The following is a 57,671-nucleotide window of genomic DNA, read 5'->3' on the forward strand; positions in this document are numbered from 1 at the left end:
ATTTATCATTTTGAACTTCTAGTAAAGTATCGTCTTCACTAATCGTATCGCCGGCTTTGACGAACCATTTAACGATCTCACCTTCAGCGATTCCTTCACCAATGTCCGGTAATTTAAATTGGTAAGCCATGTTATTTTCGCTCCTATCTCATATTTCGGTATCTTTTTTTTCGAAAGCCGAAAAAAAGTTGATTTTCGTCACGTATATCATTCGGCTAGTTCTAATTAACAGTTAATGGACTAGCTCGTAACTATCGTATGAATTTTTTGGCATACAAACGCCATATCTCGTATGCATACTAGCTACTAAACATGCTAAAGCACGAAGTAGAACTAGTAATTAAAATTCAGCGATTTCTTTTACTTTGGCTTCAATATCTGCCGCGTTTGGCAACCAGATGCCTTCTGCTTGTCCAAATGGGAAAACAGTATCTGGAGCTGAAACTCGACCAACCGGCGCCTCTAATGAAAGAACTGCACGTTCAGAAATTTCTGAAACAACTTGTGCCCCAACGCCTGCTTGTTTTTGAGCTTCTTGAACAACTACAACACGACCTGTTTTTTCAACCGATTTGATAATCGTCTCTACATCTAATGGAGCCACCGTGCGTAGATCGATAATTTCTACGTTAATATTTTCTTTTGCTAAATTGTCCGCAGCTTTCACTGCTTCACGAACCATCGCACCATAAGTAATGATGGAAACATCCGTACCTTCTCTAGTAACAGCCGCCTTATCCAACGGCACTTCGTAGATTCCTTCTGGCACTTCTTCCCGGAATGAACGATAAAGCTTCATGTGTTCTAAGAAAACAACAGGGTCGTTGTTGCGAATTGATGCAATCAATAGTCCTTTTGCATCATAAGGATTTGAAGGAATCACTACTCGCAAACCTGGTGATTGAGCCATTAAACCTTCTAAATTATCTGAGTGAAGTTCTGGTGTATGAACACCGCCACCAAATGGTGCACGAATCGTGACTGGCAAATTACGCGTGCCACCCATACGGTAACGAGTACGAGCCATTTGTCCAACGATTTCATCCATCGCTTCGAAAACGAAACCAAAGAACTGGATTTCTGGTACAGGACGGAAGCCTTGTAAAGCTAAACCAAATCCAAGACCAGCAATTCCTGATTCTGCCAATGGAGTATCGAACACTTGATCTTCGCCAAATTTTTCTTGAAGACCTTCAGTCGCACGGAAAACCCCACCGTTTTTACCGACATCTTCACCGAAAACTAAAACTTCTTTGTCTTTTTCAAGCATCAGAGCTAAGGCATCTGTAATTGCTTGGATCATTGTTTTTTGTGCCATGATTATTTCGACTCCTTCGCTTCATAGAATTCAATTTGTTCTTTGATGTTTTGTGGTTGTACTTCATACATATTTTTCAAGAAATCAGAAACCTTTTGTTTTGGTACACGGTCAGCATCTGTGATCGCTTGTTTGATTTCTTCTTTCGTAGCTTCAATCACTTGTTCTTCTTTTTCTTCAGACCATAAGCCTTTTTCCGTTAAATATTTACGGAAGCGAACCAATGGGTCTTTCTTCGTCCATTCGTCATCCATCTCTTTAGTACGGTAACGAGTTGGATCATCACCAGATAAAGTATGTGGTCCATAACGGTAAGTCAACGTTTCAATCAACACAGGACCGTTTCCGCTAGCTGCCCATTCACGAGCCTTTTTCGAAACATAATAAACCGCTAATGGGTCCATTCCGTCAACTTGAATTCCGGGAATTCCAGCTGCTACTGCTTTTTGTGCTAAAGTTTTAGCCGCTGATTGTTTTTCCCGTGGTGTCGAAATGGCAAAGCCATTGTTTTGAATATAAAATACAGCGTTTGCATGATAAGCGCCGGCAAAGTTGATTGCTTCATAGAAGTCCCCTTGTGATGAACCACCGTCACCAGTATAGGTGAAGACCACATTTTTACTGTCGCGTTTTTTAAGTCCTAAAGCAACACCTGCAGCTTGGACATATTGCGCACCGATAATAATTTGGGGTGGTAACGCTTTTAAGTCCGCTGGATAATTATTCCCGGCAACATGGCCCCGCGACCATAAGAAAGCCTCTGCTAATGGTAAACCGTGTTTGATTAATTGTGGAACATCCCGATAGCCAGGTAACAAGACATCTTCCTTTTCAAAAGCAAAATGACTAGCCAATTGGCTGGCTTCTTGTCCAGCAGTTGGTGCGAAGAATCCTAAACGCCCTTGACGGTTCAATGCAGTTGAACGTTGGTCCAAGACCCGAGACCAAACCATTGAAGTCATTAATTCAACAAGTTCATCATCAGACAAATCAGGAACGAGGTTTTCGTTTACAACCTTCCCCTCTTCATCTAGTGTTTGGTACACGGGAAAATCCGCGTTTACATCTTTAAGTAAGGCTTCAAAATCAATCGTTAACTCTTTTTCTGCCATGGTGTCACACTTTCCTCTCTTCATAAATTAAAGCTATTTCGTTGTGCAACAGCAAGTCAATCTGTATTATTGCTATTGCCCTTCCTTCTTTAAAGTAGCATTTTTGTATTCAATTGACAACAAACTTGCTCTGAGAATCTGAACTTTTTGAAGCGTTTCACTTTTTATCCTTGTGAAACAGCCTGCAGTTGCTTTTATCACGGGTTTTCTTAGGCTTTTGTAGCGATAATGAATATCTAAAAGAATTCCTCCGTAGCTATGATGTATCAGGGGAAAATAGGCTCTTTATTTTTTTAAAACTTTGTGAATAAAAAAACGCTTTAAAAAAATTATTACTCTTTTTCACAAAAAAAGAAACAGAATGACGATGTTCGCCATTCTGTTACATTTCAGATCCACTCTTTTGCAATCTTAATATATAAAACTTTACCTAATTGGGTTGCTAGCATATAAGCAATCACGATCCCGATATACCAGAACCAATAGGTTGTAGGTAAGTGAACAAAGTCAAATTGTCCAGCTAAAGGAGTCACTACCACTAAGATTCCTACAACAACCGCCATTAAAAGGCTAATAAAAACCTGTGGGGCTGGACGACTTTGCAAGAAAGGAATTTTTCTTGTGCGTACCATCAAAACAACTAATGCTTGCGTAGTCAAACCAACCATGAACCAGCCAGTTTGGAAAAGATTTTGCTGAGCAACCGTTGTCGCACCAAAAATAAACCACATTACGAAAAAGGTTAAAATATCAAAAACGGAACTGATGGGTCCAATACATAAGGTGAATTTTAGCAGTCCTTTGGTTTCCCATTTAGTTGGTGCGTGAAGTTCTTCTTCATCTACGTTATCCCAAGGAATCGTTAATTGTGCGATATCGTAGATCAAGTTTTGCAATAGCAATTGCAATGATAGCATTGGTAAAAACGGTAAGAAGGCACTGGCTACTAAAATGGAGAAAACATTCCCAAAGTTTGAGCTGATAGTGATCTTGATGTATTTCATCATGTTACTGAACACACGACGACCTTCGATTACGCCGTATTCCAAGACACTCAAGCTTTTTTCTAACAAGATAATCGAGCTGGCATCTTTGGTAATATCAGCGGCTGTATCAACTGAAATTCCTACATCGGCTTTGCGAAGCGCTGGGGCATCATTAATCCCATCACCCATAAAACCAACCGTATGACCTTTACCTTGTAACGCTTCGATGATTCGTGACTTTTGCATTGGATTTAATTTAGCAAATAAATTCGTTGTTTCAGCTGCTTGATATAATTCTTCATCTGACATTTCGTCTACTTGATTGCCTAATACATAGTTTTCAGCAGAGATTCCCACATCTTGACAAACTTTTTGTGCCACGATGGCATTATCACCAGTCAAAACTTTTACAGCCACACCATGTTGTTGCAAAGATTTGATCGCTGGCTTAGCAGAAGCTTTAGCAGGATCTAGGAAACCCATAAAACCGATTAATGTCATATCTTTTTCATCATCGGTAGAATAGATGGCTTCTTCATGGGCATCTCGACGAACGGCTACCGTAATGACCCGCATTCCTTGGCGGTTCATTTTTTCATTGACCTCTTGTAATTGCTGACGAATCTCTGGTGTTAATGTTAAAATCTCACCATTGATTTCGACATATTTACAAATAGCCACCATTTCTTCAACGGCTCCTTTAGTAATCATCAATTGATGTTGATCGGTTTTCATTACTACGGTCAACCGACGGCGAGAAAAATCAAAAGGAATTTCATCGATTTTTTGAATACTTTGGAAAGGCAGTTGCCGATCTTGCTCTTCAAAATAATTGATCACTGCAATATCCATTAAATTTTTCCAGCCTGTTTGATACGTCGAATTCATAAAGGCATAATCTAATACTTGTTCATTCTCATTACCTAGCGGATCTAGGTGCTGTACTAAGACAACTCGATCTTCGGTGATTGTCCCAGTTTTATCGGTACATAAGACATCCATGCTGCCTAAGTTTTGGATCGAAGCCAGTTCTTTTACGATTACTTTATGTTTAGACAAGGTCAATGCCCCTTTGGCTAAGTTGGAGCTGACGATCATTGGCAGCATTTCTGGTGTCAAACCAACAGCAACCGCAATAGCAAAGAAGAAGGCACTGCTCCAGTCTCCCTTAGTTAAACCATTAATCAAGAAAACTAATGGAAAGAGCACCATAACCATCCGTAGCAATAATTTACTCACACGGTTCAAACCGATATCAAAGGAAGTCTTGCCCCGCTTAGAAGTCGCATTTTTGGCAATATCGCCAAAGAACGTTTGTTGTCCCGTTTTTAAAATAATTGCTTTTCCCTGACCACTTAACACATCGGTCCCCATAAAAACAAGATTCGTCAAATCTAACGCGGTCATTTCTTCAGTGATCGCCGCTTCTTTGGGAACAAATTTTTCCACTGGCATAGATTCGCCGGTTAATGAAGACTGATTCACGAATAAGTCCTTAGTCCAAATTAAGACCGCGTCCGCCGGGATCATATCCCCAGTTGCTAATGTCAAAATATCTCCCGGTACAACTTCATCCATTGGAATTTCTTTCGTTTCACCATTCCGGGTGATTGCTGCTGTATTTTCAATCATTTCTTTCAATTCGATGCTGGCTTTTTGTGAACGATATTCTTGAATAAATGTAATCAGTACACTGGCAAGAATCATGATCGTCATAACTATCGCTGCTTCAAAATCACTAGTCAGCAATGAAACGATCGCTAATAAGGCCAAAACATACACAAAAGGATCATTAAAGGCTTGTAAAAATAATAAAATAGCTGGAGTCGGTTTTTGAGCCGAGACCTCATTAGGGCCATATTCTTCTAACCGGCTTTGAGCATCCTCTTCAGATAATCCTTGCAATGAAGTACGCAAGTTTAAGAAAAGATCACGATCAGAAAGAATCGCCAATTTTTTTAATTCTTGGTCTTTGTTGTTCTTGCGAGCAAGAAGGTTTTTTTTGTTCATCATAATGGTTCCTCCTAAATTTCAGGACGAACACTGTCGTCCTACGGTAATTATATTTCGGTCGACTATCCTCATGATCATATTCCATCTTCCTCACATCCTTTCATTTATTTCGGTGAAATTTTTTCCGCCTTATAAAATTTTTGCTCCAAGTTCGCAGATTCTTAACACGTAGAAAATCCTGCCTAAAGCGCGAAGTGGAACTCGCAAAAAAAGCGCGCACTCGAAAATGAGCACGCGCGAAAAGTTCATTCATGTTCATCGTCGAGCTTTAGCACTATAGGGCGTAGACAGAATCTGTCAGCTACGTTATGAATCACCTTCACGATGATTCCTGTTCTACCCATTGGCGTCTCTCGACATTTTTGGGCAGTAGCCTGTGTCCGTATAGGAGCCTCACCTAACAATTATTTTAATTTCATTTCCACTATAAATCAGTTATTTCTTTGTGTCAAACTTAATCTTGAAAAAATTTGTTTATTTTCAGAAACTCATCAATTTTCTGATTGGGAGTTCGACCAAAATAATCAGCAAATTTCTTGCTCCAAAGCTTAGTTTCTCGTGCTTCAGCAAAAGTTTCCATCGTTTCGTCATAATCTTCAATCAATTGATAGTCATAATCTTGATAGGTATCATAATGAATGACCACTTCTTTTGGCAATCGAGGCTTGACCCGCATCTCGACGATGGGTTTTCCGATACTTAAACCTGCAACGGGAAAAACATAATCCGGCAAATTCAATAATTTACTTACCTCAGCGATATCCTTACGAATTGATCCGACAATGACACTGCCTAATCCCAGAGCTTCGGTTGCAACTACCGCATTTTCCAACGCTAGAGCCGTATCAGTAATGGCAGTAATCAATGGATCAATGCCTTGATTAATCGGATAATCCACTTGATAATGCTCCGCGACTTTTTGCGTCCGTTTCAAATCAGCAACAAAAACTAAAAACACTGAGCTTTTCAACATATGGGGATTACCTGGATTCAGTTCAACCAATTGCTTCCGGATCTTTTTATCCTTCACCACAATGATGCTGTACATTTGACCATTCATCCAGCTTGGGGCTTGGCAGCTAGCCTGTAAAATCTGCTGCAATTCTTCGTCTGACAATTGATACTCTTCATCAAAATTACGATACGTCCGATGATTGTTTAACACGTCTAATGCCTTCATTTAGTTCCTCCTTAATTGCTTTGAAATCACTTGCAGTCTTTTAAAAAATTGTTGCCGATCCTGCTTCGTCAAGCGTGTGTAATTAACCCGCATAGCCATTGTATCATTACTAAACAGGAATGAGGGTGCGACTAAAAGTTTTTCTCGTAAAAAGATGCTCCAGTCTTTGCGGCTGAGCTTTTGGTGCCGCCATGTTAAATAAACATACAAGCCTCCATCAATAGTCGAGATTGACCAATCTTCCGTAATCTGCTGGGCATCTGCGGTAAAGGCTGCCCCTCGTTCCTTTAATTCTGCTACTAATATTTCTTGATTCGCTTGAAACTTAGAATCATTCAGCGCAGTATGAGCGATGACTTGAGGAAAGACACTGATTGAAAAATCCATCATCTGCTTCGCCTCAGATAAACGCTGAATCAAGTCCTTATCTGCCACGATCCAGCCGATTTTAATGGAGGAACCAAAAATTTTCGACAACGAACCGAGATGAATCACTTGATGAGGAGCCATTTCCTTCAAGGACGGAGGAATTGGTCCGAAGTTCAATTCACTGAAGACCTCATCTTCAATGATTGGTAGCTGGTATTTTTGGCTTAAAATAATCAATTCTTGTCTTCTTTTGGCGGACATGGTTGACCCGGTGGGATTTTGGAAAGTCGGATTGACGATGATCATTTTGATTTTTTTAGTCAAGATCAACTGCTCCAATTTGTCGATTCGCATCCCTTCCTGATCCATTTCAACCCCATAAAGACGCACACCAGCGCTGGCAAAAATCGGTAATGAATATAGGAAGGAAGGATCTTCAATCGCAACACTATCTCCATTTTGCAACATCACTTGCAACAAAAGAAACATCGCTTGTTGCGCACCTGAAGTAATCAACACTTGATCGGCAGAAACATCAATCTTCTGTTCCATTTTTATCCGCTGACAAATAACTTGCTGTAACGGCCCATAGCCTAACGGGCTTTGCTTTCGTTCTTCTAATAATAAATCTTCCCAGGTATAAGAAGGAAAACGAAAATCAGGTATCAAATTCAATGGCAATTCGCCTGAATAAAGATCCAAGGCCACTGAATCCTTTAATAATCGATGAACTTCTTCTACATAAGGCTCGGTAGGATACGCTTCTTGCGTAAATAAACGTCGCCAATCCACCCGGGGTGTTGTACTACGCCCCCAATTTCCTTCATTCACCAAAGTACCGCTACCTTGCCGTCGAATCACCCACCCTAAACTAACCAATTCATCCAACGCGTGCACCACTGTAGAACGGTTGATTTGATAAAGTTCCGCCAGTTTTCTTTCAGGCGGCAATTTATCCCCCGGTAACAGTGTCCCGGTTTGGATATAATCAATGATTTGCTCCATGATCTGCTGGTAAAGCGGTAATTTATTTTTTTTCGTTAATTGCCACATCTTCAAGCCCTCATTTACTATTGGATGATTTAACGCTAACCCAATCATTCACAACTGTCAATCTACTCATTAGATTTATTTCAAAAAGGGTCGCTGGCAAAAAAAGAACCTAAAACCTTAAAGGTCTTAGATTCTTAAACAGGTCATATTTAGATGGTATCACCATTAAAAATTGAATTTTTCACAACGACGTAATCAACTTTTTGAATGGCTTCAAGGTCTTTTCCGCCAGCGTAAGAAATGGCTGATTGTAAATCTTGCTGCATTTCTACTAAAGTGTCTTCTAAAGAACCTTTATAAGGAATCCAAATTTTCTTTCCTTCAACATTTTTCTTTTCGCCTTTTTGGAATTCTGAAGCACTTCCGAAATATTCCTTGTAAACCACTCCATCTTCCACTTTGGTCTCACCGGGTGATTCTTCATGTCCAGCAAATAATGAACCGATCATCACCATCGTAGCGCCGAAACGAACAGATTTCGCGATATCACCATGAGTGCGAATTCCACCGTCCGCAATAATCGGTTTACGAGCCGCTTTTGCACACCAGCTTAAAGCTGCTAGTTGCCAACCGCCAGTTCCAAAACCGGTTTTGATTTTCGTGATGCACACTTTCCCTGGTCCAATCCCAACTTTCGTTGCATCGGCACCAGCGTTTTCTAATTCCCGAACTGCTTCAGGAGTACCAACATTACCAGCGATCACAAATGTTTCTGGTAAATATTTCTTTATGTGCTTGATCATATTGATGACCGGATCTGAATGTCCGTGAGCAATATCGATCGTAATAAAATCAGGGTTCAATTTTTCTTCTGCTAACTGTTTAACAAAATCATATTCATAACCCTTCACACCTACACTGATTGATGTGAATAAGCCGCTAGTTTGCATTTTTTTGATGAAAGGAATGCGCTCTTCCTCGTAAAAACGATGCATAATATAGAAGTAACCATTTTCAGCTAAAAACTCCGCGATGTTTTCATCAACGATTGTTTGCATATTGGCTGGTACAATGGGCATCTTAAAACTAAATTTTCCTAATTGGACCGTTGTATCACATTCTGAGCGGCTGTTTACCACACATTTATTCGGGATTAACTGAATATCTTCATAATCAAATACTTTCATACTGGCCTCCAGTGTTTGAGATAAAAAAACATAGGGCTCTATCGCCCTATGTAATTTACAACATTTTCAACTAAAAAGCAAGATTATTTTTAAAATAATTCGAAAAAACACGAACATTAACTTTTTAACTTTCGGATTTCCTTAATTTTTTCGCTTGAAGACTAATTAAAAAGATAACATCTTCCATCTCTTCTTCATTGGTCACTTTCATTTCGATCTGTTTGGTCTTTTTCGAAACCTCTTCAAACTTCTCTCTGAATTCCGAGGACATCACTTTCACCATAGGCGTCAAATAATTGATCCCAAAATCTGGAAATGGAGTAATAACAGAAAAATATTCTTTATGAATGATAATTCGGCAAAGCAGACCGTCATATTGTTCGATCATCAGCTGCCAACCAGATTTTTTTTGAAAAATATAAGTGATCTTAGGATCATAATGCCGCATGATTTGCGCTAGTAAAATTTTCAAATACTGAGAATTTGGGAGTCCAGATAGAATCGTTTGTAATTCTTTTTTCTCGCGCTCTGAATCAGACTGTTTACTTTCCATGGTTCTCGCCTCTTTCGATACTAAAAAATAGCCTTAATCCTAACAGCCCAACTGTTGGATTGTTTTTACTTTTCTTCAAAATTACACACCTTTTTAATCTTTTTTTCATGTTAAGTCTACCACTTTTAATATGAACTGTCATTTTTTTAATCTTGTTTTTAATTAACTCACTACATTCCTTCTTTACTTGACTACGCTTTGATTAACTCGTTAAAAAATGAAAAGAAATCAAAAAAAAGACGGTCAATCGACCGTCTGAGAAATTATTTTTTCGCTTTGGAACCAATATCATTTCGGTAAAAATAGCCGGCTGTTTCAGCTTTTGATAATGCTTGATACACTTGCGCTTGGGCTGCTTGAATCGTATCGGCCTCAGCTTCCACGACTAGAACGCGCCCGCCAGAAGCTTCCATTTGTTTCGTTCCTTGCGTTACACCAGCGTAATAAACAGTAACTTGATCGTTAAAGTCTGGCAGCGGCATCCCTTTTTGATAGTCGTTTGGATAGCCTTCTGCTGCTAAAACAACACCGACTGAGGCTTGATCGCTCCATGTTAATTCCGGTTCTTGATCTTTTAAAAAATCACTGATGATTTGAGCTAAATCGCTCGTCAAACGAGGTAAAACGACTTGTGTTTCAGGATCACCAAAGCGTGCATTAAATTCGATGACTTTGGGACCTGCTTCAGTCGCAATCAGACCAGCATATAGAATCCCAGTAAAAGGCGTGCCATTTTTCACCATACCGTCAGCTGCCGGTTGCAGAATTTCTGCTATCGCTTTTTCAACCATTGCTTCCGATATTTGTGGTACAGGTGAATAAGCCCCCATGCCACCAGTGTTCGGACCTTCGTCATTGTCGTAAGCACGCTTATGGTCTTGAGCAATCACCATTGGATAGACTTTTCTATTTTTAACAAAGGCTAGTAACGAAAATTCTTCACCGGCTAAAAATTCTTCTACCACAACTTTGTCGCCGCTCTCGCCGAAACGATGATCGGTCATCATTTCCTTCAACGCTTGCAGTGCTTCTTCCAGCGTCATCGCCACCGTCACACCTTTACCCGCAGCTAAACCATCCGCTTTGATAACGATCGGTGCGCCTTTTTCTGTGACATAATCACAAGCCGCTTGATAATCTGTGAACGCGGCGTAATCAGCGGTAGGAATCTGATTATCTACCATCAGCTTTTTAGCAAACTCCTTCGAACCTTCAATCATCGCCGCTGCTTGATTCGGGCCGAAAATCGCTAGTCCAGCTTGTTGAAAATCATCGACGATTCCATTTAGCAATGGAATTTCCGGACCGACAAACGTCCAGTCAATTGCGTTTTCTTTTGCAAAGGCAATTAACATTTTATGGTCATCTTCTGCGATATCAACGACTTGAATCCCATCTTGGACCATTCCCGGATTTCCCTTAGCGCAAAAAACCGCTGTTACTTGTGGACTGTCCAATATTTTTCTGGCGATTGCGTGTTCTCTACCACCGCTGCCGATTATTAATATCTTCATAAAATCCTCCTAATGTCTGAAATGACGCACGCCAGTGAAGACCATCGCAACACCATATTTGTTCGCCATTTCGATGGAGTCTTTATCACGAATGCTGCCACCTGGCTGAACAATGGCCTTGATCCCATGCTGCGCCGCGTATTCAACACTGTCATTCATCGGGAAATAGGCATCACTTGCTAACACAGCACCCTCCATTCGACCTTTCGCTTCTTCCAAGGCTATTTTGACTGAGCCGACGCGATTCATTTGACCCGCACCGACACCAACAGTTTGATGTGCATTGGCTACCACAATGGCGTTGGATTTCACGTGTTTCACCGCTTTCCAAGCAAAAGCTAACGCTGCTAATTCTTCGGCCGTCGGTTTACGATCAGTCACGACTTCCCAGCTTTCCGGCTCTTCTTCAATTACATCTTGATCTTGAACCAGTAATCCACCTAAAACAGAAACAATCTCCTGCTGAGTCGTTGCTTGATCAGAAAAATCGAGGGTCATCAAACGTAGATTTTTTTTGCCAGACAGAACATCGAAGGCTGCTTGGCTGAAGCTTGGAGCAATAATGATTTCTAAGAACAATTTATGCATTTCTTCCGCTGTCGCCAAATCAACTTCACGATTTGCCACTAAAATCCCGCCAAAGATTGAAGTTGGGTCTGCTTCATAAGCAAATTGATATGCTTCAAGAATTGTTTTTCCACTGCCGATGCCACAAGGATTCATATGCTTCAAGGCGACTACCGTTGGCTCGCTGAATTCACGAGCGATGCGGATCGCCGCATCCGCATCCTTGATATTATTATAAGAAAGTTCTTTGCCGTGAAGCTGCTGCGCGTTGGCAATAGAATAAGGAACAGGTAAGGCGTTTTGATAAAAGGCCGCTTGCTGGTGACTATTTTCGCCGTAACGCAATGTTTGTTTCAATTCATAAGTCAGCGTTAATTTTTCTGGTTCTGTTTCTGCCACTTGCTGGCTTAAATATTCTGCAATGAGCGCGTCATAGGCTGCAGTGTGGCGGAAAACTTTCGCGGCTAGGCTCTTCCGTGTCGCTAAACTTGTTTCCCCTTGTTCTTTTAACTCGTCTAATACGCGAGGATAATCTTTTGGATCAACAACCACTGTCACAGCGTTGAAGTTTTTCGCCGCTGAACGCAGCATACTTGGTCCACCGATATCAATATTTTCAATCGCGTCGGCTTCTGTGACTTCAGGCTTTAAGATCGTTTCCTTGAAAGGATACAAGTTCACACAGACAAAATCGATCGGTTGGATATCATGAGCCTTCATAGCATCCAGATGGCTAGCTACGTCGCGTCGGCCTAATAATCCGCCATGGATTTTTGGATGCAGCGTCTTTACACGACCATCCATCATTTCAGGAAATCCTGTCACTTCGTCGATACTCAAGGTTGGAATCCCCGCCTCGTCTAAAGCTTTTTTCGTTCCGCCGGTGGAAACGATCTCGATTCCAGCTTGAACCAATCCTTTAGTAAACTCAACAACCCCTGTTTTATCTGAAACACTAATTAATGCTCTTTTCATCATGATTCTCCTTTACAATTTCCGCTAAGACTTGCGGATAAAGATGATGTTCCGCTTGATGAATTTTTTCTTCCAAGCTATCCAAAGTATCAGTTGCAGCCACGGCTACCCTACTTTGTGCGATGATTGGTCCAGTATCGACACCATCATCGACGTAATGAATCGTTACTCCTGTTTCAGACACACCCGCTTCATAAGCGTCTTTGATCCCATGCAGTCCAGGAAAATTAGGCAGTAGAGCCGGATGAATATTAATAATTGCTTGCGGAAAGGCAGCGAGTAATTCTTTTCCTACGATCCGCATATACCCCGCCAAAACTACCAATTCAACGTCGTAATCCTGCAGTAATTTCAACAGCGCTGCCTCGTAGCTCCGCTTGTCAGTGAATTCTTTAAGCTCGAAACTCTCACAAGGAATATTAAACTTTTTCCCCCGCTCCAAAACATACGCATCGCGATGATCTGAAAACAATAAAACCAGTTCACCATCGATTTTTTGATCTTTGAATGCTTGAGCAATCACTTCAAAATTCGAGCCATTTCCTGATGCTAAGACAGCGACTTTCATGCCTTTACTCCTTTAAAAATGATTGGGTCTGCTCCATTTTCAATGACTTTACCAATCACAAAGGCATCTTCATCACGAGCAGTCAAATCAGCTTGTAATTCCTCTAATTTTTCTGGGGCAACCGCTAAAACCATACCGATCCCCATATTGAAAATTTCGTACATTTCTTTTTCTGGTATTTCCCCGTATTTTGCTAACGCGTCAAAAATCGGCAAGACCGGCCATGTTCCTAATTCGATTTCACAAGCTAGATTATCCGGCAACATCCGTGGCAGATTTTCTACAAATCCGCCGCCAGTCACATGAGCGATTCCTGTAACTAACTCCTTTTTAACTAAAGGTAAGACCGCATCGACATAGATTCGTGTCGGCGTCAATAATTCCTCGCCTAGTTCTTGAGTCAATTCCGGTAATTTTTCATTGATTGAAAAGCTATTTGTTTCAAAGAAAATTTTACGGACGAGCGAATAGCCGTTGGAGTGAATGCCTGATGAAGGCAAACCTACCAAGAGATCGCCGGTGTTGATTTTTTCACCAGTGATCATTTGACTTTTTTCTGCGATCCCAACGGTGAAGCCGGCTAAATCATAATCGTCTTCCCCGTACATCCCCGGCATCTCAGCCGTCTCGCCACCAATCAAGGCCGCCCCCGCTTGGACGCAACCTTCTGCCACACCAGCCACCACTTGCTCCAAGCGAGCCGGAATATTTTTTCCTGTAGCAATGTAATCTAAAAAGTAAAGTGGCTCCGCGCCTTGGGCCACAATGTCATTGACACACATCGCCACACAGTCGATCCCGATCGTGTCATGTTTGTCTGCTTGGATTGCCACCATTAATTTTGTGCCTACACCATCTGTTCCAGAAACTAACACCGGCTCTTTTAATTGAAACGAACTTAAATCAAAGCAGCCGCCAAACCCACCGATTGCCCCCATTACACCTAAGCGTTCCGTTCTTTTTACATGCTTTTTGATCCGTTCAACCACTTCATAACCAGCCTCAACATCTACGCCAGCCTTAGAATATGCATTTCCCACACGATCCGCTCCTTATTCATATTAAAGTATTCATTTTTCTCGAAAGCCAAAAATGAGTTTGATCTTCATGCCGTATACCATTCCACTAGCTTTGCTAAATCAATAAGTGGAACTGGCATCCTTATTCATATTAAAGTATTCATTTTTCTCGAAAGCCAAAAATGAGTTTGATCTTCATGCCGTATACCATTCGACTATTTTTTATTCATAGGGCTTATTCCTAATCTTAGAAATCATTTTTCAAAAAACGAAAAATGACTCTTATTGTCATAGCGTATACCATTATTTTAATAAAACGAGGTTTTTTCTTTCAAAGTTGCTTGATAATGTGCTTCATAATCGTATAACGGTGTTGGATAATCACCATTAAAGTACGCCATACATAGCCCTGAATAAGGTGCGTCAAATTTTAAACCGATTGCATTGATCAAGCCGTCTTCACTTAAAAAGGACAAGGAGTCAGCTCCAATCATTTCTCGCATTTCTTCAATGGAATGATTCGCGGCAATCAATTCTTTCCGCGTTTGAATATCGATTCCATAGAAACAAGGATAACGTAACGGCGGTGAAGCGATTCGAACATGAACTTCCTTTGCACCTGCTTCTTTCAAAAGATTGACGATTCGACGGCTAGTGGTTCCCCGAACGATAGAATCGTCTACCATGATCACTCGTTTGCCTTCAACTACGCCACGAACGGCAGACAGTTTCATTCGTACCCCTTGTTCGCGTAATTCTTGCGTTGGTTGGATAAAGGTTCGAGCGACATATTGGTTTTTTACCAAGCCCATCTCATAAGGAATTCCTGATTCTTCGGCGTAACCGCTGGCTGCCGATAATGAAGAATTCGGCACGCCGACTACCATGTCAGCTTCGATCGCTGATTCTTTCGCTAAGATACGTCCCATATTTTTACGAGCGCTATGAACATTGACGCCGGCAATATTAGAATCCGGACGAGCAAAGTAAATATATTCCATTGAGCAAATCGCGTGCTGCGTTTCCTGCGTAAATTGTTCCACTCTTAGTCCGTCGTCGTCGATTGTAATGATTTCTCCGGGATTAACATCTTGGATAAAGCTTGCACCAACGACTTCCAGCGCACAAGTTTCCGAAGCGACTACATACGCCCCATTGACCATTTGTCCGATTGACAATGGGCGAAAACCGTTAGGGTCAAGGGCCGCAACCATTGAATCTTCCGTTAACATCAAATAGGCGAAACCACCTTTGACGGTATTCAAAGCTTCCTTCATTCGCTCACAAAGCGTCGCTTTATGACTACGGCGAATTAAGTGCATCAAGATCTCCGTATCTGAATTGGAATGGAAGATCGCGCCATTTTGTTCTAATTCTTTTCGTAAACTTTTGGCGTTCGTCAAATTGCCATTATGGGCCAAGGCAAAAGCACCATCGTAAAAATTAAATAAGAAAGGCTGAATATTGTCCACGCTGCTATTGCCAGCTGTCGCATAACGAACGTGACCAATCGCAGCTTGACCAGTCAAATGGTTCAACTGCCGCTCATCCTTAAAGACTTCCGACAATAGACCTAGCCCGCGATGTCCGGTTAATTTTCCCGCATCATTACAGACGATTCCAGCACCTTCTTGTCCGCGATGCTGTAAACTATGCAAGCCAAAATAAGTGACGCGAGAGGCATCTGGATGACCCCAGATACCAAAAACGCCACATTCTTCATTTAAACTTCTTACTTCATTAGACATGGAATGGCTTCCTCCCATAATTCTTGTGCCTGTTTTGTTGCTACGTTGATCGAAGCACCTTCTGCTGTCAAATGAATCTCGTCAGAATCAGTAACCGTTCCGATCATGACTGCTTTATTTCCAGCTAGCGCTTCAAATTCTGCTTGATTTTCTGGTTTAACGGTTAAAACAAAGCGTGATTGTGTCTCAGCAAAAAGATTTTCAACGGGCATCGCAACGGTTGCTTCCACTCCTAATTGATTAGTAAAAGCCGATTCAGCGATGGCTACCGCTAGTCCACCTTCCGCACAGTCATGGGCGCTGGCAATCAAACCGGCTTTGATTGCAGAAAGAACAAAGTCTTGATTGGCTTTTTCCACCGTTAAGTCAAAGTCCATTAATTGACCTTCAATCAATCCTTTTTGCATTTTTTGCAATTCACTGCCGTTGAAATCATTGCTAGTTTCACCAACAACATAAATCAAATCACCAGCTTGTTTAAATTCTTGCGTCGTAATATGACTCAAGTCTTCAATCAAACCAACCATTCCAATCATTGGTGTTGGATAGATTGCTTTGCCATTGGTTTCGTTATACATCGAGACATTGCCTGAGATAACCGGTGTATTCAATGTTCGACAAGCTTCAGAGATTCCGTCAGCTGATGTCCATAATTCCCAAAAGCCTTCTGGTTTTTCTGGTGAACCATAGTTCAAGCAATCGGTGATCGCCAAGGGTTGACCACCAGAAGCGACGATATTTCGGGCGGCTTCCGCTACCGCGATTTGTCCGCCGATTTCTGGATTCAAATACAAGTAACGCGCATTACAGTCAGTGGTCATCGCCAGCGCTTTTTGGGTTCCACGAACTCGTAAAACAGCCGCGTCACTGCCGGGACGAACCACCGTATTGGTGCGTACTTGTGAGTCATAGGTTTCATAGATCATTCGCTTTGAAGCGATGGTTGGCTGTTGCAACAATTGTAGCAATACTTCCGAAGCATCTTTCACCTCTGGTTGATACTCGTCCATTGCAGCGAATTCTTTGATCCGGGCTGGTTCGCGTTTTTCATTTTGGTAAACCGGCGCGTCTTCAGCCAAAGCATCGACTGGTAAATTGGCGACTTCAACGTCGTGATGGTACAAACGATACAGCCCGTCATCCGTTACTTCACCAATCGTCACCGCATCTAGCTCATAACGTTTGAATAATTCCACGACTTCCGCTTCATGCCCTTGCTCAACACAAATCAGCATCCGCTCTTGTGACTCCGATAACATCATTTCGTAAGGGGTCATATGGGTTTCCCGTTGCGGTACATCATCTAAATAAAGCTTCAAGCCCGAACCGGCTTTTGAAGCCATTTCCGAACTAGATGAAACCAGACCAGCTGCTCCCATATCTTGGATACCGACTAAAATTTCTGCATGATCCAAAATTAATTCCAAACAAGCTTCCAATAATAACTTTTCCATAAATGGATCGCCGACTTGAACCGCCGAACGTTGTTGTTCTTCTCCTTCAACAAATTCTTCAGAAGCGAAGGTCGCTCCGTGAATGCCATCACGCCCTGTTTTAGCCCCTACATACATGATAGAATTGCCGACACCTTTAGCTTGACCCTTTTGAATGTCCTTGTGTTCCATCAAGCCGACACACATCGCATTCACTAAAGGATTACCTTCGTAGCAATGATCAAAGGCTACTTCGCCGCCGACTGTTGGGATACCGATACAATTTCCATAGCCGCTGATCCCAGCGACAATTTCTTCTACTAAATATTTCGTCCGAGGTGTGTTTAATTCACCAAAGCGTAACGAATCTAAAATTGCGATGGGGCGAGCGCCCATGCTGAAAATATCACGGATGATCCCACCGACACCGGTTGCCGCGCCTTCATAAGGCTCTACCGCCGAAGGATGATTATGACTTTCAGCTTTAAAGACAACTGCTTGTCCATCACCAATATCCACGATCCCGGCACCTTCACCGGGTCCTTGAAGAACCTGCGGCCCCTCCGTCGGAAATTTGCGTAGAACGGGCTTTGAATTTTTATACGAACAATGTTCGCTCCACATTACCGAAAATAGTCCTGTTTCAGTATAATTCGGCATGCGACCCAAGATATCTTCAGAAATCAAGCGATATTCTTCATCGGTCAAGCCCCATTCGGCATAGATTCGTTGTTCTTTGATTTCTTGCGCTGTCGGTTCTAATTTCATCATTAGTTTGCAGTCACCTTTCCGAAATTTTTTAAAATGGAGGCGAAGAATTTTTTGCCATCCTCAGAGCCTAAAAGGGTTTCCATCGCACGTTCCGGATGTGGCATCATGCCTAAAACATTTCCTGCTTGATTGGTGATTCCGGCAATATTTTCTACACTGCCGTTAATATTTTCTCCTTCATAGGTAAAGACGATTTGATTGTTCGCCTTTAGCTCAGTCAAGGTCGCTTCATCACAATAATAATTTCCTTCACCGTGAGCGACCGGAATTTGAATGATCTCATCCGCTTCATATTCAGAAGTGAATTTTGTTTGGTTATTCACAACACGTAATGGAGTGATTTTGCTGATAAATTTTAAGGACTCATTGCGGCGTAATGCTCCGGGTAACAGACCTGCTTCCGTTAAAATTTGAAATCCATTACATGTTCCAAAGACTGGTTTGCCTTCTTCAGCGAACCGAATAACTTCTGACATGATATTAGAGAAGCGAGAGATCGCGCCACAGCGTAAATAATCACCATAAGAAAAACCGCCAGGTAATAGTACACCATCAAAGCCAGCCAAGCTTGTTGCATCATGACGGACATATTCACAATCCGCTCCCATGATTTCCTTCATCGCCCAATACATATCCATGTCGCAATTTGAGCCAGGAAAAACAATGACTGCAAATTTCATCTTAGACTTCCTCCATTGCTTGGATTTCATAACGATAAGTTTCCATATTCACGTTGGCTAATAATTTGTCGCAAACTTCCTCAATCATGTCTTCTACTGGGCGATCGCTTTTAGCAACTTTGATCTCAAAATATTTACCGATCCGTACCTCTTCGATTTCGTCATACCCTAAACGATGAACTGCCCCTTTGACTGCTTCTCCTTGGGGATCTAACACAGAATCCTTATACGTTACGTATACTTTTACAAAATACATGCTTATTCTCCTCGCTTTTCTAATCGATTTAATACTTCTTGATACACAGGAATAATGTCGCCTAAGTCGCGACGATAAATATCTTTGTCTAAATGCTCTTGCGTTTTCTTGTCCCACAAACGACACGTATCAGGAGAAATCTCATCTGCTAAAAGAATCGTGTCATCTTTTTGCCGTCCAAATTCTAATTTAAAGTCGATGAGTTGAATCGCCATTGAATCAAACAATTCAATCAACGCTTGATCGACTTCTAAAGCCATTTGACGTAGTATTGCCAACTCTTCACCGGTCGCAATTTCCAAAAAGCGGATATGATCATCAATGATCATTGGATCGTCTAAGGCATCATTTTTGTAATAAAACTCGACAATTGGCTTTTTCAAAGCGGTTCCTTCTGGAATAGCCAAGCGTTTTGAAAAACTGCCCGCCGCCACGTTTCGAACAACCACTTCTAAAGGAATGATTTCCACTGATTGAATCAATTGTTCAGTAGCTGAAAGTCGTTTGATAAAGTGATTCTTGATTCCTTTGCTCGCTAAAAAATCAAAGATTAAGCTGGTGATTTGATTATTTAGTTCTCCTTTACCATTGATTTGATCTTTTTTTGCGCCATTCAAAGCAGTCGCTTGATTTAAATACTCGACCCAAATGACCTCTGGATCATCTGTTTGAAATAATTGTTTTGCTTTTCCTTCATACAATAAAGTTCCTTTTTTCACCTTGTTACGCTCCCTTTTTGTGAACATTCGCTACAATTCGCATAAAATCATTCGCTTTTTTATTTCATCCTTAGTGTAACAACTGAAAAAAAATAATTCAACATTTTATCGGATATTATAATTCAAAAACATCTTTATCGTTCGTGTTTTACCAAGAACGCTCATTCCTTTTTCACAAACATTTTTAAGATAACGTTTACATTTTTTTAAATGGGTGGTATATTAAATGCGAATGATATTAATGGAGGAATTGCTTATGTTAGAGACGCCCTCAGCAGCTCAAAAATTTCTAGATTCAATGACTGAAATCAACAAGCAACGACTACTGAACGCACTGTTAGGATTAGATAGTACCCATGCCTTGAATTGCAACACCAGCTTCTATTCTTACCGCAACTTAAAAAAAATCTTTAAACCAAATAAAGCTCAACCGATGCAAACACTACACTTTTCCAATACCACAAACGATCAATTAGTCATTCGACAATTGAAGCAGCATTCTTTCTTAAAGAATTCTTATCGAATCGAGATTCGGCTGAATTCCGTCTTATATGACTATCAATTGATTGATTGCTTGCTGCAGCAACTGAACGAAAGCTGCTGTACGGATTTGTTTTCTTACGCATAAAAGCAAAGACCTTCTTACCGAAAACGGCAAGAAGGTCTTTTTCTATTTAATGCCAACACGTTCGAAAACTTTGTCAACATTTTTTAAATGATAATTATAATCGAAAGCGTCGTCCAAATCAGCAGCAGATAAAATGCTGGTGATTTTTTCGTCGGCATCAAGCAATGGCCGGAACTGGGTTTGATTATCCCAAGCATACGCGGTCTTTGGTTGAACTAAGTCATACGCTTCTTCCCGGGTCATTCCCTTATCGATCAATTTCAACATAACCCGTTGGCTATAGATCAAGCCGAAGGTCGCCTCCATATTACGCTTCATGTTTTCTGGGAAGACCGTCAAATTCTTAACGATATTGCCAAAGCGGTGCAACATATAATCCACTAAAATCGTCGTATCCGGGGTAATAATTCGTTCAGCCGAAGAATGGGAGATATCACGTTCATGCCACAAAGCTACATCTTCAAAGGCAGTAATCAAATGACCGCGAACGACCCGTGCCAAGCCGGTCATGTTCTCTGAACCGATCGGATTCCGTTTATGAGGCATCGCCGATGAACCTTTTTGCCCTTTAGCGAAAAATTCTTCCACCTCGCGGGTTTCTGATTTTTGCAAGCCGCGGATTTCTGTCGCAAAACGTTCAATCGAGGTAGCGATCAATGCTAGGCTAGAAAAATACTCGGCATGTAAATCTCTGGGCAAGACTTGGGTAGAAATTTCTTGTGGGCGGATTCCTAATTTTTCACACACAAATTCTTCTACAAATGGCGGAATATTTGCGAAAGTACCCACCGCACCAGAAATTTTTCCTGCTTCAACCCCTTTAGCCGCGTGTTCGAAGCGTTCAATGTTACGTTTCATTTCAGAATACCAAGTCGCCAATTTCAAACCAAAGGTCGTCGGTTCCGCGTGAACCCCGTGGGTCCGCCCCATCATAACTGTATTTTTATGTTCCAAGGCTTTTTCTCCAATGATGGCTAAAAAGTCTTGCAGATCTTGACGTAAAATATCGTTGGCTTGTTTGTATAAGTATCCGTAGGCTGTATCTACCACATCGGTACTTGTTAAGCCATAGTGAACCCATTTCCGTTCTTCTCCTAGTGTTTCAGAAACCGCACGGGTGAAAGCAACGACATCGTGTTTGGTTGATTGTTCAATTTCTAAAATACGGTCAATATCAAAACCGGCATTTGCACGAATTTTCTCAACATCCGCCTTGGGAATCTCCCCTAGTTCCGCCCAAGCTTCATCAGCTAAAATCTCCACTTCCAGCCACGCATTATAACGATTCTCATCGCTCCAAATATTTGCCATTTCCGCTCTACTATATCGAGGTATCATGTTACGCTCCTTTTTTCTACTTAATGAAAGAATTTTTAATACTATCTGTTTTTAATCCCACGTCTCAGTCTTCTTGATATCATCCAAAGTTCGTTGGATACTATCCGTTAAAATAGTGATATGCCCCATCTTGCGACCTTTTTTCGGCATTGCTTTGCCGTAATAATGAAAGTGCCAGTCCGGCCACAAATCAATTAATTCATAGGTCTTTAAAAGATTCTCGCCTAAAACATTCACCATCACTGCATTCGATAATAATTTTGGCTCGCTTAAAGGCCAACCGCAAATCCCACGAATATGGGCCTCAAACTGACTCAATGAACAAGCTTCAATCGTATAATGGCCAGAATTATGTGGACGTGGTGCGATCTCGTTCACATATAAGGCACCAGCTTTGGTCAGGAAGAATTCTACACACAGGGTGCCGACTAATTCCACGCCTTCAGCGATAATTCGAGCGATTCGGCTTGCTTCTTTAGCTACGGCCGCATCAATTCCTGCCGGTGCGATCGTTTCATGTAAAATATTATTGCGATGGATATTTTCAACGACTGGAAACGTTACGTAGTCGCCGATGTTATTTCCCGCTACTTGGACAGATAATTCTTTTTCAAAAGGAATCCATGCTTCCAAGACACAAGTCCCTTGACGCAGTAAATTCATGGAAGGCGCTAGGTCAGCTGTACTTTTTAAAACATATTGTCCGTGGCCGTCATACCCGCCGCGAGTTGTTTTTAAGACACAAGGATAGCCAATGCCTTCGATCGCATCTTGAATATCCGTCGGACTGATGATCGTCGCGTAAGGCGCGATCACGATATTATTATTTTCCAAGAAAGATTTTTCCATCAAACGGTCTTGACTGATGGCTAGTAAGTCCGTCCCTTGAGGAACATTCGCAAAATGCTGGATTTGATTGATCGTATCAACATCCACATTTTCAAATTCATAAGTAATTGCTTGTGATCGTCTAGCCATTTCTTCTAAAGCCATTTGATCATCATAATCGGCCACAATATGCCAATCTGAAACTTGCGCAGCTGGACAATCCTCTGTCGGATCAATGATTCCCGTTCGAAAACCCATTTCCTTCGCGCTGATAGCCATCATTCGGCCTAATTGCCCTCCGCCTACGATTCCAATCGTAGAGCCTGGTTGTAAAGGTTTAACCAAGTTGTTCACTACTTTCCACTACAGTTTGTGTCATTTGCTGACGTTTCTTTGCCAAACGTTCAGCTACTTTTTTATCATACATTGAAAGCATCTGAGCCGCAAGTAGTCCCGCATTCGTTGCCCCAGCTTTTCCAATCGCCGTCGTCGCCACCGGAATCCCGCCCGGCATCTGAACGATCGATAATAAGGAGTCTAAGCCATTTAAAGCCTTTGATTGCACCGGTACACCAATCACAGGCAAGGTCGTCTTAGCCGCTACCATGCCTGGTAAATGAGCGGCTCCTCCGGCTCCTGCAATAATAACTTTAATGCCGCGTTCTCTGGCCTTTTCCGCAAACTCAAACATTAGATCAGGCGTACGATGTGCTGAAACAACTTTTTTTTCATAAGAAATCCCCAACTCCTCGAGACTTTCACAAGCGTGTTTCATTGTTTCCCAATCAGAGGTACTCCCCATGATAACTGCAACTTCTGGATTCATGATTTGCTCCTTTCATTATTCATGCTTATTTTAGCAAGCAACTAAAGGGAAGTCAAAAGAGAATTCGAATATTATTTGATATTTATAATCTAATGTTCGTGTTTATTTCATAAAAAAGAAAACGCGGCAAACGCCGCGTTCTTTTTTAACTATTTTTACGATTATAACCGTGGAACAATAGATTCAATACAATCGCTGACAAACTACTCATCACGATTCCATTGCCAGTAAACATTTGAACCGTTTCAGGCAGCTTCGCGAAAAGTGTCGGCATGGCGTTAAAACCTAAACCAAAACCAATTGAAATTGCGATAATCAATAAGTTTTTCTCATCGTTAAAATCAACTTTCGAGAGCATCTTCATCCCTTGGACCGCGACCATTCCAAACATCACGAGCATTCCCCCGCCTAAAACCGGCTCAGGAATAATTTGCGCCAAAGCCCCCACTTTAGGGAACAGGCCCAGAATAATCAAGAAAATAGCTGAAAAATAAATTGGACGACGGGTTTTGATGCCGGATAATTGAACCAACCCAACATTTTGCGAAAAACCAGTATAAGGGAACGTATTGAATAATCCGCCTAAAATAACTGCCAGGCCTTCTGCACGATACCCACGTTTCAAATCATCCTGAGATACTTTTTTGCCGGTAATATCGCCTAAAGCAAAGTAAACACCCGTTGACTCTACCATGCTGACGATGGAAATAATAATCATTAAGAGAATTGAAAATGGTTCAAACTTCGGTGTCCCAAAGTAAAAAGGCTGTGGGACATGGAACATCGGCGCATGACCAATCGCGGCCAGGTCGACTTGGCCTAATAATGCCGCTAAAATCGTGCCACCAACTAGTCCTACCAATACAGCGATCGAACGAATAAATCCGCGACCAAAAACTTGAACAGCTAAGATCAATGCAATCGTAATAAAGGCTAATAGTAAATTGGTTGGATCGCCAAAAGTTTTAGCCGATGCATCGCCGCCACCTAATTTCGTTGTAGCAACTGGGATTAGTGTCAAACCAATCGTTGTAATCACTGTTCCAGTAACGATCGGCGGAAACAGCTTTTCAATCTTTGAAAAGAAGCCAGCAATTAAAACTACAAATATTCCAGCCGCAATGATCGACCCGTAGACTGTTCCGACACCCTGTGTTTGCCCAATCAAGATCAGTGGTGCTACTGCTTGGATGGCACAGCCTAAAACAACTGGCAGCCCGATCCCGAAAAATCTGTTGACTGTTAATTGCAAAAGTGTAGCTACCCCACACATGAAAATATCAATGGAAATCAAATACGTCATTTGCGCTTCATTAAAACCTAGTCCCGTACCGATCAACAGCGGCACGGCCACAGCTCCTGCATACATGGCTAAAAGATGCTGCAACCCTAAAACTGCTGATTTTCCATTACTTGTTTCGTTTGTCACTCTATGCGTCCTCCTCGATAAATGTCACTTTACCGTCATGTAAGGAAGAGATTCTTGCTAAAGAGACGACTGGAATGTCCATATCTTCAATCAGTTGGCGTCCATCCTGGAACGATTTTTCAATTAAAATCCCGATCCCAGCCACGTTTGCTCCCGCTTGTTGACACAGTTCAATCAATCCTTTAGCCGCTTGGCCGTTCGCTAGAAAATCATCGACTAATAACACATTGTCCTCTGCAGAAAGGAATTTACGAGAAATTGAAATGGTGCTAGTTACTTGTTTTGTAAAAGAATAAACGGATGCAGTCAATAGCTCTTCGTCCATTGTTAGGCTTTTTGATTTACGGGCAAAGATCATCGGTACCTTTAAAGCTTGTGCGGCATAAACAGCCGGAGCAATCCCTGATGCTTCAATTGTCACTACTTTAGTGATCTTCTTTTCCGCGAATACTTCTGCCAGACGTTTCCCCATCGCATCCATCAATTCAGGATCTACTTGGTGCGTGATGAATTCATCGACTTTCAGAACACCTTCGCCTAAAACTCTGCCATTTTCTTTAATGCGATCTGTCAATTCTTTCATTATCCATTCTCCTTTTCCTATTTCAAATCGAGTACCATTCCATTTTATTTTCTTTACTATAGCAAGATATTTTGCCGGTCGCATGTCATCTGCTTAGTTAGCCATAAAAATAGAATTGTATTCGTTCTTGTCGTTTTTTGATTAATACAAAAAACGCACCCAATCTGCAAAGCAAAAAAGGTACGCAACCGTACGATTTTTACTTATAGTCTTGCGTTTACGGCACAAGGTAGAAACTGTCATCCATATTATGACGATATATAAGTTCACTGCCAGTGAAAATTTTCACTGAAGTTTATGAAATATGAAAATTATTATAGCAGAAAGATTCTCACTGTAAACTAGAATCATTTCAAATGAGAAGAATTATAGCTGAATTAAATGAATATCTCACTTTATAATAAGAAGAAAGACGAAATCAATTCAAAAAAATTGGCAATTCAACTAGGATTTGAGAAGATAATAAAAACAAGGAAAATTTTTCTGACTCCTTTACTACATAGCCAGGAGCCTTATTAAAGAATGGATTAGGAGGTTCTTCTAATGATCGATTATTTCACAATATCCGATACTGGCGTAAAAAAAAGCGCACACGCTAGTAATTGGCTCGCGGTTGATAATCCCACCGATGCCGAAAAGGAACAGTTACACGAGGCCTATGATCTACCGAAAAACTTTTTTACCTTAGGTCAAAAATATTCCAATGTCTCCTTTTTCAAAAAATATCAAACCGAGGAAAAGAATCCACTATGCTTGATGCTCTTTGTTGATATCCAATCCGTGGATGAACCTGAATCTTTATCTTCAACAGTTTCGGTATTCTTAACTCCTAAAGTACTGATAACCGTCAGTGATAATTCGCTAATTCAAGAAGTGCTGCAGAATTTCGAGACGGAAATCTTTACTAAAGCCGGCTTGATTCTCCATATGTTACAGACGATCAATGAACATTATCTGATTTTTTTACGAGAACAACGAAAGACTATCGAAGAAATCAGTCAAGGAACTGCTCACGGATCTAATAAAAATATTCTTGAACAAACGACCCATACGGAAAAAAATCTCGTATACATCGACAATCTTTTAAAGGAACAATTAAAAACAATTGATCGGTTATTGGATTCGAGTCTAGTGGCGTCCGATCGGGATTTGGCAATTGAAATCGAGTTACAGTCTAAACAGGCCACGACTTCTGTTCAAATTTATCGCGAGATGCTAGGCTCTATCAGCGGATTGATCAACAGTATGATGGATAATCGGCTGAACCAGCTGATGAAATTTCTAAACACGGCTTCATTGCTCTTAGCATTACCAACGTTAATTTTTAGTCTATGGGGGATTAATACCGGTGGATTGCTCTGGCGTGATTCTGAGATTGGCTCCATCATGGTGGTGCTCTTAGCATTGATTGTCTCCATCGTTAGCGGCGTCTATTTATTTAAAAAGGATTATGACGCTTAAGTTAAGAAAGGCTTTCGCGGACTCGCTCAGCTTTTTGCTAGTTTTTCATCTCGCTTTATTGAGATTAGAAAAAGGGTATGCGTGACGACAATCAGAATCATTTTTCGTGTCTTGGGAAAAATGATTCCCTAATTAGGAGTCAGCTGAGCAATAAGACCAAACTTTTGATAAATGACTGAGAAACACAAAGTTTTAACTTTGATGTTGAACAGTTTCTACTCGGTGCTTCTCAAATTTCGAAATCGTTTTGCTTATTGCCGATAAAGCTAGTTCGTGAAGCCGGACATGAATATGCCTGCTGTAAAGCGATTTATTCATTTGAAAATTTTATACTTTCTTCATAGTCAAAAAAACAGGCAGCGATCACATCCTCGCTGCCTGTTTTAACTGTTTATTATTTCAATTCGTTTGCTACTGAGAAGTGTCCAATAACATCAGTGATTCGGTTCAAGTCAACGTTACCGCCAGAAACGACTGCAACGACTTTTTTGCCATTCACATATTTGTCCACTTTACCTGAAAGAATGGCTGCAGTTGCTAAAGCGCCTGCTCCTTCAACGACGATCTTCGTCCGTTGGATCAAATCTTTCATTGCAAGTTCAATTTCTTGTTCAGATACGGTTACCATATCGTCAACCAATTCTTCAACAACTTCAAAGGTTAGGTTTCCAGGAAATTCTACCGCACAACCGTCTGCGATTGTCGCACCAGTTTTGTAGCCAACTTTTTTACCTTCGCGGAACGAAGCAGTCATCCCATGAATGTTGTCTGCCTGTACCCCAATGATATTGATATTTGGATTAAATGTTTTCATTGCTACCGCGATACCAGAAATCAATCCGCCGCCGCCGACAGGAACAACGACAGTATCCACATCCCAAATTGAATCTAGGATTTCAAGACCAATTGTTCCTTGTCCAGCCATCACGCATTCATCATCGTAAGGTGGGATATACGTCACACCTGTTTCTTCAACGATTTTTTCACAATATGCTTTTGCATCGTCAAAACCAGCACCATGAAGGATTACTTTGGAACCGTAGCCTTCCGTTGCTTCAACTTTCGCTTTAGGAGCTGTTTCAGGCATTACGATCGTGCTTTCGATTCCTAATAATCTAGAAGTCAACGCTACACCTTGTGCGTGGTTTCCAGCAGAAACCGCGATAACCCCTTTATCTTTTTCCGCTTGAGTTAAATGAGCAATCTTGTTGAAAGCTCCGCGGAATTTAAATGATCCTGTTAATTGCATATTTTCTAATTTTAAGAAAACTTGACCGCCCGTTTGAGCCGTTAAGAACATTGATTGAATCAACGGTGTTACCCGTCCGTATTGTTTTACAACATTTTTTGCTTCATGGATATCTTCGATTGATACTGGTAATTTTGTCATTGTTTGAGTCATTACAGTACATCTCCCACTTCGGTATAAGTCACATCGATTGAATCTGCTAATGCTTTAGAAACTACTTTACCATTGTATACACTTAGACCTGAAACTAATGATTCGTCAGATTTCAACGCGGCTTCAAGACCTTTGACACTGACATCTTTAAGGAACGAGATATTACCTTTTGCTAACGCGATCGTTGCTGTTCTTGGTGTTGCACCAGGCATATTCGGTACAGCATAGTGGATCACGCCGTGTTTAGTGAAGACTGGGTCTGCATGGTTAGTTGGTTTGTCGATTGTTTCAACCGTACCACCTTGGTCAATCGCGATATCAACGATGACTGAACCTGGTTTCATTGATTCAACCATGTATTCTTTAACTAATTTTGGTGGCTTCGCTCCTGGAATCAAGACTGTCGAGATAAACACATCAGCTTCTTTGATTTTTTCTTCTAAGTTTTCAGTGTTTGAAACTAACACATCAACATTGTGATCTTTATAACGTTCTTGTAATTGTTTGATGCGGCTTTCGTTCACTTCAAGAATGATGACGTGGCAACCAATTCCAACAGCCATATCAGCTGAATTTTCTGCTGCGTTCCCGCCGCCTAAGATGACCACTGTTCCTGCTTCAACGCCGTCGATTCCTGGAAGTAAGATTCCTTCGCCGCCATGTTGTTTTTCTAAATAATATTGACCTAGATTTACTGCACGACGTCCAGCGATCGCACTCATTGGTTTCAATAATTCTAATACGCCGTTGATTGAGATGTTTTCGCCTGACAAAGCTGTCACGCCAACTTCCATCATTTTTTCAACACAAGCTTTGTTAGCAGCTAAATGTAAGAAGCCCCAGATGATTTGACCTTTTTTGAAGTAGTGATATTCACTTTCCATTGGTTCTTTTACTTTTACGATCAATTCAGCTGTCCAAGCAGTATCTGTATCAACGATTTTACCGCCAGCTTCAATATATTGTTCATTTGTAAAGCCTGAGCCTGCACCTGCGTTATCATCAACAAGTACTTCGTTTCCTGCTTCAACTAAAATTTTTACATTTTCAGGTGTCATACCTACACGTGCTTCACCTTGTTTTGGATCTTTAATTACGCCTATTTTCATAGCCATTCACTCCCAAAGATTATTTACCAAAGTTATTTAACCTTGGAACATGTTTAATATATCACAATGCTTTTTTTATACAACGATAAGTTTTCAAGTGTTATTGATATCTCATTTAGTTCAAAACAATATTCATTATTAGTTGATCTTCCAAACAAAAAAAGCCGTTAAAACAGCTTTTTAAAATAAGAATTTTTTCATTTATTCGAAATGTGTTCTCCTTAAACTCGTCTAACAAATAAATATAATGGAATCGTTCTCGTTCTTTTATGTGATTCTTCGAATTTATTGATTTTTTATTATTTTCAAAAATAGTAGCAGTACTAAGTAATTTTACTTAAAAAAAGTGCAGGAAAGTAATTCCTTACAACCTGCAAAAATCGAACAAAAAAAGCCGAAGATTACTCTTCGACTTTTGCTTGGCAATCTGGGCATAACCCATAAACTTCTAAACGATGCTTGTTGATTTTATAGCCTGTCAACTTGCTGGATGCCATTTCAACATCTTCCAATCCTGGATAGAAAAAATCCACGATCTTACCACAATCTGTACAAATCGCATGATAATGCTGCTTGTTCGTAAAATCAAAACGACTAGCCGCATCTCCATAGTTCATCTCCTGCACAATCCCTATTTCGACAAATTTTCTCAAGTTATTGTACACAGTAGCCACACTCATATTGGGGAAGCGGCCTTCTAACGAGCGAAAAATCTCATCAGCTGTTGGATGACTGCGATACTGGATCAGATATTCTAAGATGGCATAACGTTGCGGCGTGATTCTTACTCCGCCGGCCTTTAATTCTTTGACCGCTTGATCAACTGCCTCATTAACCATATAAGCCCCTCCTCTTTGGATTCTCTATTAAAATGATACTATTATCTGAGGGGAAATACTAGTTGGATTCAAAAATTAATCTTTTTCGTAAACTTATTGGATTTATTGAAATAATTCAGTAGACAAATAACGTTCACCATTATCAGGCAGTAAAACCAATACTTTTTGACTAGAATCCATTTTTTTAGCTACTTCTAATGCCGCAAATAGTGCCGCTCCTGAAGAAACACCAACTAGAATTCCTTCTTTTTTGGCAATTTCTCTGGCAGTCTCCATGGCATCGCTGCTTTTCACCGGTAAAACTTCATCATAAATGTTAGTATTCAAAATACTTGGAACAAACCCAGCGCCAATTCCTTGGATTTTATGTGGACCAGATTGACCACCCTCTAAAACAGGAGATTCTTCCGGTTCTACCGCATAAATTTTAATATCCGAATACATCCGCTTCAATTCGTTACCAACACCTGTGATCGTACCACCTGTACCAACACCAGCAACAAATGCGTCTAAACCATTTTTTTCAAAGGCATTGACGATTTCCTTAGCCGTCGTTTCTTCATGAACTTTTGGATTCGCTGGATTGTCAAATTGAGCTGGGACGAACCAACCATTTTTTTCAGCTAACTCATTTGCCTTAGCAATCGCGCCTTTCATCCCGTCCGCTCCGGGAGTTAAAACTAAATCTGCACCATAAGCCTGCATTAATTTCCGGCGTTCCACGCTCATCGTTTCTGGCATTACTAACGTTACTGGATATCCTTTAGCAGCTCCGACCATAGCTAGACCAATTCCTGTATTTCCAGAAGTCGGTTCAATAATCGTCATACCTGCTGTCAATTTTCCAGAATGTTCGGCGTCTTCAATCATTCGTAAAGCAATCCGATCCTTCACACTTCCGCCTGGATTAAAGGATTCAACTTTAACGTATATTTCCGCCATCTCACTTGTTGTCATGTGGTTAAGTTTTACGATTGGTGTGTCGCCTATCGTTTCTAAAATAGATTGATAAATTTTTGTCATTTTATTTCGCTCCATTCCTTACCTTATGTAAGTTATATTAACGAAAAAAGAGCAAAGATGCGAGAATTTCGACTTTTAAAGCGCTTCAATCCAGATTAACTATAAAGATTTTTTCTAAATAAAATCTTCCCTCAGAGTTTTATTCAAGAAAAAAAGATGAAGCGTGTTGCTTCATCTTACCAATCAATTAAATAGTAATAGTTTCTCCAGGCATGATGGTGGTTGCAGAAGTCCAACCATTATCCGCCATTAACTGATCGACACTAATTCCAAATTTTTCAGCGATTCCCCAAAAAGAATCCCCTGATTGGACTGTGTATGATTGACCACTTGTTTGTGTTGCTTCACTTCCATTAGAAGCTGTTTGCTGTGTTTGTCCTTGATCGGTTGATTCAACTGCTGTACCGGCTCCTGGTGTATCAAAACGAGTCAAACCATACGTTTGAATCAATGAGATTAATTTTCCCGCATACCCAGGGTCTGTCGCGTAGCGTCCCGTTAAATAGACTGCCGCATCTTGGTAACTGTTCGTATGACTTTTCCATGCGCCTGCATAATAAGAACTTCTTAAAAGGCTCGCATGGGCCTGAAAAGATTCACTGTAGCTGCCGTACACAGCAAAAGGCTCATTCATCGTAACCCACTGACCATTTAAGTATTCTTGGGTACTCATGGTGACAGATGGACCGCCGCTGTATTCCTTTACGCCAAATAAATTGTAATACGGAGCGCTTGATAATGACGATGATCCAAAGCCTGTTTCGACTAATGCTTGAGCAACCATTATCGATGCGTATAAATCATTTGATGCAGACACTTGCATCGCAGAAGCACCTAGCTGTTCAATAAATGCCGATTGATTTTGTGTTTGCCCGACTTCCGCAGCATTCACTTTTACACTATTGATAGAAATCGCGGCTGGTGCAAGAATCATTGCCGTCCCTAGTAAAGGCGCACTCTTTTTCGCCCTACTTATCCGCTTTTCTTTTTTCTGTTCTCTTATATAATTGTTTCTCTCGATACGTGTTTTAAATTGGCTCATTTTTTACCTCCATGAAACCCTACCTACACTCTTCTTTTTACGTTACTTTGAAATTATAATCCAAGAATAATTAACAAACAATTCAAACAACGTTGTTTCGACAAATTGTCATTACTTCGTAACATGTGTAATGAAAAAGTAGTTATATTTCAGTTTAAATTCTATTGCTTTTTCGAAATACCTTATTTAAATCCGTAAAAAAAGTGAATCAGCTTAAAAACTGATCCACTTTAAAACACAATTGTTTTGTTTACATAATTATTTTATGCTTCGATAGGTTGATTTTGAAAAACCAATTGGTCATCAAATAATTCGATAGAAACTTTTGTCTTAGGCAGCACCCGCCCGGCAATAATTTCTTTTGCTAACGGTGTCTCTACTTCCCGTGTAATGAACCGTTTCAGTGGACGTGCGCCGTATTGCGGCTCGTAAGCTTTTTCGGCGATCCAGCTTTTCGCATCTTCTGTGATATCTAATTGAATTTCTTGCTCTTCTAAGCGATGCGATAAGTGTTGAACGATTTTTTCTACGATTCCTTTCACGTCTTCTAAGCTTAACGGCGTGAACAAAATTGTATCATCAATTCGATTCAAAAACTCTGGTTTAAAATGTCCTCGTAACAAACTTAACACTTGATCCTTCGTAGCTTCTGGAATTTTTCCATCAGCAGTTACCCCGTCCAACAGTACTTGGGAACCAATATTGCTGGTCATGATTAGGACCGTGTTTTTAAAATCGACTAAGCGGCCTTTCGAATCGGTCAGACGTCCGTCATCTAAGACTTGTAATAAAATGTTGAAAACGTCTGGATGCGCCTTTTCGATCTCGTCCAGTAAAATAATCGTATACGGATTCCGACGAACAGCTTCCGTTAATTGTCCGCCTTCCTCATAACCAACATAACCTGGAGGTGCTCCAACTAGCCGTGACACAGAATGTTTCTCCATATATTCACTCATGTCGATTCGTACCATGTGATCCTCAGAATCGAAAAGATTTTCTGCCAAAGCTTTGGCCAGTTCCGTCTTACCGACCCCCGTAGGCCCTAAGAATAAGAAAGAGCCTAGTGGGCGATTAGGATCTTGCAGCCCTGCCCGCGAGCGTAGTACCGCATCACTGACCGCATCCACTGCTTCATCTTGACCAATAACCCGTTTGTGCAGCGTGCTGTTCAAGCTTAGTAATTTTTCCCGCTCACCTTCGACCAATTTCGTGACTGGAATGCCTGTCAAACGACCGACGACTTGTGCAATCTCATTTTCGGTGACGGACTCTTGCACCATCCGAATATCATTTTGTTGATTTTTTTCTTCCAAGTCGGCCAATTCTTTTTCCAAGTTCGGAATCGTGCCATGACGAAGCACGGCCGCCCGCTCTAAATCGTAATTATTTTCCGCATCTTCCAACTCATGCTTGGCTTGGTCAATCTCTGCCCGTTTATTGGAAACGACATTGACTTCTTCTTTTTCCGTTTCCCATTGCAGTTTCATCGCATTGGTTTCTTCCCGTAGATCAGCTAGCTCTGCCTGTAAGCTTTCTAGCCGCTTCTTGCTGGCATCGTCGCTTTCCTTTTTCAATGCAGCTTCTTCAATCTCTAACTGCATTAAACGCCGTGTCACTTGATCTAGCTCTGTCGGCATTGAATTCATTTCCACACGAATGCTAGCGCTGGCTTCATCCACCAAATCAATCGCTTTGTCTGGTAAAAAACGATCGGTAATATAGCGGTCTGATAAGGTCGCTGCTGCTACTAACGCATTGTCATGAATATTAACCCCGTGATGGATTTCAAAACGTTCCTTCAATCCCCGCAAAATACTGATGGTATCTTCGACGGTCGGTTCCTTGACTAAAACTTTTTGGAAACGACGCTCTAAAGCTTTGTCCTTTTCCATATACTGACGATATTCGTCTAAGGTAGTGGCACCGATCAAATGTAATTCCCCGCGAGCCAGCATAGGTTTCAACAAATTCCCCGCATCCATACTGCCTTCGGTTTTCCCTGCACCCACGATGTTATGGATCTCATCAATGAAAAGTAAGATTCGACCATCGGATTTTTTGACTTCTTTTAGAACAGCTTTCAAACGCTCCTCAAATTCACCGCGGAATTTCGCACCGGCGATCAATGAGCCCATGTCTAATGAGAAAACCGTTTTGTCTTTCAAATTTTCCGGTACGTCTTTTCGGACGATCCGTTGGGCCAAACCTTCGACAATCGCGGTTTTACCGACACCCGGTTCGCCAATCAATACAGGATTGTTTTTGGTTTTTCTTGATAAAATCCGAATCACGTCACGAATCTCTTCGTCACGCCCAATAATCGGATCTTGCTTGCCGTTTTTTACTTGTTGAACTAAGTCTACGCCATATTTCTCTAGGGCTTTATACGTTTCTTCTTGATTTTGTGAGGTCACTCGATCCCCTCCTCGCATCTCTTCAATATTTTTCTGTACTTCTTTTTCATTTAATCCTTGTTGATTCAAATATTTCGTCAAGGAATAATTTTTTAGTTTCATTAACGCTAATAGGACGATCTCCGTTGATAAGAAGTCATCTTGAAATTTTTCTCTCAATTTATCTGCTTCATTTAATAAGTTGAACAAATTTTGACTAAGGTTTTGACCATACTGGACATTGCCACCATTTACTGTAGGATAAGCGTCTAATGCTTGATCCACCTGTTGCTCAAACTGATCCACATCAATGCCTGCATCCGTATAAAAATTACGGCCAAAATGATTAGGCTGTAAAAATATTTTCCATAGGTGGGCAATGTCGATTTCTTGATGATGCCGCGTCACCGCGATTTGTTGCGCTTCAGCGATTGCTTCTTGTAAAGTCGTCGTCATTTTTTCGATATTCATATTCATACCTCCGACAATTATAATCTTTTACAATAATAGTATATTCTTTTGGTCAGTAAAGGTCAAATAATTAGGCAGCCAAAAGATAAAATTAATTATTATGAAGAAAAAAGAATTAATGCTACAATTCTTTCAAAATAGAAAGAGAGTGATTCAATGATTTCTCGTGTGATTGGATTCGAAAAAGGTTTTCCGCTTTCTGAAGGAAACCATTTTGAAACGTATGAAGTAATGCTTCCAAAATTAAATAAATTTGATATCGTTGTGAAAAATTTAGCAGTTTCGATTAATCCCGTTGATACGAAGCTGAGACAAAGCGGCAAAGGAACGCAGCAGCCCCACGTTTTAGGCTACGATAGCGTTGGTATCATCACTCAACTTGGTGATAAAGTAGCACATTTACAAGTCGGCGATCGTGTTCTTTTCGCCGGTACTACAAAGCGTTTTGGCAGCTATAGTGAAAACCAAGTGATTGATTCTCGTCTAGTCGCAAGTTTGCCAAATGAACTCGCTACCGATGAAGCTGCCGCGATGCCTTTGACTTTTATCACTGCCTACGAAATGCTATTTGAAAAAATGGGATTGATTCCTGAAGAAAGTCAAAATCAAGGAACCATTTTGATTATTAATGGTGCTGGCGGAGTTGGCTCGGTGGCGACTCAATTAGCCAAGTGGGCAGGCTTGAAAGTTATTACGACTGCCTCTCGTAAAGAGACTAAAGACTGGTCTGAAAAGATGGGCGCCGATCATGTGATCGATCATCATAAAGATCTAACGAAACAATTAAAAAAAATCGGATTTACTCAACTGCCTTACATACTAATTCTTCATTCGACCGATCGCTATTTCACTGAAATGAGTGAACTACTAGAACCTTTCGGTCACCTTGGCTCGATCGTCGCAGCGAATAAAGATTTGGATTTGACTATTTTGAAAAATAAATCCGGCAGTTTTGACTGGGAGTATATGTTCGCTAAGACGGACTATGATTATAAAGTCGCTTCTCAAGGTGCTATCTTAAAATTATTGGTTCGTTTACTACAAGAGAAAAAAATTCACAGCACACTGACGAAGATCATTCCCGGATTTTCACCGGAGGTCTTCTATCAAGCCCATCAATTAGTGGAAGAAAACAACATGATCGGTAAATTAGTCGTTCACTATTAAAGCGGTCATTCCCTTCGAGAAAATTTTAGTTTATTTGCAAAACAACAGTTTTTATTCAAAAAAAGGAAGCCGACAATCAACTGTCGGCTTCCTTTTTCGCTGCTTTGATTTCATGATTGATTTGCCGCTGCTTGTTAAATAGGACATAGATCATTCCGATTAGAAACGGCAGTAGATAGGTCGCGTACCGATATAATAGCAAAGAGGACACTGCATCAACTCTGCCAACAACATTTCTAAACAATAATACATAGACGAACTCAAATCCGCCGATGCCCCCAGGGGCCGGTAAAACACCGCCAAGAATAACCGTAAAGCTGATCAACGCGACCGTCAGGAAAAAATCGATCTCAGGATAATCTTGGACTAAAATAAAATATGGTAGCAAATACCAAACGACTAATTTCCCCATATTTGAACAAAAAACTCGCAGCACCGCACTCCGGTCACGAATAAACGTTTTAATCGCGCCTCGCAGTGAATAGATTTGTTCGTTTAGCCGATCGACGCCATCCCGTAATTTTTGCCGCTTTAAGAAACGATTACAAATAATTACAAAAAATACTTGCGCATTAATATTCAAACTTAAGAGTAGCAAGGTAGAAATAATTAGCAAAGTCACACCGATCCCTGCAATCACTAAAAAAATACCGTTGGAAATATGTGCTTGGATCGCGTCCCCTTTCACAATTAAAAAGACGAACGCCCAAACCATCAAGGCGATTTTATAAGTAATCATTCGCAGCGCACTAGTTCCCGTACCTTCAGAATATTTCAGCCCTTTTTTATGATAATAGATCACCTCGGATAAGATGGATCCCGTACCAAAAGTAATAACGCGATAAAAAGTCGAATAAGCGGAAGCAAAAAAACCATCCCGAATCGTGAATCCCGGTTGAAACTCGCCAGCGATCGTCTTGATCGTATACCCTTCAATAATTTGACTAATCAGACCCAAAGCAGTCACGCCTAGTAGCACCGGTAAAGATGTTTTTCCTAATTCCGCAAATATCTCACCTAAAGAATCGCGAATCACGAAAACAATGACCCCAATCATCACGACAAACAATAAAATATTTAGAATCAGCTTTCGATTTATGGAAGATTTCATTTCTCAGCCTCAATTTCTATTTATTGTTCTAGCCTACCATAAAGAAACACGCAAAAAAAGAAAAAGCTTTAAGCGTGGGCTTAAAGCTTTTTTTCTCAATATCAAAAGGATTATTTTCCGTTGTTCTCAATAATCTTAACGATCACGTCAACGGCTTTTTCCATTGTTTGTAATGACACAAACTCGAAACGTCCGTGCATATTTTCAGCGCCGGCGAAAATATTTGGTGTAGGAATTCCCATGAATGAAATTTTAGAGCCATCAGTCCCACCGCGGATTGGTTCGATGATTGGAGTGATGCCCACTTCTTCCATCGCGCCCTTCGCAAGTTCAATGACGCTCATATCTTTTTTGATAATTTCGCCCATGTTGTAGTATTGATCATACATGTTGATTTCAACACGTTCTTGATCAAATTGGCTATTCATTTTATTTTGAAGATCGGTAATCATTTGTTTGCGTTCTTCGAATTTATCATGATCATGGTCACGAATAATGTATGTCATCTTCGCTTCTTCTACATTGCCGTCTAACGCTAATAGGTGGAAGAATCCTTCACGACCATCGGTTTTTTCAGGACGGTCGCCTTCTGGTAATTGGTTATGGAAATCAATCGCCATTTGCAACGCGTTGATCATCGTATTTTTTGCTGTTCCTGGGTGAACATTTTTACCGTGCATAGTGATTTCAGCTTGAGCAGCACTGAAGGTTTCATATTGTAATTCGCCGATTGGGCCGCCATCCATTGTGTAAGCAAAATCAGTATTGAATTCTTTCACATCAAATTTATCTGCGCCGATTCCGATTTCTTCATCGGGACCAAAGCCGACGCGCACTTCTCCATGCTTGATTTCTGGATGATTAATCAAATATTCCATAGCTGTCATGATCTCAGCGATCCCAGATTTGTCATCTGAACCAAGTAACGTAGAGCCGTCAGTCGTGATCAATGTTTGATCTTTATAATTTTTTAAGTTAGGAAAATCTTTGACATTCAATGTATATTTTCCGTCAGCGTCCAATTTAATAGTTGATTCGCCATCATAATTTTCAATGATTTGCGGATTCACGCCTTCAGCGTTAAAGTCAGCGGTATCCATGTGAGAGATAAAACCGATCGTCCGTGCTTCTTTTTCAATATTGCTTGGCAAAGTAGCGATCACATAGCCGTTCTTTTCATTGTAGGCAATCTCTTTCATGCCGATTTCTTCAAGCTCTTTCATTAGCTCGTGGGCAAAGGCTACCTGTGTTTGGGTTGAAGGTGTTGTGGTGCTTGTCGCATCAGAACGAGTTTCTGTTTTTACATAGTGTAAAAAACGTGGTAATAAATTTTCGTACATCTTACTCTCTCCTTTAATGCTATTTTATTTAAATGAGAAGGGATTAGTGGAAGTCTCAGACACATAGAAATCGACGTTCCAACCTTCTTCATTTTTCCATTGGTTAAACAGAGCCACCATTTTTTCTTTGCATAATGACTCGATATAATGACCCGGATCGATTACCAGCATTCCCGTCTCTTGCATATCGTGGGCGGTGTGGTAATACACGTCTCCGGTAATATAAACATCAGCCTTCGCTGCTAGCGCATCACGATAAAATTTCTCACCGCTACCGCCGCAGATGGCTACACGTTTGATACTTTCTTTTGATTGATGAGGATAAACGACTCGTAATCCTTCCAAATTAAAAACTTGTTTCACTTTCGCGATAAAATCTTCGGTAGGCATGGCCGTTTTTAATTCTCCAACTCGACCAATGCCGAAGTTTTCAGCCAAATTATCAAGTGAATAAATATCATAAGCAGGTTCCTCGTAAGGGTGAGCCGCAATCATTGCTGCCACTACTGCTGTTTGCTTCGTCTCTGGGAAAATTACTTCAACCTTGCTTTCTTGAACTTGTTCCGGTGTATTCGCGGAACCGATTGTTGGATTTGCTTGCTCATTTGGCGTAAAACGTCCGGTACCGTTCATGGTAAAAGAGGTTCCTTGATAATTTCCCTGTTGGCCTGCGCCAGCTTTAGCCAGCGCCTCGCGCATTTTCTTTGCATCAGTCTGGGGAACGTAGACTGCTAATTTTTTCATTTTAACCGTATGGGTATGGATCAGATAGTCGGTATCAATAACCTCCAACAGTTGGCAAAACCAATCATTCAACCCATTATGAATAATGTCCATATTGGTATGCGCCGCAAAAACTGCGATATCATGTTTGATCAAATCGGCATACATCTTCGTCTGCACATCATCTGTAGTCAATCGTGAGACCGGACGAAAAATCGGTGGATGTTTAACGATCAGTAAGTCGATCTTCTTTTCGATGGCTTCAGCTACAACGTTGGGTCGAACGTCCAAACTCATCATGATCCTTTTGACTTCTTTGTTCAAGGTGCCGATATGCAAACCAACCGGGTCCCCTTCTTCTGCTAACCACTCTGGACAATAATCATTGAAGCGTTGGATAAATTCATTTCCCTGCATCTGCAAGTACCTCCTTGATCCATTCGATTTCTTGACTGACTGCTTGAATCTTATCTGCCACATCTTGATCGCTTTGATGCAAGCTGGCTAAGATTTTTTCACTTTTCGCTAGTTTATGTTGCCATTTTTCGATAAAAATCGGGCTATGTTCTTGTAACAAAATGGGACCGAAAAAAAGTTCCTTCTCTGTATACTCTGGTGTAGTTGAGGCTTTCTCAGCCGCTAAGACTTCATAGATTTTATGATTTTCGGCAACGATTGTTTCTTCGATGATTTTATAACCCTCAGCGACTAACCAATGGCGTAATTGCGGTTCACCGACATTTGGTTGCAGAATCAAACGTTCCTTACCAGACAAACGATTTTTTTCTTTACCTCGTTGCAAGATATCACGAATCAATACGCCCCCCATGCCGCAAATCGTTATAGCAGAAATTTCATCCGCTAATTCAACGGCTTCTAAACCATCAGCTAGGCGAACATCGATTTTTTCTTCCAAACCATTTTTCGCAACTTGCTTTTGGGCAGATTTAAAAGGCCCTGCTACGACTTCGCCGGCGATCCCATAAGAAATTTTATTTTGCAGCATCAGAGCCACAGGCAAATATGCGTGGTCCGAACCAATGTCGGCCAAGCGAGCACCTTGTGGGACATACTCTGCTGCTTTTTGTAAACGAATTGATAAATCCTTCGCGTTCATTTTTTCACATCCTAAGTTTTATTATAACACTCCTTAAAGAAAGCGCCCCTAAAAAGAGCTGAATGATAGCGCTTTTTAATAGGGCGTTTGTTTTTTTCTAAGAGAAATTTCTTTTTTTAACCATTTCGGCGATTTTCACCAATGACCCAAATCTCTTGGCTCAGATAGCGAATCCGCTCCATGATCCGTTTTGCCTTCAAAGGCTCTTCATCGCCACGTTGCGTGACCGATAAATGTTTTTCCAGCTGGTCCATGTTGAAGTTCGATGAGAAGAACGTCGGTAATTGTTCTTGCATACGATGCTGCAGAATAACGCCCAACACTTCGTCGCGAATCCACGCGCTCATTGAGTCCGCCCCGATGTCATCAATCATTAAAATCGGCGAACGTTTGACTTCATCCAATTTCGGGCCGACTTTATCATTTGAGATTGCTTGTTTCATTTCACCGGCAAAGGTTGGAAAATGCAGTAAGGTTGTTTCAAATCCCTTAACCGCCAATTCATGCGCCACCGCACCTAGTAAATAAGTTTTGCCTACCCCAAAGTCGCCAACAAGAAATAGCGCCTTATGAAAGGTTTTTGGGCTGTTCTCGTATTGATTAATGAAGTCCAACGACGCTTCTAACACTTCGCTACGGCCGGAGGTGACTTCAAAGGTGCGGATAGACGCTTTACGAATATCCTTAGGCATATCTAAAGAATTGACTCGATTACGAATCTCTTCTTCTCGTTTCAGTCGTAACAGCTCATCCGTCGGCACATACGTCACGTCGATGAAGTGGAAATTCAAGCTTAGCTGTGGTTCATAGCCTGGTGCGATCATACTTGGATCGCCGGTTAAATATTTTTTCTTTTCTTGTACAAATTCATAGAGCTTGGCGAAAGATTTTTCGATGTCTGCCTGCGATAGCTTCTCTTTATGGTCTTCGATAAAGTCACGAACATCCTTATCAGCTAAGACTTCTTCCATCATTTGACGATAACGGCCATCGACACCACGGCTTTTAATGATGCGATTCAATTCTTTTCCTACATCTTCCACTAGTCATCACCTTCTTTACTTAGATATTCTGCTAATTTGCGATTCAATTCCGCCTCTTTTTCAGGACTAAGCTTAGTTTCTTTCGGCGGCTGTTTAATATGTTCTGGTAAAGCTTCTTTGCGTCCGGTTCCACGTTTTTGATAACTAGGTCGGCTTGGCTGTGTTTTACGTATCAGCTTTTGGTTATTGTCTCGAACGTGGGCAATCGCTGCTTCCGGAGTCGTAATCTTTTTTTGAGCCCAATCGTTGGCAATCGCATTTAAATAATTAGCATTGATTACCGCCTGATTTTGAATCACCAAAATATAATTAACAATAATATTAATGACACTTTTCGGTAATAAATTACGGCCAATCAGTTCTTCTAACAACCGAACTTCCGTGTTGGTTTCATAACCGCCTTTTTCACGTTTAATCGCTCGTAAAAAGGTAACCGGTGGAATTTTTTTGCTTTGATTAATAATTTCCCGTTCTTGCTGAGAAAAGTTACTATCAATTTCTTCCGGCTCTTGTTCTGCTGGCTTCGCAGCAGCAATGACCGGACGTTTTTCTTTATTCAACAATTGGCGTAAATAATTAAAATTCAAGCCCTTTTTTTCACCGGTCGAAGCTTTAGCCACATATTCCGCTAGATCCAATTCATTCAGACCATAGAGTGTATAAAACGTCTGGAGCTTCTCCCGTTCCTCAAGGCTGATAAAAAGATTGAAACGTTTCAATTGTTGTGTAAACAACGTCCAATCGAAGTCTTCCTTTTCTGCAAAATTTTCCGCCGTTTGGTCTAACACTTCACTATGGCTGGCAAAAGCCGATTCATCAAGTCGATAAACATCACGAAAGCGTTTCGTGATGTTTATCGACTTTTGCTTATCCACGGTAACTGGTTTGAAACGATTGATTAATCGTTCATAACGCCGGTCCCCGACCTTATCCATCAAAAGAAAAGACATTAACGGATCTTGAAAAAACTTGTCAGGTGCTAAGGGGATTCGCAGCTGATAAATCAGGTTCATGCCAATTTCATGATCTTCCTGCTGATACGTCTCTAACAATCCGATTCCTTCTAGTTTGTGGCGAGCTTTGACTAAATTCATTAAGCCTGTATCAAGTGTCGCCAATAAATCGGTGTGCATCAAGCTAGGACTTTTTCCCTCAATCATAAGATCGCTGACTAAATTTAAATATAAGCTTAAAGCCGTGCTGCCAATGATTGGCTGATAGAGATACAGCAGTGCGTTTTGTTTACTTTGATCCAATTGTGGCTCACCGTAGACCGTATAAAAGGTACTGGGTTTAAGTTCATCTGCCACTAAAAAGCCTCCCTATTCTTCGTCTGGCGTCTTGGCTTTATCGACGATTTCTTGTAATTCTTTCAAGAAGACAGACATGTCTTTGAACTGGCGATACACACTGGCAAAGCGAATATACGCGATCTCATCCACTTCCATTAAGTCTTCCATGACGAATTCTCCGATTTGGCTCGTTGGGACTTCATTTTCTCCCATGCTGCGAACACGGTTTTCTACTCGATCCACGATTTGCTCCATCTGTTCCATCGCTACTGGCCGTTTTTCAGCGGAACGAATCAAGCCCCGTAAGATTTTATCTCGACTAAATTCTTCCCGGTCGCCATTGCGTTTGACTACTAATAACGGTGCGGCTTCGATCCGTTCAAAGGTTGTAAAACGGAAGCCACAGCTTTCACATTCTCTACGTCGGCGAATCGCTCGTCCATCATCAGTTTGGCGGCTATCAATCACTCGAGAATTATTATGGTTACATCTAGGACAACGCATTCCTTCACCCCACTCTTTCGTTCTTTTTTTGATTTTATTCTTTGTAATCAGCAATTTGCTGAATCATTTATTCTGTTATCTGTAAACTTCTTTAATCGGTTAATAAATAATGCAAAATCCTTTATATAACATGAGTTTAACATAACCAGCCGGCTAAAAAAAGCGTCGTAACGCTACGACGCCGAAAACTTTAAGAAACAAAATTATTTTCTTTTAGCCACTTTATGACTTGTTCTTGTGTTTTTTCTACTGACTGGCAATTATCAAAGACAAGATCGCCTCGACTTTTCTTTTCTTCTAACGAAAGCTGACTGTTGATTCGCTTCAAAGCTTCTGATTTATCATACCCATCACGGTTCATGAGACGCTGTAATTGGATTTCTGATGTTACATAAACCACGGCTACTGCATCCATCAAGCCTTCGTAATGTCCTTCAAAAAGCAGCGGTATATCTACAATGACTAGAGCTGATTGCTCTTTCGCTTCTTCTACCTGCTGTTCAATTGCGCTGCGGATAAAAGGATCTAGGATTTGATTCAGCTGCTGACGTTTCTTTTCATCTGCAAAAACAATTTGTCCTAATTTCTTTCGATCCAGTTGACCATCCTTTTGCAAAATTTCCAATCCAAAAGTTGTTATCAAGGCCTTCAAGCCAGCAGTATTTGGTTCAACGACCTCGCGCGCCACGACGTCGCCATCGACAATCGGAAAACCTCCTTTGTGAAAGACCTTCACCACTGTTGATTTTCCACTTGCGATGCCACCAGTTACTCCTAATACATAGCTCATAGTTACACCTTCTTTAATTTCTGACAGTGAGGGCATAGATGTGTTCCCCGTTGCGCGACTTTTATTTTAATAATTGCCGTTCCGCAGCGCGGACACGGTTTTCCCGTCTGTCCGTAGACATGCAACTCCTGTTGAAAATGTCCCGCTTCTCCTAAGGCATTCAAATAGGTTCTTATTGTCGTTCCGCCAGCTTCCTTTGCTTTGGCGATCACTTCGATGATGGCTTCCCGTAATTTTTTTACGGCTTGGGGACTTAAAGAATTAGCTGGTTGTTCCGGATGAATTTTCGCTAACCACAATACTTCATCCACATAAATATTTCCTAAACCTGCTACGACTTTTTGATTTAACAGCAATGGCTTGATCATAGTCACTGATTTTTTCAACTGATCTTTAAAATCCGCTAATGAAAAATCCTCATCCGTAGGTTCTGGTCCCAGCTGTGTCAGTCCTTTATAGTGCTTCGCGGTACCTTTTTTTAATAAGGCGATCCGACCAAATTTTCGGACATCATGATAGACCAATTCTGATCCATCGGTAAAGATAAAGCGAACATGGCTATGCTTATCTAATGGTTTCGCTTCTGAAAAGAATTCGTACTTGCCTTCCATTCGCAAATGAGACACCATTTCGTAATGTGATAATTGAAAAATCAAATATTTTCCACGACGCTCCACGTCTTCAATCGTTTCGCCGATAATTTGTTGTTGAAATGTTTCTACTTCAGGCATTTCAATGATTCGCGGCCAATAAACATCGACTTTTGCGATCGTCTTGCCTTTGACTAAAGAAATTAATCCTTTTCTGACTGTTTCCACTTCTGGTAATTCAGGCATTGCTCTTCCTCCCTGATGTCACTCATTAAAAGAAGAAGCTGGAATCTCTCCCAGCCTCCGCTTATTTTGCTTCGTACCAAGTTTTGCCCCAATTGCTGTCCGTTAGCAATGGCACATCTAATTGGACGGTATTTTCCATCACTTCTTTGACTAATTGATCTAATTGTTCTAGTTCACTTTCTGGCACTTCAAAGACCAATTCATCATGCACTTGCAATAGCATTGTTGCTTGCAGTTTTTCTGCTTCCAAACGCTTCGCCATCTCGATCATTGCTAACTTCAAAATATCTGCCGCACTGCCTTGAATAGGTGTGTTAATTGCGGTCCGCTCCGCAAAAGAACGTAGATTGAAATTACGGGCATTGATGTCTGGTAAATAGCGACGACGATTATACAAGGTCGCAGCATAGCCTTTATCCTTCGCTTCACGAACGCTTTCTTCCATATAACGTTTAACATCTGGATAATTTTCAAAATACGTGTCGATGTATTCTTGCGCGGCCTTTCGAGTAATTCCAAGGTTTTGCGATAAGCCATAATCGGAGATCCCATAAACGATTCCGAAATTCACCGCTTTCGCATTGCGTCGCATGTTAGGTGTTACTTCATCTTCTGAGACATTAAAGACTCGCATCGCGGTACTGGTGTGGATATCCATTCCATCTCGGAAAGCCTGTTTCAAATGTTCATCACCAGAAATGTGAGCCAAGACCCGTAATTCGATTTGTGAATAGTCGGAAGAATAAATCAACCAATTTTCAGCTCGCGGCACAAAGGCTTGACGAATTTTTCGACCCTCTTCTAAACGAATCGGAATATTTTGTAGATTCGGATCGACCGAACTTAAGCGGCCCGTTTGAGTCAAGGTTTGGATGTAGCGGGTATGGATTTTATTATCACTTTGGATTACCTTCAAAAGTCCTTCAACATAGGTCGATTGAATTTTTGCCAGCTGACGATAATCTAAAATATGCTCCACGATTGGTGCCTGCTCACGAAGTTGTTCTAACACATCGACAGCCGTTGAATATCCCGTCTTGGTTTTCTTAATTACTGGCAGCTGCATTTTCTCAAATAAAATCACACCCAGCTGTTTCGGTGAATTAATATTAAATTCTTCCCCGGCATCTTGATAGATTTTTTCTTCGATTTCTTGTAATCGTTTGGAGAATTCTCCCCGCATGTTTTGCAGACGTTGCGCATCCACGGTAATTCCAGCAATCTCCATCTCAGCTAAAATTCGTGATAAGGGCAATTCCATTTGATAGAACAATTTGTCTTGCTGCTTTTCTTCCAATTCCTTTTCTAATTTTTCACTAAGGAATTGAATCGCTTTGATCTTACGAGCCAAATGTCCGAAGAATACTTCCTCGTCCTCCGGCAAGCCCTTTTTCGCCCCTTTGCCGTAAACCTGCTCATCTGTTTGAATCTCAGTATAGCCATAATATTGAGCCACTCCGGCGATATCATTGCTGTTGTCATTCGTGTCTAGTAAATAGGCTGCTAAAAGAACATCAAAATTGATTCCTTCGGTTTTACCCACATACCGATTCAACGCAACATAGGTCCGCTTCGCATCGTAAACTTTTTTTCCATCCGCCTTCGCTAACCAATTCTTAAAGGCTGCATTTTCAAAAAGTTCCAACTCAGTCGTCACATAAATTTTCTCTTTATTGCCCCAAGCGACTCCCACAATATCAGAAAGATGGTAATTGTCATCCAGCATCTCAACATACAAAGCGGAATCAGCCGTAAACATCTCTTCATTGAAGGTATTGACAACTTCAAAATGGATGTCTTCCAGCTCCACTTCCTCTTCTTCCACATTCAATTTGCTTAAAAAGCCTTTGAAGTCCATTTCCTTGAAGAACGGGATCAATTTATCCAAATCTTTTCCGTTGTACAACAGTTCATCAATCGAAATTTCGACTGGCGCATCTACTTTGATAGTGGCCAATTCTTTCGAAAGAAACGCTTGATCTTTGTCGTTAATCAAATTTTCTTTCATTTTACTTTTTTTCAGCTCGTCGATATTTTCGTATACCCCTTCGACACTGCCAAATTGTTTCAATAATTTGATCGCGGTCTTCTCACCGACTTTAGTCACACCAGGATAGTTATCCGATGTATCGCCAGCTAGACCTTTCATATCGATGATTTGATTTGGCGTCAAGCCATCATATTTTTCCGCCACATGTTCAGGTGTGTAAGATTCAATTTCACTAACGCCTTTGACGGTAATATCAACTTTGACTTTGTCTGTCGCTAATTGCGTCAAATCTCGGTCCCCCGATAAGACTACTACCTCGAAGCCCGCTTCTTCTCCCCGATGTGCCAATGTCCCGATGATATCATCCGCTTCGTAATTATCTAATTCGTAATGTTTCACGCCGAGCCCGACTAACAACTCACGTAAATATGGCATCTGCTCACGAAATTCTCCTGGCGTCTTTGAACGCCCGCCTTTATAATCTGAATACATCGCCGTCCGAAATGTCGTATTGCCTGCATCAAAAGCCACTAATACATGGGTTGGTTTTTCACGTTCCATCACGTTTTCAAACATATTGTTGAAGGCGTAGATAGCATTCGTGTGGAGTCCATTTTTATTTTTGAAACGCTCCAAAGAATTATGCAAGGCAAAAAAAGCCCGGAAAGCCACACTGTTTCCGTCAACTAATAATAATTTCTTTTCACTCATATACTCGACCCCTACTTCGTTTTAATGGATTTATTTTTCAAAACCGAAAAATAAGTTTCTTGCTCAGCACGATTATCATTCCGCTAAACTGCTTGATAAATATTTCTAACTTTTGTTTTCTAGCAGCTCAGCTCTTTAACTACTGCCAAAAGCGGAACTGAAACCTACTTCGTTTTAATGGATTTATTTTCATAAACCAAAAAATAAGTTTCTTGCTCTGTACGATTATCATCCCGCTAAATAGTTTGCTCGATGACTTTAGTTGATATTTCTCAGCAGTTCACCTGTCGAATATTGCTAACTAAAATTGAGCTAACTCGTTAAAATTAAAAGAATTTCGTACACCTACCATTCTACTAATCTCGCTAAAGCAAGAAGCAGAACTGGCAAGTCCTTCGCCCTTCATTTTAACAAAGTCTCTTATGAAAAGAAAAGAATGCGCCGGATTTTTTCAAATTAATTGTTGATCAATGAAACGTAAGAAGGGCTTTTGCGAACTCGCCCAGCTTTTGAGCAATAAGACTAAACGATTTCTAAATGACTGAGAAACACAAAGTTTTAACTTTGATGTTGAACAGTTCCTACTGGGTGCTTCTCAAATTTCGAAATCGTTTTCCTTATTGCCGATAAAGCTAGTTCGTGAAGCCAGATATGGCTAGATATGCTGTAAATCGATTTATTCATGTGAAATTTGATACTTTCTTGCCAGAAAAAAATAGAGACGAGAAATCGTCTCTATTTGCTGCTTCCAAAGATTCGAAGGAATGAGATGAATAGGTTGATAAAGTCTAAATATAGCTGTAAGGCCATGAAAACGGCCACACCATTACCAGCTTCACCATTGGTTCCTTGATAAATCTTGCGGATCATTTGATTGTCATAGGCGGTGATTCCTGACATCACGACTACCATTAAAATTGAAATAAAGAAGTCAACCGCTCCACTGTGAAGTAAAAAGACATTTAACAGCATCGCGATGATAATCCCAAACAAACAACTTAATGCTGCCCGACCAAGTCCAGATAGATCCCGCTTTGTAAATGAACCCACCAGAGACATCACTAAGAAGGTTGCCGAGGCGGTCACAAAGGCTTGAGTCACTGTGCCAATGTCATACATTGCCAAGGTAACTGCTAACGTCAAACCATTCAAAGCGGAATATATGATAAAACCGCTGATTGCCAATGTCGGATTTTTTTGCGCCTTTACGCCAAGAAAAATAACTAACGCGATCTCGGCGATCCAGATTCCCCAAAAGCCTAAGGGAAAATTATTGATAAAGTTCTGCACTTGTTGCATCCATGGTCCTAATGCCATATATGAAATTACTGCGCTGATTCCGATTCCTAATGCTAGAAAGGCATAGATTTTTCCGTAGAAACGGTTCAGACCAGATACGCGTGTTTCTTGATTATTCATCATTTAAATCATCTCCTATTTGCGGTTGTGGCGGTTTCACCATGACCACCGCGTCTAAGATGCGTTTCTCTTCGTTGTCCGTTGCTTCGACAGCTTCAACAGAGATTGTCACGACATCTTTCATTTTATCCACTTTGATTACTTCAAACTCAAACGTCAATGTTTCATAATGAAATACCGGATCAATAAAATTGATCGAAAAATTCACTACATGAGAACCCGGTCCTGGTAAATGTTTAGAAATCGCACTTGTAATGATCCCCATCAACATGATTGATGGTACAAGCGGCTGTTCATACTCAGTTTCTTTCGCATAGTCGTGTTGGATGTACAAAGGATTTGCGTCATTTGTCAAACCAAGATATAAAAGAATCTGATTATCCTCGATCGATTCCGTTAACGATAACGAGTCACCTTCTTCGATTTCGTCGATCGTTTTGCCTACTTTCCGAGCCTTCATATTATACAAATTCATTCCCTCCGATATATGTTCTATTCAATATTTTAGCAGAATAGAAGGAAAACACAAGCTTGTAACTTCTTCCTAAATAGTTTCGTAAACTCTTTTTGAGAAAGGCAGCAAAGCAAACTGTCCACTCTATTTTTTAAAACCTACAGAAAGATTTAGAATCTGCCTGTAGATGATTGATTTAACCTGCCAAAACTTGCAAAAAAGCTGAGACAGTAATTGTCTCAGCTTTTTGAGTCCGATTATAAAACGTTACGAGTGGTATTACTTAGTAAGTCTTCGTAAGCCCGTTCGAACTTTTGAACATCTCCAGCACCCATAAAGACGACTACCGCATTTTCATGATCCAATAATGGTGACATGTTTTCTTCTTTCAAAACTTGTCCGCCTTTTTGGATTTTTGCACCAAGGTCTTCGATTTTTACTTCGCCGGCTGTTTCACGAGCAGAAGAGAAAATATCACAAAGGTAAACGCGATCGGCACGATCTAACGCTTCAGCGAATTCGTCCATCAAAGCGATCGTCCGAGTGAAAGTATGAGGCTGGAATACCGCGATCAATTCTTTTTCAGGATATTTTTGACGAGCAGCATCGATTGTTGCTTTGATTTCTGCCGGATGATGCGCGTAGTCATCAACAATAATCATGTCCGCGACCTTTTTCTCAGTGAAGCGACGTTTTACGCCATTGAATGTTAACATTTCTTCTCTAACCTTATCCATGTCTAACTCTTCGAAGTATGCGACAGCAATGACAGATAATGCATTCAAAATGTTGTGCTTACCAAATGATGGGACAGCAAAACGACCGATGAATTTTTCATCGTGGTAGACATCAAAGGCAGAACCATTCGTCGTACGAACGATGTTGCGGGCTTGAATGTCATCATTGTCAGATAAACCATAGTAATAAACCGGTACATCCGCTTTTAATTTACGTAAGTATTCATCATCGCCGTATGCGAAGATCCCTTTTTTGACTTGTGAAGTCAACGTTTGGAACGCTTCAAATACATCAGCGATACTCTTGAAATAATCAGGATGATCGAAATCAATATTCGTCATGATTGCGTAATCTGGAGCATAGGCTAAAAAGTGACGTTGATATTCGCAGGCTTCAAAGGCGAAGAAGGTCGCATCTGGAACACCGTGTCCGGTACCATCTCCAATTAAATAGCTAGTTGGTGCTAAGCCGTTTAATACATGGGCCAACAAACCGGTCGTACTCGTTTTACCATGGGAACCTGTTACCGCGATACTGGTGTAAGGTTGGATGAATTGACCAATGAAGTCATGGTAACGAATGATTTCAAGACCTAATTCTTTCGCACGGGCGATTTCTTCATGGGTATCAGGAAACGCATTTCCTTGAATAATCGTCATGCCTTCTTTGATATTGTCTTTGCTAAATGGCAGAATCGTAATGCCGGCTTTTTCTAAATCACGTTGTGTGAAAAAATATTTTTCGACGTCAGAACCTTGTACATCAAAGCCTTTTTCATGTAAAACTAAAGCCAATGAGCTCATACCTGAGCCTTTGATTCCAACAAAATGATAAAGTGTGTCTTTATTATTCATTTAATCCTCTTCCTTATATGTACAAAATTGTTTGCGGTTCACATTATCATATAAAACGCTGAAAATAGCAATCTTTTATTCTCTAAGCAGGCGCCTCACTCATTATTGTTCAATTGTCGTCAAAAATTCCAGCTTTCCTTGACAACTTCCACAAACATAGCGTGTGGTATTGATTTTGCGACGTCGTTTGATTTTCTGCTGACAACTTTTGCATTGGTAGACTTGATATGTGACAGCGGCTAATGGCGGAGCAAAACGCGAACCACCCGTTTGTTTCAATAACTGTTTAAATTCTAAGTCCTTATGCTGATAACCTCGCCCAGCTAAATGTAAATGATAATGACACAGCTCATGCTTAATCACTTTGATCAACTCGGCTGTTCCATATTTTTCATACACCAACTGATTGAAATCTAAGTCATGGCTACTTAAATGATACCGGCCACCAGTGGTTCTTAAACGACGATTGAAGCTGGCTTTATGACAGAAAGGCTGTCGAAAAGAATCTTGTGAGATCTTTTCGACGAGCACTTGTAATTCTTGATTAGTCATTTTTTTCACTTTGAATCATCGTTAAGCTGATACGGCCCTTTTTGGTATCGACACCTTCGACCCAAACGGTTACCACGTCACCGACAGAAACCACGTCGGTTGGATGCTTGACATAGCTTTTGCTCAGCTTGGAGATATGCACTAAACCATCTTGCTTTACACCAATATCAACAAAGGCGCCAAAGTCGATTACATTTCTAACCGTTCCTTGCAGCTCCATACCGGCCTGTAAATCCTCCATCGTCAAGACATCTTGACGTAATAACGGAGCTGGCATTTCATCACGCATATCGCGACCGGGTTGTAATAAGGCTTGCAAAATATCTTTGATCGTCTCTTTGCCAATCGTTAATTGTTTTTGCAACTCGCCAACGTCTAAAGCTTTGATTTTTTCGGTGGCTTCTGATGAACCTAATGATTTTAAGTCAACCTCAGCTAAAGCTAAAATTTCTTTCGCACTAGCATAGCTTTCCGGGTGGATCGCTGTCGTGTCTAAAATATTTTTTGCTCCTGGAATCCGTAAGAATCCAATTGCTTGTTCGTACGCTTTAGGTCCTAAGCGTGGCACTTTCTTTAATTGCGGACGTGAAGTGAAGGCACCGTTTTCGTCGCGGTAATTCAAAATATTTTGAGCCGTAGTCTTATTCAAGCCAGAAGCGTACGCCAATAATTGCGGGCTGGCCGTATTGACGTTGACTCCTACTTGGTTGACCGCTGTTTCGACGACGAAATCCAACTGTTCAGACAGACGTTTTTGGGAAACATCATGTTGGTATTGACCGACCCCGACCGCTTTCGGATCGATCTTAACTAATTCTGACAAGGGATCTTGCAAACGGCGGGCAATGCTGACTGCACTCCGTTCTTCGACTTGCAGATCAGGAAATTCTCCCCGGGCTATGTCACTGGCAGAATAAACCGATGCGCCTGCTTCGTTAACAATCACATAAAAAACTTCTTGCTGAATTTGTTTCAACTGCTCTGCTACGAATAATTCTGATTCCCGACTAGCTGTCCCATTCCCGATAGCGACCATTTCAACGCCGTGCTTTTTGATCAAAGCTTGGAAAGCGGGACCCGCGGCTTGCCGTTTTGCTTGGGCTGCCGGCTTGTGAGGGTAGATCACTTCGATGGCTAAGACTTTCCCAGTGGCATCTACTACCGCTAATTTACAACCTGTCCGATACGCTGGGTCAAACCCTAAGACAACTTTACCCTTCAATGGTGGTTGCAACAATAAATTCCGCAAGTTTTCGCCAAAAATGCTGATGGCTTGCTCGTCGGCTTCTTCCGTCAACTCATTACGAATTTCCCGTTCGATCGCAGGTCCGATAAAACGTTTATAGCTGTCTTTGTATGCTTCACGAACAAATTCTGCAGTAATCGAGCGGCTGTTTTGAATCAATTGACGTTCCAAATAGTCAAAGATTTTTTCTTCTTCCACTACGATAGCTACTTTTAAAATGTCTTCCTTTTCTCCTCGATTAGAAGCCAGCACTCGATGAGAAACCATCTTATTGATTGGCTCATTGAAATCATAATACATTTCGTAGACGCCTTTTTCATCTTTCTCCGCGTCTTTGACTTTGCTTTGATAAACTCCTTTATTTTTTGTAAAGGTCCGGACCCACGTCCGAAAGTCGGGATTGTCGCTGATTTGCTCAGCAACGATCTCATGGGCACCTTGCAACGCTTCTTCCACGTTTGCAACGTTCTCATTAATAAATTCACCCGCTTTACCATAGACATCGCCAGTTTGAGGGAAACTCATCAAATATTCGGCTAACGGCTCCAAGCCATTTTCTTTTGCGATCGTCGCTTTTGTCCGCCGCTTTTGCTTATAGGGACGATAGAGATCTTCAACTTTTTGCACTTTTACCGCTTGCTGGATTTTTTGTGCCAGCTCCGGCGTCAATTTACCTTGCTCGTCAATTAACCGTAAGACTTCCTGCTTACGCTTCTCTAAATTTTCTAAATAATTATAACGTTCTTCAATTTCACGAATTTGCACCTCGTCAAGCGTCCCGGTCATTTCTTTCCGATAACGGGCGATAAACGGAACCGTGTTTCCTTCGCTTAATAAGGTTAATACTACTTTGATCTGCTGCGGACGATAGCCCGTCAATTCGTTATTCAGTAGTTGAATGATTTCTTGGTTCAAACTCTCTGCCATTTCATTTCCTCATTTCATCCAAAATCTTATCTATTTTATCATATTTCCTTGAAGTTTGCTTTTTGTACCTCGAATCACTAGGACAAGATTTAGACCTTTCTTTTTTGTCGCAAATAGTTCGGCAATTCTGACAAAACCAGACCCGTCAAAGTCAGCAAAATTCCCGCAGCCGTTTTAGTCGTTAATTTCTCCCCTAAAAGCAAGACCGAAGCAACGGTCGTTAACATCGGAATCGTATAAATATAAACTGCTGCTCGTACGGCTCCTAAATTTTTCACCGAAAAATTCCACGTGACAAAGCACAAGGCAGATGCACCAATTCCTAAAAATAAAAGATTGCCAAGATTAGTCACTTCTGTCAGCCGCGTAACATCAAAACGATCCACACTTAAAAGAAAGACCGGTAGCATAAATAGCAAGCCGTAAAAAAAGACCCGCTACGTGATCGCAATCGTCGAATAACCCGATCCGCTGATTCTTTTGATTAATAACGAGTACGAGGCCCAACAAACGGTCGCCAGCATCGCTAAGCCGTCGCCAATCGGGCTGACATTTAATGAGCCCGAAAAGCTAATCAACGAAATACCAATCATGGAACAAACAAACCCTAACAAGAAAATACGCGGGATCGTTCCTTCTTTCAAAACAAAGCGGCTAATTAAAGCCGTCATAAACGGACTGATGGAACCAATCACGCCGACATTCATAGCTAAGGTATACGTCAGCGCCACATTTTCTAAATAATAATACAAAAAGACTCCAAACAAACCTGCTGCCATAAAGAAAAATTCTTGCTTCCAGCCTTTGAAAGGAATGAACTTCCGTGACGCTACGGTTAAGATGAAAAAGCCGATCAGAAACCGAATAAATAAAATTTCAATCGGCAAAAAATTTACCAACAACACTTTAGTAGAGATAAATGTCAGCGCCCAAATAACCACCGTTACCCCAGCCGACAAGTGACCTTTGACTGTTTCAGACATAAGCTCCTCCTTTATTAAAATACTATGCCATCTAAGTAAGCGAGTTGCAACCACCTCTGAGCTTTTATTCCACATCACTCAATATTAAGCCGAATCCAACAAAAAACGAGATTCAACACGAATCTCGCCTCTTTAATAATCCACTATTAAAATTCAGGCTGCCACGGTCCATTTAGATTCGGCAGTTCATAATCCGCCACCAAACCGGCTTGATCAAAAACAACGCCATGAAGACTTCCTCCGAAAACCGCTCCACCGTCAATACCGATTTTATTATCCGATTGCCATATGGCTGTCGTCTGCATATCACCGTAGAGCATCGGGGTGATTGTATGCCCAAAGACGATTATCTTGCCAGTTTTATTTTTTCCTTCGTGAAAAGGCTCGCGAATCCATAAAAAATCCTGTAAGGAAGTCTCATGCCAATCTTTAGTTAAATCCACTCCCGCATGCACAAATAGATACTTTCCCCATTCGCAATAGAATGGACGTTCTGCTAAAAAGTCCATTAGCTTTTTGTAGCGGCTGCGGATCATCATAGCGATTTCGGTCGGAGAATATTCCAGTATCGCACCTTGATGTAACAAGCTCTCAATCGTTTCTTTTCCACCATTATAGAGATAACTAGGAAACCAATCCTCAGGCTTCTCCATAAAATCTAAGAAATATTCTTCATGATTTCCTCGTAAGTAGACCGCTTGGTATTTTTCAACCAGTTCCATCCCTAAAAGCCAGCATTCTTTACTTTTTGGTCCGCGATCATTTAGATCACCAATCAAAATCAACTGCTGTTTCGCTGGTTCAAACTTTTGCAAAACCTCTTGAAACAACTCATATTCTCCGTGAACATCACCAATCACAAATACTTGATCCATTCCCATCCGCCTCTCTCAATCGAAGACCGCTTTATTTACCAGACACGACAAAATAATTTCCGTCAGCATCCACAAAATTAAAAATGTATTCCTCGCCAATTTGCGTCAAATCGCCTAGTTGAACATCAACCGTTTGTAATTTTTTATACAAACTAATCATATCATCACTACCAAAAATTAATGCTGGCGATGGTTCCGTCGCTTCATCGTCATTCTTTTGAATAAATGCACGATCATAGATGACTAAATGAGTCGTACTTGTCTCACTCATTGCCACTTCCGCTACTTGCGAACCATCCAACTCCTCAAAACTTATCTCAATAAAGCCTAAACTCTGCCAAAAAGTACTCGCCTTTTTCACATCATCCGCATATAAAATCACTTTTACTTGTTCGTTAAACAAACGATTCACTCCCCATAATTAAACTCAAATCTTAATACACTCAATATAACAAAGTGCGCGCTTTGATGCGAATACTTAGTAAGAAAAAAGCGAATTCTTAATTGATCATTTTGAACTAACTAGCTTTCATTACAGTTTTATTTATAAAGTGGTCAATTCGTTTCAAACTAGATTTACCTAGGAAAAGATGGACTAACAGCTAGCTTCTTAATAAGGAAGCATTTTTCGAAAACCGCTAAAAATATTCTGATCGTCGTTTATTATACTATTCCACTAATCACGATAAATAGTCAGTGAAACTCGCAGCTAACTCACTTTTAGGAGAGCATTTTTCAAAAAAGAAAAAATGCTTCTATTTTCGTACGCATACGATTTTTCTATACCCGCTAAAGCAGGAAAAAAAACTCGCAGTCGATTCTACACAAAAGGGAATAAATTTTTTTCAAAAATTAATTTTTATTATCATCGACATATTATCCAACTAGACATCTTCCGTTATAGTTCATTTATAAAGTGATCAATTCATCCCAAACTAGATTAAACTGCGAAAAGTTGGACTAACAAAAAAAGCTTGGTTGCGCATACCAAGCTTTTGATGATTTATTATTGATTCACTTCGATTGACGCGTCTTTGTCTTCTAAGATTTCTCGATCTAAGTCATGAATACGTGAGCTGGTTACCACACCGGCAACCATGCTGCCGCTGACGTTGACTGCGGTCCGAGCCATATCGATCATTGGCTCAACTGAAATGACTAATCCTACGATAGCAACCGGCAAGTTCATAGCTCCCAGTACGATCAATGATGCAAAAGTTGCACCACCACCGACTCCGGCTACGCCAAATGAACTGATCGTTACAATCGCCATTAACATAATAATGAATTTCAAATCAAACACGTTGACCCCAACGGTTGGTGCCACGATCGTAGCTAACATCGCTGGATAAACCCCAGCACAGCCGTTTTGACCAATCGAAATCCCAAAACTTCCGGCAAAGTTTGCGGTTGCTTCATCTACACCCAATGCTTTTGTTTGTGTTTCGATATTCATCGGCAACGTTCCGGCACTTGAACGTGATGTAAAGGCAAAGCTCAAGGCTGGAAAAGCCTTTTTAAAGAAATTGATTGGATTGACTCTAACACCCAGCAAAATAAGTGAGTGAACTAGTAAAACAACGATCAAGGCGCTATAAGAAGCCAAAATAAATTTCCCTAAGTTGACAATCGCTTCAAAATCACTCGTTGCTAAAACGTTGGT

General features: G+C 40.9%; 51 protein-coding genes and 2 riboswitches (1 of these 53 running past the window's edge). Of the genes, 3 read left to right on the forward strand and 48 right to left on the reverse strand.

Annotated features, from left to right (window positions below; genetic code table 11):
* The 17 genes from RV00_RS11370 to purC form a co-directional block, all read right to left on the reverse strand.
* Positions 1-130, reverse strand: a 130-nt coding sequence (locus RV00_RS11370) for a biotin/lipoyl-containing protein (protein WP_338070748.1), incomplete at its 3' end; no start/stop codon positions are given.
* A gap of 210 nt (positions 131-340) precedes the next feature.
* Positions 341-1,318: an alpha-ketoacid dehydrogenase subunit beta gene (locus RV00_RS11375; protein ID WP_071862715.1), complete on the reverse strand. Its 978-nt coding sequence runs from the start codon at positions 1,316-1,318 to the stop codon at positions 341-343.
* 2 nt (positions 1,319-1,320) lie between these two features.
* Positions 1,321-2,430, reverse strand: a complete 1,110-nt coding sequence (pdhA, locus tag RV00_RS11380; RefSeq protein ID WP_071862716.1) for a pyruvate dehydrogenase (acetyl-transferring) E1 component subunit alpha — start codon at positions 2,428-2,430, stop codon at positions 1,321-1,323.
* A 389-nt stretch (positions 2,431-2,819) separates the two neighbouring features.
* Positions 2,820-5,426 (reverse strand): magnesium-translocating P-type ATPase, encoded by a 2,607-nt coding sequence (mgtA, locus tag RV00_RS11385; protein WP_071862810.1) that lies wholly within the window; start codon positions 5,424-5,426, stop codon positions 2,820-2,822.
* A 250-nt stretch (positions 5,427-5,676) separates the two neighbouring features.
* Positions 5,677-5,841, reverse strand: a riboswitch (M-box (ykoK) riboswitch).
* 42 nt (positions 5,842-5,883) lie between these two features.
* A complete protein-coding gene (locus RV00_RS11390) occupies positions 5,884-6,609 on the reverse strand; it encodes a nitroreductase family protein (protein WP_071862717.1) in 726 nt (241 codons plus the stop codon).
* The gene (locus tag RV00_RS11395) at positions 6,610-8,031 is read right to left on the reverse strand and encodes an aminotransferase-like domain-containing protein (RefSeq protein WP_071862718.1); all 1,422 of its coding nucleotides are present in this window, start codon (positions 8,029-8,031) and stop codon (positions 6,610-6,612) included.
* Between the two features lie 149 nt (positions 8,032-8,180).
* Positions 8,181-9,158: a GMP reductase gene (gene guaC / locus RV00_RS11400; protein ID WP_071862719.1), complete on the reverse strand. Its 978-nt coding sequence runs from the start codon at positions 9,156-9,158 to the stop codon at positions 8,181-8,183.
* A 124-nt stretch (positions 9,159-9,282) separates the two neighbouring features.
* Positions 9,283-9,711 (reverse strand): DUF3788 family protein, encoded by a 429-nt coding sequence (locus RV00_RS11405; protein WP_071862720.1) that lies wholly within the window; start codon positions 9,709-9,711, stop codon positions 9,283-9,285.
* A 263-nt stretch (positions 9,712-9,974) separates the two neighbouring features.
* The gene (gene purD, locus RV00_RS11410) at positions 9,975-11,225 is read right to left on the reverse strand and encodes a phosphoribosylamine--glycine ligase (RefSeq protein ID WP_071862721.1); all 1,251 of its coding nucleotides are present in this window, start codon (positions 11,223-11,225) and stop codon (positions 9,975-9,977) included.
* 9 nt (positions 11,226-11,234) lie between these two features.
* The gene (purH, locus tag RV00_RS11415; RefSeq protein WP_211272391.1) at positions 11,235-12,767 is read right to left on the reverse strand and encodes a bifunctional phosphoribosylaminoimidazolecarboxamide formyltransferase/IMP cyclohydrolase; all 1,533 of its coding nucleotides are present in this window, start codon (positions 12,765-12,767) and stop codon (positions 11,235-11,237) included.
* On the reverse strand, positions 12,748-13,335 hold the full coding sequence (gene purN, locus RV00_RS11420) for a phosphoribosylglycinamide formyltransferase (protein WP_071862723.1): 588 nt from the start codon (positions 13,333-13,335) through the stop codon (positions 12,748-12,750). The genes purH and purN overlap by 20 nt, the downstream gene beginning before the upstream one ends.
* A complete protein-coding gene (purM, locus tag RV00_RS11425; RefSeq protein WP_071862724.1) occupies positions 13,332-14,375 on the reverse strand; it encodes a phosphoribosylformylglycinamidine cyclo-ligase in 1,044 nt (347 codons plus the stop codon). Before purM ends, purN begins: the two co-directional genes overlap by 4 nt.
* A 287-nt stretch (positions 14,376-14,662) precedes the next feature.
* A complete protein-coding gene (gene purF / locus RV00_RS11430; protein WP_071862725.1) occupies positions 14,663-16,102 on the reverse strand; it encodes an amidophosphoribosyltransferase in 1,440 nt (479 codons plus the stop codon).
* Positions 16,087-18,306: a phosphoribosylformylglycinamidine synthase subunit PurL gene (gene purL, locus RV00_RS11435; RefSeq protein WP_071862726.1), complete on the reverse strand. Its 2,220-nt coding sequence runs from the start codon at positions 18,304-18,306 to the stop codon at positions 16,087-16,089. Before purL ends, purF begins: the two co-directional genes overlap by 16 nt.
* On the reverse strand, positions 18,306-18,986 hold the full coding sequence (gene purQ, locus RV00_RS11440) for a phosphoribosylformylglycinamidine synthase subunit PurQ (RefSeq protein WP_071862727.1): 681 nt from the start codon (positions 18,984-18,986) through the stop codon (positions 18,306-18,308). Before purQ ends, purL begins: the two co-directional genes overlap by 1 nt.
* A gap of 1 nt (position 18,987) precedes the next feature.
* On the reverse strand, positions 18,988-19,242 hold the full coding sequence (gene purS, locus RV00_RS11445) for a phosphoribosylformylglycinamidine synthase subunit PurS (protein ID WP_071862728.1): 255 nt from the start codon (positions 19,240-19,242) through the stop codon (positions 18,988-18,990).
* Between the two features lie 2 nt (positions 19,243-19,244).
* The gene (gene purC, locus RV00_RS11450) at positions 19,245-19,961 is read right to left on the reverse strand and encodes a phosphoribosylaminoimidazolesuccinocarboxamide synthase (protein WP_071862729.1); all 717 of its coding nucleotides are present in this window, start codon (positions 19,959-19,961) and stop codon (positions 19,245-19,247) included.
* A 256-nt stretch (positions 19,962-20,217) separates the two neighbouring features.
* Here purC and RV00_RS11455 point away from each other — a divergent pair, with 256 nt between their 5' ends.
* The gene (locus RV00_RS11455) at positions 20,218-20,589 is read left to right on the forward strand and encodes a hypothetical protein (protein ID WP_071862730.1); all 372 of its coding nucleotides are present in this window, start codon (positions 20,218-20,220) and stop codon (positions 20,587-20,589) included.
* Between the two features lie 42 nt (positions 20,590-20,631).
* Here RV00_RS11455 and purB read toward each other — a convergent pair whose 3' ends face one another.
* The 5 genes from purB to RV00_RS11480 all read right to left on the reverse strand — a co-directional run bounded on the left by purB (position 20,632) and on the right by RV00_RS11480 (position 25,593).
* Positions 20,632-21,927, reverse strand: a complete 1,296-nt coding sequence (purB, locus tag RV00_RS11460) for an adenylosuccinate lyase (RefSeq protein WP_071862731.1) — start codon at positions 21,925-21,927, stop codon at positions 20,632-20,634.
* A gap of 51 nt (positions 21,928-21,978) precedes the next feature.
* Positions 21,979-23,100 carry a 5-(carboxyamino)imidazole ribonucleotide synthase gene (gene purK, locus RV00_RS11465; RefSeq protein WP_211272392.1) on the reverse strand — a complete coding sequence of 374 codons (1,122 nt, stop codon included), beginning with the start codon at positions 23,098-23,100 and terminating at the stop codon, positions 21,979-21,981.
* A complete protein-coding gene (purE, locus tag RV00_RS11470) occupies positions 23,093-23,581 on the reverse strand; it encodes a 5-(carboxyamino)imidazole ribonucleotide mutase (protein WP_071862733.1) in 489 nt (162 codons plus the stop codon). Before purE ends, purK begins: the two co-directional genes overlap by 8 nt.
* 145 nt (positions 23,582-23,726) lie before the next feature.
* On the reverse strand, positions 23,727-25,010 hold the full coding sequence (locus RV00_RS11475; protein ID WP_071862734.1) for a nucleobase:cation symporter-2 family protein: 1,284 nt from the start codon (positions 25,008-25,010) through the stop codon (positions 23,727-23,729).
* Position 25,011: 1 nt separating this feature from the next.
* Positions 25,012-25,593: a xanthine phosphoribosyltransferase gene (locus RV00_RS11480; RefSeq protein ID WP_071862735.1), complete on the reverse strand. Its 582-nt coding sequence runs from the start codon at positions 25,591-25,593 to the stop codon at positions 25,012-25,014.
* 186 nt (positions 25,594-25,779) lie between these two features.
* A riboswitch (purine riboswitch) is annotated at positions 25,780-25,877 on the reverse strand.
* A gap of 259 nt (positions 25,878-26,136) precedes the next feature.
* On the opposite strand from RV00_RS11480, the gene RV00_RS11485 reads away from it, so the two are divergent.
* Complete coding sequence (locus tag RV00_RS11485) at positions 26,137-27,054, forward strand: magnesium transporter CorA family protein (protein ID WP_071862736.1); 918 nt, start codon at positions 26,137-26,139, stop codon at positions 27,052-27,054.
* 394 nt (positions 27,055-27,448) lie between these two features.
* Here RV00_RS11485 and tdcB read toward each other — a convergent pair whose 3' ends face one another.
* The 6 genes from tdcB to clpB all read right to left on the reverse strand — a co-directional run bounded on the left by tdcB (position 27,449) and on the right by clpB (position 35,336).
* Positions 27,449-28,456, reverse strand: coding sequence for a bifunctional threonine ammonia-lyase/L-serine ammonia-lyase TdcB (gene tdcB, locus RV00_RS11490; RefSeq protein ID WP_071862737.1), 1,008 nt, complete (start codon positions 28,454-28,456; stop codon positions 27,449-27,451).
* On the reverse strand, positions 28,456-29,565 hold the full coding sequence (ald, locus tag RV00_RS11495) for an alanine dehydrogenase (RefSeq protein ID WP_071862738.1): 1,110 nt from the start codon (positions 29,563-29,565) through the stop codon (positions 28,456-28,458). Before ald ends, tdcB begins: the two co-directional genes overlap by 1 nt.
* A 401-nt stretch (positions 29,566-29,966) precedes the next feature.
* Entirely contained in the window at positions 29,967-30,404 is a 438-nt protein-coding gene (locus tag RV00_RS11500; protein ID WP_071862739.1) for a Fur family transcriptional regulator, read from the reverse strand.
* A gap of 102 nt (positions 30,405-30,506) precedes the next feature.
* Positions 30,507-31,427 carry a cysteine synthase A gene (gene cysK / locus RV00_RS11505; RefSeq protein WP_071862740.1) on the reverse strand — a complete coding sequence of 307 codons (921 nt, stop codon included), beginning with the start codon at positions 31,425-31,427 and terminating at the stop codon, positions 30,507-30,509.
* A gap of 187 nt (positions 31,428-31,614) precedes the next feature.
* Positions 31,615-32,469 carry a glucosaminidase domain-containing protein gene (locus RV00_RS11510; RefSeq protein WP_071862741.1) on the reverse strand — a complete coding sequence of 285 codons (855 nt, stop codon included), beginning with the start codon at positions 32,467-32,469 and terminating at the stop codon, positions 31,615-31,617.
* A 263-nt stretch (positions 32,470-32,732) separates the two neighbouring features.
* On the reverse strand, positions 32,733-35,336 hold the full coding sequence (clpB, locus tag RV00_RS11515) for an ATP-dependent chaperone ClpB (protein ID WP_071862742.1): 2,604 nt from the start codon (positions 35,334-35,336) through the stop codon (positions 32,733-32,735).
* 156 nt (positions 35,337-35,492) lie between these two features.
* Here clpB and RV00_RS11520 point away from each other — a divergent pair, with 156 nt between their 5' ends.
* Positions 35,493-36,503, forward strand: a complete 1,011-nt coding sequence (locus RV00_RS11520; protein WP_071862743.1) for a zinc-binding alcohol dehydrogenase family protein — start codon at positions 35,493-35,495, stop codon at positions 36,501-36,503.
* Positions 36,504-36,579: 76 nt separating this feature from the next.
* Here the strand turns inward: RV00_RS11520 and RV00_RS11525 are convergent, their stop codons facing one another.
* From RV00_RS11525 to RV00_RS11615, 20 genes are all read right to left on the reverse strand, one after another.
* Complete coding sequence (locus RV00_RS11525; protein WP_071862744.1) at positions 36,580-37,614, reverse strand: lysylphosphatidylglycerol synthase transmembrane domain-containing protein; 1,035 nt, start codon at positions 37,612-37,614, stop codon at positions 36,580-36,582.
* Positions 37,615-37,724: 110 nt separating this feature from the next.
* Positions 37,725-38,954 carry a peptidase T gene (gene pepT / locus RV00_RS11530; RefSeq protein WP_071862745.1) on the reverse strand — a complete coding sequence of 410 codons (1,230 nt, stop codon included), beginning with the start codon at positions 38,952-38,954 and terminating at the stop codon, positions 37,725-37,727.
* A 24-nt stretch (positions 38,955-38,978) separates the two neighbouring features.
* Positions 38,979-40,100, reverse strand: coding sequence for a Nif3-like dinuclear metal center hexameric protein (locus tag RV00_RS11535; RefSeq protein ID WP_071862746.1), 1,122 nt, complete (start codon positions 40,098-40,100; stop codon positions 38,979-38,981).
* Positions 40,081-40,794, reverse strand: coding sequence for a tRNA (adenine(22)-N(1))-methyltransferase (locus RV00_RS11540; RefSeq protein WP_071862747.1), 714 nt, complete (start codon positions 40,792-40,794; stop codon positions 40,081-40,083). Before RV00_RS11540 ends, RV00_RS11535 begins: the two co-directional genes overlap by 20 nt.
* 116 nt (positions 40,795-40,910) lie before the next feature.
* Positions 40,911-41,837 (reverse strand): primosomal protein DnaI, encoded by a 927-nt coding sequence (dnaI, locus tag RV00_RS11545; protein ID WP_071862748.1) that lies wholly within the window; start codon positions 41,835-41,837, stop codon positions 40,911-40,913.
* Entirely contained in the window at positions 41,837-43,147 is a 1,311-nt protein-coding gene (locus RV00_RS11550; protein ID WP_071862749.1) for a DnaD domain protein, read from the reverse strand. Before RV00_RS11550 ends, dnaI begins: the two co-directional genes overlap by 1 nt.
* A gap of 12 nt (positions 43,148-43,159) precedes the next feature.
* Complete coding sequence (nrdR, locus tag RV00_RS11555) at positions 43,160-43,633, reverse strand: transcriptional regulator NrdR (protein ID WP_071862750.1); 474 nt, start codon at positions 43,631-43,633, stop codon at positions 43,160-43,162.
* Positions 43,634-43,823: 190 nt separating this feature from the next.
* Positions 43,824-44,423: a dephospho-CoA kinase gene (coaE, locus tag RV00_RS11560; protein ID WP_071862751.1), complete on the reverse strand. Its 600-nt coding sequence runs from the start codon at positions 44,421-44,423 to the stop codon at positions 43,824-43,826.
* Between the two features lie 2 nt (positions 44,424-44,425).
* The gene (gene mutM / locus RV00_RS11565) at positions 44,426-45,259 is read right to left on the reverse strand and encodes a DNA-formamidopyrimidine glycosylase (protein ID WP_071862752.1); all 834 of its coding nucleotides are present in this window, start codon (positions 45,257-45,259) and stop codon (positions 44,426-44,428) included.
* A gap of 61 nt (positions 45,260-45,320) precedes the next feature.
* Positions 45,321-47,960 (reverse strand): DNA polymerase I, encoded by a 2,640-nt coding sequence (polA, locus tag RV00_RS11570; protein WP_071862753.1) that lies wholly within the window; start codon positions 47,958-47,960, stop codon positions 45,321-45,323.
* A 735-nt stretch (positions 47,961-48,695) separates the two neighbouring features.
* Positions 48,696-49,379 carry a Bax inhibitor-1/YccA family protein gene (locus RV00_RS11575; RefSeq protein WP_071862811.1) on the reverse strand — a complete coding sequence of 228 codons (684 nt, stop codon included), beginning with the start codon at positions 49,377-49,379 and terminating at the stop codon, positions 48,696-48,698.
* Entirely contained in the window at positions 49,372-49,854 is a 483-nt protein-coding gene (locus RV00_RS11580) for a MaoC/PaaZ C-terminal domain-containing protein (protein ID WP_071862754.1), read from the reverse strand. The genes RV00_RS11575 and RV00_RS11580 overlap by 8 nt, the downstream gene beginning before the upstream one ends.
* A gap of 236 nt (positions 49,855-50,090) precedes the next feature.
* Positions 50,091-51,425 carry a UDP-N-acetylmuramate--L-alanine ligase gene (murC, locus tag RV00_RS11585; RefSeq protein ID WP_071862755.1) on the reverse strand — a complete coding sequence of 445 codons (1,335 nt, stop codon included), beginning with the start codon at positions 51,423-51,425 and terminating at the stop codon, positions 50,091-50,093.
* Positions 51,426-51,527: 102 nt separating this feature from the next.
* Entirely contained in the window at positions 51,528-51,977 is a 450-nt protein-coding gene (locus tag RV00_RS11590; RefSeq protein WP_071862812.1) for a SprT family protein, read from the reverse strand.
* Positions 51,970-54,150: a Tex family protein gene (locus RV00_RS11595; protein WP_071862756.1), complete on the reverse strand. Its 2,181-nt coding sequence runs from the start codon at positions 54,148-54,150 to the stop codon at positions 51,970-51,972. Before RV00_RS11595 ends, RV00_RS11590 begins: the two co-directional genes overlap by 8 nt.
* Positions 54,151-54,239: 89 nt before the next feature.
* Positions 54,240-54,569 (reverse strand): DMT family transporter, encoded by a 330-nt coding sequence (locus tag RV00_RS16700; protein ID WP_276327105.1) that lies wholly within the window; start codon positions 54,567-54,569, stop codon positions 54,240-54,242.
* Between the two features lie 18 nt (positions 54,570-54,587).
* Positions 54,588-55,133, reverse strand: coding sequence for a DMT family transporter (locus RV00_RS16705; protein WP_249024100.1), 546 nt, complete (start codon positions 55,131-55,133; stop codon positions 54,588-54,590).
* 146 nt (positions 55,134-55,279) lie between these two features.
* Entirely contained in the window at positions 55,280-56,008 is a 729-nt protein-coding gene (locus RV00_RS11605) for a metallophosphoesterase family protein (RefSeq protein WP_071862757.1), read from the reverse strand.
* A 31-nt stretch (positions 56,009-56,039) separates the two neighbouring features.
* Positions 56,040-56,411, reverse strand: coding sequence for a VOC family protein (locus RV00_RS11610; RefSeq protein ID WP_071862758.1), 372 nt, complete (start codon positions 56,409-56,411; stop codon positions 56,040-56,042).
* Between the two features lie 603 nt (positions 56,412-57,014).
* Positions 57,015-57,671: the 3' portion of an L-cystine transporter gene (locus RV00_RS11615; protein ID WP_071862759.1), read on the reverse strand. The gene runs 735 nt beyond the window's last position; 657 of the gene's 1,392 nt are visible here — the last part of the coding sequence; its start codon lies off the right edge, out of view; it ends in the stop codon at positions 57,015-57,017.

This window comes from Enterococcus devriesei (genome assembly GCF_001885905.1).
GTDB lineage: Bacteria > Bacillota > Bacilli > Lactobacillales > Enterococcaceae > Enterococcus_A > Enterococcus_A devriesei.

What these genes read in the sequence shown, in the direction of transcription:
- RV00_RS11605 (WP_071862757.1), bottom strand. Translation starts at nt 56,008, where the DNA reads ATGGATCAAGTATTTGTGATTGGTGATGTTCACGGAGAATATGAGTTG.
- ald (WP_071862738.1), bottom strand. Translation starts at nt 29,565, where the DNA reads ATGAAAATAGGCGTAATTAAAGATCCAAAACAAGGTGAAGCACGTGTA.
- coaE (WP_071862751.1), bottom strand. Translation starts at nt 44,423, where the DNA reads ATGAGCTATGTATTAGGAGTAACTGGTGGCATCGCAAGTGGAAAATCA.
- purH (WP_211272391.1), bottom strand. Translation starts at nt 12,767, where the DNA reads ATGAAAAGAGCATTAATTAGTGTTTCAGATAAAACAGGGGTTGTTGAG.
- tdcB (WP_071862737.1), bottom strand. Translation starts at nt 28,456, where the DNA reads ATGACTCAAACAATGACAAAATTACCAGTATCAATCGAAGATATCCAT.
- RV00_RS11480 (WP_071862735.1), bottom strand. Translation starts at nt 25,593, where the DNA reads ATGAAAGAATTGACAGATCGCATTAAAGAAAATGGCAGAGTTTTAGGC.
- mgtA (WP_071862810.1), bottom strand. Translation starts at nt 5,426, where the DNA reads ATGAACAAAAAAAACCTTCTTGCTCGCAAGAACAACAAAGACCAAGAA.
- clpB (WP_071862742.1), bottom strand. Translation starts at nt 35,336, where the DNA reads ATGAATATCGAAAAAATGACGACGACTTTACAAGAAGCAATCGCTGAA.
- RV00_RS11485 (WP_071862736.1), top strand. Translation starts at nt 26,137, where the DNA reads ATGATCGATTATTTCACAATATCCGATACTGGCGTAAAAAAAAGCGCA.
- RV00_RS11375 (WP_071862715.1), bottom strand. Translation starts at nt 1,318, where the DNA reads ATGGCACAAAAAACAATGATCCAAGCAATTACAGATGCCTTAGCTCTG.
- purB (WP_071862731.1), bottom strand. Translation starts at nt 21,927, where the DNA reads ATGATACCTCGATATAGTAGAGCGGAAATGGCAAATATTTGGAGCGAT.
- mutM (WP_071862752.1), bottom strand. Translation starts at nt 45,259, where the DNA reads ATGCCTGAATTACCAGAAGTGGAAACAGTCAGAAAAGGATTAATTTCT.
- RV00_RS11575 (WP_071862811.1), bottom strand. Translation starts at nt 49,379, where the DNA reads ATGAATAATCAAGAAACACGCGTATCTGGTCTGAACCGTTTCTACGGA.
- RV00_RS11590 (WP_071862812.1), bottom strand. Translation starts at nt 51,977, where the DNA reads ATGACTAATCAAGAATTACAAGTGCTCGTCGAAAAGATCTCACAAGAT.
- murC (WP_071862755.1), bottom strand. Translation starts at nt 51,425, where the DNA reads ATGAATAATAAAGACACACTTTATCATTTTGTTGGAATCAAAGGCTCA.
- purE (WP_071862733.1), bottom strand. Translation starts at nt 23,581, where the DNA reads ATGAATCCAGAAGTTGCAGTTATCATGGGGAGTACCTCTGATTGGGAA.
- RV00_RS11510 (WP_071862741.1), bottom strand. Translation starts at nt 32,469, where the DNA reads ATGAGCCAATTTAAAACACGTATCGAGAGAAACAATTATATAAGAGAA.
- RV00_RS11395 (WP_071862718.1), bottom strand. Translation starts at nt 8,031, where the DNA reads ATGTGGCAATTAACGAAAAAAAATAAATTACCGCTTTACCAGCAGATC.
- purD (WP_071862721.1), bottom strand. Translation starts at nt 11,225, where the DNA reads ATGAAGATATTAATAATCGGCAGCGGTGGTAGAGAACACGCAATCGCC.
- RV00_RS11500 (WP_071862739.1), bottom strand. Translation starts at nt 30,404, where the DNA reads ATGGTTAATGAGGCAGTTGATCAAGCGGTCAAAGAATTAAAGGCCGGC.
- RV00_RS11390 (WP_071862717.1), bottom strand. Translation starts at nt 6,609, where the DNA reads ATGAAGGCATTAGACGTGTTAAACAATCATCGGACGTATCGTAATTTT.
- purQ (WP_071862727.1), bottom strand. Translation starts at nt 18,986, where the DNA reads ATGAAATTTGCAGTCATTGTTTTTCCTGGCTCAAATTGCGACATGGAT.
- pdhA (WP_071862716.1), bottom strand. Translation starts at nt 2,430, where the DNA reads ATGGCAGAAAAAGAGTTAACGATTGATTTTGAAGCCTTACTTAAAGAT.
- RV00_RS11405 (WP_071862720.1), bottom strand. Translation starts at nt 9,711, where the DNA reads ATGGAAAGTAAACAGTCTGATTCAGAGCGCGAGAAAAAAGAATTACAA.
- RV00_RS11520 (WP_071862743.1), top strand. Translation starts at nt 35,493, where the DNA reads ATGATTTCTCGTGTGATTGGATTCGAAAAAGGTTTTCCGCTTTCTGAA.
- nrdR (WP_071862750.1), bottom strand. Translation starts at nt 43,633, where the DNA reads ATGCGTTGTCCTAGATGTAACCATAATAATTCTCGAGTGATTGATAGC.
- RV00_RS11540 (WP_071862747.1), bottom strand. Translation starts at nt 40,794, where the DNA reads ATGAACGCGAAGGATTTATCAATTCGTTTACAAAAAGCAGCAGAGTAT.
- cysK (WP_071862740.1), bottom strand. Translation starts at nt 31,427, where the DNA reads ATGACAAAAATTTATCAATCTATTTTAGAAACGATAGGCGACACACCA.
- RV00_RS11580 (WP_071862754.1), bottom strand. Translation starts at nt 49,854, where the DNA reads ATGAATTTGTATAATATGAAGGCTCGGAAAGTAGGCAAAACGATCGAC.
- guaC (WP_071862719.1), bottom strand. Translation starts at nt 9,158, where the DNA reads ATGAAAGTATTTGATTATGAAGATATTCAGTTAATCCCGAATAAATGT.
- purS (WP_071862728.1), bottom strand. Translation starts at nt 19,242, where the DNA reads ATGTATTTTGTAAAAGTATACGTAACGTATAAGGATTCTGTGTTAGAT.
- pepT (WP_071862745.1), bottom strand. Translation starts at nt 38,954, where the DNA reads ATGTACGAAAATTTATTACCACGTTTTTTACACTATGTAAAAACAGAA.
- RV00_RS11525 (WP_071862744.1), bottom strand. Translation starts at nt 37,614, where the DNA reads ATGAAATCTTCCATAAATCGAAAGCTGATTCTAAATATTTTATTGTTT.
- RV00_RS11595 (WP_071862756.1), bottom strand. Translation starts at nt 54,150, where the DNA reads ATGGCAGAGAGTTTGAACCAAGAAATCATTCAACTACTGAATAACGAA.
- polA (WP_071862753.1), bottom strand. Translation starts at nt 47,960, where the DNA reads ATGAGTGAAAAGAAATTATTATTAGTTGACGGAAACAGTGTGGCTTTC.
- purN (WP_071862723.1), bottom strand. Translation starts at nt 13,335, where the DNA reads ATGAAAGTCGCTGTCTTAGCATCAGGAAATGGCTCGAATTTTGAAGTG.
- RV00_RS16705 (WP_249024100.1), bottom strand. Translation starts at nt 55,133, where the DNA reads ATGTCTGAAACAGTCAAAGGTCACTTGTCGGCTGGGGTAACGGTGGTT.
- purL (WP_071862726.1), bottom strand. Translation starts at nt 18,306, where the DNA reads ATGATGAAATTAGAACCGACAGCGCAAGAAATCAAAGAACAACGAATC.
- RV00_RS11455 (WP_071862730.1), top strand. Translation starts at nt 20,218, where the DNA reads ATGTTAGAGACGCCCTCAGCAGCTCAAAAATTTCTAGATTCAATGACT.
- purF (WP_071862725.1), bottom strand. Translation starts at nt 16,102, where the DNA reads ATGTCTAATGAAGTAAGAAGTTTAAATGAAGAATGTGGCGTTTTTGGT.